The following is a 57,309-nucleotide window of genomic DNA, read 5'->3' on the forward strand; positions in this document are numbered from 1 at the left end:
CCTACGCGGCGTTGACCCGGCACGCCGATACCGCCCGGGCCGGCGGGGACACCCGGTCCAAGGGTCAGCTGATGGCCGACACCCTGATCGAACGGATCACCGGGACCCCCGAAGGCGTGTCCCGGATCGAACTGCAGGTCATCATCACCGACCGGACCCTGCTCCAAGGCGATAGCGAACCCGCCAGGATCCCCGGCTACGGCATCGTCCCCTCCTCCTGGGCACGGCAGCTCCTGAACCCCGAACCCACCCAGCCCACTGAACCTGCTGAATCCTCTGATCCCACCCAGCCCGCTGAACCTTCTGATCCCACTGATCCCACTGATTCCACTGATCCCTCTGATCCCAGTGGCCACTCTGATTCCTCTGGCCGCTCGGAGTCCACCGGTGTTGGCCGCGAAGCCTTCGACGTGTGGGTGCGCCGCCTCTACACCGCGCCGGGCACCGGGGAGCTGGTCGGCATGGATTCGAAAGCCCGGCTTTTCACCCGGGCGCAACGCCGGTTCATCACCGTCCGGGACGATACCTGCCGCACCCCGTACTGCGACGCGCCGATCCGCCACTACGACCACATCATCCCCTGGCACCGCGGCGGACCCACCTCCATTCCGAATTCGGCGGGGCTCTGCGAGGCATGCAACCACACCAAAGAAAAACCCGGCTGGACAGCACAACCACGCCCCGGACCTGGATCAGCACCCAACTCACGCCCAGGCACAGGGTCTCGGCACACCTTCCGTATCACCACCCCCACCGGCCACACCTACAACTCCACCGCACCACCCCTACCCGGAACAGAGCACAGGGCCCCGCCCCACACCGTCACAGCCGTCACCTGAGGTCTTGGACAGTGGGCTGGACCGCTGAAACAACGCGGTCCACGGCGGCTGTGGTCCGGCAACGCATAGAATCGGGCTATGGCTAGCAGCGAAGATCCGGGACCGCCCACCGCGAGCTACATTCGCGGACGCCTTGTCACTGAGTCGGGGATTGTCGAGGACGGGGTTCTTGCCTACGACGGCGACCGCATTTCCTACGCCGGACCGGCCGCGGGGTTCAGCGCCGGATCCTCACCGGCCGACAGAACCTTTCCCCACGGGAGTGTCCTTATGCCCGGACTAGTCGACACCCACTGCCATGGGGCAAACGGCGGAGATTTCGCCAATGGGGATGTTGCACAGGCCCGGCGCGCAATCGACTTCCTTCATCGCAGTGGAACGACCACCGCCCTCGCCAGCACCATGACGGCGCCACGGTCCGATCTACTCAAAGCCCTATCAGTACTTGCCGGCCTGGCCGAGGAGGGCCTGATTGCTGGTATCCATGCCGAGGGCCCCTTCGTCTCGACAGCGCGCTGTGGTGCTCAAAACCCCGCCTTCATCGTCGATCCCGAACCGGAGTACGTGGCGGAATTGATCGAAGCCGCACAGGGGCGGATGAAGACCATGACCTATGCGCCGGAACTTCCCGGCGCGGATGCCCTCATCGATGCCCTCACCACCCACGGCATCACTCCGTCACTCGGGCACACCGACTGCGATGCCGAAACGGCAGCAGCGTCGCTGGCGCTGGCCCGCGAAGAAATGGAATCGACCGGTTTCGACGGCTACAGCGGCCGCCCGACCGTCACCCATCTGTTCAACGGCATGCCGCCGTTGCATCACCGCTCCCCCGGCCCCGTTGCTGCCTGTCTCCGGATAGCCAAAGCAGGAAACGCCGTCGTCGAGCTCATCGCCGACAACGCCCATGTAGACCCACAGACCGTTCTTACCGTTTTTGCGCTGGTCGGCAGCGACAACATTTCGCTGGTCTCCGACTCCATGGCGGCCACTGGCCTTCCCGACGGCGCGTACCACCTTGGACCATCGGCGGTAACCGTCAGGGATGGCGTTGCAACGCTCGACCGCACCGGCTCCCTGGCCGGTGGCACGGCGGTGCTGCTCGACATCGTCCGTCGGACTGTCGCCGCAGGGGTTTCACTCGACGACGCAGTGGCCTCGGCTACTACCGTTCCGGCGAACGTGCTGGGACTCGCTGACGAATTGGGCAGCCTGCGACTGGGACTTAGAGCGGACGCTCTGGTAGTCACAGCCGACCTTCGCCTTCTCGCCGTTCTCCGTGAAGGCACTTGGCTCGATCCCCTCTAAATTTCTCCCCAGAATCCGCCGAAAGTCCGTTGACCAGATCGGGCCCCTATGTGATGCTTATTTCAGTCTTTGTGTACGTGTTTTAGCATGCTCGCAAGACCGAGTTGCGAGCGTGTAACTTCCGAACGGAACCGAAATAGCCGGGTGCCGCTAGGTTGTTCCCGTGGAGTGACCCCGGGCCCGCACACAGTGTGTGAGCCTGAACATTTCATTATGGAGGAGAAACAAATGGCACAGGGAACAGTGAAGTGGTTCAACGCTGAAAAGGGCTTCGGCTTTATCACCCCGGATGACTCAGACGGTGATGTATTTGTGCATTACTCCGAGATCCAGACCGGCGGGTTCAAAACCCTCGATGAGAACCAGCGTGTTCAGTTCGAAATCGGACAGGGCGCAAAGGGCCCCCAGGCCACTGGGGTCACAGCCCTGTAACAACCAGGCTTTCAGCAACTCAACAAGTGAGGCCCCCGCGTTCAACGTGGGGGCCTCACTTGCTATCCATGGCGTTAACGCCAGGTGCCGATACCGATCACCGGTCCGGCCTCCAACCAAGAACATAACCCGGCGTAGACGTCAAACTTCATGGCCAGCAACACTTCCTCACCCTCGTAGTCAAGACACACCACGACGGCGCCGGGCTGGATCCTGTGCTTCTCCGCTTCAGTAGGCTGCCGCCATTCCCTAAGCTCCAGAGAACTACGCAGGTACCGATGACGGGGGCAAGGGCTCAGGGACACCATCCTCAACCACTCGAGGTGATGGTCCGTATAGCGACAAACCCCCATCTGCCATCCCTCGGGAGGGAAGCAGATGGAGGCGTCAAAAGTGCCAAGCGCTCCACGGAGCTGAAAACGGCGTAGACCTACTGCCAGAATGGCGAGCACCAGCAGCAGGAACACCGCTGCGAGCGTGATGAAGGCTATACCGAGACCGTCCATCACTGATTCTGTCAGCGAGTCTCCGCGGACACAGGGCCGCCGATCTTCGCATTGTCGGCGACGATGACCACCCGATTGCTGTCAACCGAAAAGAATCCTCCGTCAACTGATACCAGCAGACGTTCGCCTGATACGGGTTCGATAGCCATCTCGCCCTCGGCCAGGATGGCTAGCATCGGAGCGTGCCCGGGCAGGATGCCAATTTCGCCATCGCTGGTGCGGGCCCTGACCATGGTCGCCGCGCCAGACCACACGAAGTGGTCTGCCGCAACGATTTCTACTTCGAGTTCTGCCATGAGAATTACTTCCCGGTCTGCTCTTGGATCTTGGCCCACTGGCGCTCGACGTCGTCAAGCCCGCCAATATTGAAGAACGCCTGCTCAGCAATGTGGTCAAGGTCGCCGTTGGCGATGGCGTTGAAGCCCTCGATGGTGTCCTTGATGCTTACTGTCGAACCCTCGACGCCGGTGAATTGCTTCGCCGTGTAGGTGTTCTGTGACAGGAACTGCTGGATGCGGCGTGCCCGGGAGACAACAATCTTGTCTTCTTCAGAGAGCTCGTCGACACCGAGGATGGCAATGATGTCCTGCAGTTCCTTGTTTTTCTGAAGGATCTGCTTGACGCGCACCGCGGTGTTGTAGTGATCCTGACCGATGTACTGCGGGTCAAGGATCCGCGAGGTTGAGGTCAACGGGTCAATGGCCGGGTACAGGCCTCGGGACGCGATTTCACGGGACAACTCGGTGGTTGCATCGAGGTGCGCGAAGGTCGCGGCGGGCGCCGGGTCGGTGTAGTCATCAGCGGGCACGTATACGGCCTGCATCGACGTGATCGAGTGACCCTTGGTCGAGGTGATGCGCTCCTGCAGGAGTCCCATCTCGTCCGCAAGGTTCGGCTGGTAGCCCACTGCCGACGGCATCCGGCCCAGCAGGGTCGACACCTCGGACCCGGCCTGGGTGAAGCGGAATATGTTGTCAACGAACAACAGCACATCTTGCTTCTGGACATCTCTGAAGTACTCAGCCATGGTCAGCGCCGACAGGGCCACCCGGAGGCGCGTTCCTGGTGGCTCATCCATCTGGCCGAATACAAGGGCGGTGTCCTTGAGGACTCCTGCCTCTTCCATCTCAACCCAGAGGTCGTTACCTTCACGGGTACGCTCGCCAACCCCAGCGAACACCGAGGTGCCACCGAAGTTACGGGCAACACGGGTGATCATTTCCTGGATCAGCACCGTCTTGCCGACGCCTGCACCACCGAACAGTCCGATCTTGCCACCCTTGATGTACGGGGTGAGGAGGTCGATGCTCTTGATACCGGTTTCCAGCATCTCGGTGGAACCCTCAAGCTGGGCGAAAGCCGGTGGCTTGCGGTGGATGGGCCACCGTTCGGTGATCTCCAGCGAGGACTCTTCGACGTCGAGCGGCTTGCCCAGGACGTTGAAGATGTGACCCTTGACGACGTCGCCGACGGGTACCGAAATGGCGCTGCCGGTGTCGTGGACAACGGTTCCGCGAACCAGTCCGTCGGTGGCCTGGAGCGAAATAGCACGCACCAGGTTGTCACCGAGGTGCTGCGAGGTCTCGAAGGTGATGGTGTGCGTCTCACCATTGAGTGTGATCTCAGTGGTCAGGGCGTTATAGATGGCGGGAATGGCGTCAGCCGGGAACTCGACGTCAACAACCGGGCCAATGACACGGGCGATTCGACCGGTGCCGCCGGATGCAACTGAGTCACTACCGTGCTCAATAGTCTGGGCAGTCATCTCTCTCACTTCACTAACGTAGATGGCGTGGGGCTAAGTCTAACTAGGGTGGAGCGTGTTCAGAAACCTGGGTGATGTAACCGGCTAGGAGGCGCTGAGCGCGTCCGCACCTGCCACGATCTCCGACAGTTCCTGAGTGATCTCCGCCTGGCGCGCAGTGTTGCGGAGCCGGGTGTATTTCTTGATCAGGTCCGTCGCGTTGTCGCCTGCGGACTTCATCGCCCGCTGACGGGCGGCGAGTTCGCTGGCTGCTGCCTGCAGGAGAGCCGCGAAAATCCGGGACTCGATGTAGCGCGGCAGCAGTGCGTCCAGGACCATTTCCGGTTCTGGCTCATACTCGTACAACGGCAGCAGATCCGACTCGGATACTGCTTCCTCTTCGACGACCTCGAGCGGGAGCAGACGGATGACCGTAGGTTCCTGCAACACCATCGACCGGAAGCGGGTGTAGACAACGTGGATTTCGTCGACGCCGCCGTCATCGAACCCCGTGTTGAATTCGGCGAGCAATGCTTTGCCGATCTCACGCGCAGTTTCGAACTCAGGGGCGTCAGTTCCACCAATCCACACGTTCTCAAACGGACGGTTGCGGAAGTCGAAGTAGGCCTGGGCCTTCCGACCAACAAGGTAGGTCTTGACTTCCTTGCCCTCTTCCCGCAGCAGCTCGATGAGTGACTCGGCCTGCTTCAGAACGCTTGCCGAATACGATCCCGCAAGACCGCGGTCCGAGGTCATGACCAGAACCGCCGACCGGCGGATCTGCTCCGGCTCGGTGGTCAGCGGGTGATCGATCTCCGACTGCGATGCCACTGCTGAGACGGCACGGGTGATCGCATTGGCGTACGGCAGGGACGAGGATACTCGTGCCCTGGCCTTACCAATGCGAGAAGTCGCGATCAGCTCCATCGCCTTGAAAATCTTCCTCATCGACGTGGTCGACGTGATCTTCTGGCGGTAGACCCGGATCTGGGCTCCCATACTTGTCCTTTCCTTCGTAGTCCACCTGGGGATTACGGCTAAGGCTGGGGTGGCACCGGGGTGCCAGAAGCGCCCCGGTGCCGGTTTCCCTAGCGCTTCTGCTTGACGATCTTCTCCTGGTCGACCTCGTCCTCGGAGAGGGCGCTGTACTCTTCGTGCCCTGCGACCAGGCCGTCGTGGCCCTCGCCGAAGAAGCCCTGCTTGAAGTCGGTGATCTGCTTCTTCAGCTCGTCAACGGTGGAGTCTTCAAGGAGGTTGGTCTCCGCCAGGGTAGTCAGCACCGATGACTTGTGGCGCAGGTGTTCGAGGAACTGGCCCTCGAACTTCCTGACGTCTTCAACCGGTACATCGTCCAGGTAGCCGTTGGTACCGGCCCAGATGGACACCACCTGATCCTCAATGGGGAATGGCGCGTACTGACCCTGCTTGAGCAGTTCCATCAGGCGTGCCCCACGGGTGAGCTGCTGGCGTGACGCGGCATCCAGGTCGGACGCGAACATCGCGAAGGCCTGCATGTCGCGGTACTGCGCAAGGTCCAGCTTCAACGTACCGGAAACCTTTTTCATGGCCTTGACCTGTGCCGAACCGCCAACGCGGGACACCGAGACACCGACGTCCACTGCTGGACGCTGGTTGGCGTTGAAGAGGTCCGACTGCAGGAAGATCTGCCCGTCGGTGATCGAGATGACGTTGGTCGGAATGAAGGCCGAGACGTCGTTGGCCTTGGTCTCGACGATCGGCAGACCGGTCATCGAACCCGCACCGAGCTCGTCGGAGAGCTTTGCGCAACGCTCGAGCAGACGGGAGTGCAGGTAGAACACGTCGCCCGGGTAGGCTTCGCGTCCTGGCGGGCGGCGCAGCAGCAGTGAAACTGCGCGGTACGCCTCGGCCTGCTTGGAGAGATCATCGAAGATGACCAGAACGTGCTTACCAGCGTACATCCAGTGCTGGCCAATAGCCGAGCCCGCGTAGGGGGCCAGGTACTTGAACCCTGAGGGGTCGGACGCTGGTGACGCCACAATTGTGGTGTACTCCAGCGCGCCCTTGTCCTCAAGGGTCTGGCGAACAGCAGCGATCGTTGAAGCCTTCTGGCCGATAGCAACGTAGATGCAGCGAACCTGCTTCTTCACGTCGCCGGATTCCCAGTTGGCCTTCTGGTTGATGATGGTATCGACGGCGATAGCAGTCTTGCCGGTCTGGCGGTCACCAATGATCAGCTGGCGCTGGCCACGGCCGATCGGAATCATTGCGTCGATGGCCTTGAGGCCGGTCTGCATTGGCTCGTGGACTGACTTGCGCTCGGTGACACCGGGAGCCTGAAGCTCCAATGCACGCCGCCCTTCAGCCTTGATCTCGCCCAGCTCGTCGATGGGCTGGCCCAGTGGATCAACCACACGGCCAAGGAAGGCGTCGCCCACGGGTACGGAGAGGATTTCTCCGGTGCGGTGAACTTCCTGGCCTTCTTCGATGCCGGTGAAGTCACCGAGGATGACGACGCCGATTTCGCGGGTGTCGAGGTTCTGGGCGAGGCCCAGGGTGCCATCTTCGAAACGCAGCAATTCATTGGCCATCACCGAGGGCAGACCCTCAACCTTGGCGATGCCATCGCTGGCAGTACTTACGCGGCCCACTTCAACGCGCTCTGCGTTGCCGGGTTCGTAGGATGCCGCAAACTCGTTCAACGCATTACGGACGTCTTCGGCGTTGATGGTCAATTCGGCCATCTGCAGTCCCTGCTCTCCTGTGTTGTGATCGCCACTACTTCGCGGCAACCGGTGTGTGATTGAAGTCTGTTGTATGTCTAGGATAGGGCGGCGGACCGTCCTACACCGCAAGCTTTCGCCGCAGTTCAGACAGCCTGGCAATGACAGTGGAATCGACCACTTCGTCGCCAACCTGAACGCGGACCCCGCCGATCAGCGACGGCTCCACGGTGACATTGGTCCTGAGCTCGCGTCCAAACAGAGAGTTCAGGCCCTGCTGCAACCGCAGGAACTGCTCATCAGTCAGCGGACGGGTAACGCTGACGTTCGCAATCCAACGATCGTGCCGCTTGGCGACGAGTTCAACGAACCGCTTCACCAAGTGGGTGGGCTTGATACCGCGGGGTGCCTGCACTGCCTGGCGCACCAACAGCCGTGCCTCGGCTCCGGCGTTCGGCACCAGTTTCAACGCCAGGTTCACCCTGGCATCGTCACTAGCCTGCCGTTCGGACAGAGCACGCTGCAACTCATGGCTTGATTCGACGGTCCTGATGAAGTCAAAGAGATCGTTTTCGAGACCCTCAAGACTTTCGGCTCCGTAGCCCCGGTTCTCTGCCACCGCAATCGCTGCAGTGGCGCCGAGGGTTTCCAGCGCGTCTCCAAGGTCGCGGGCCGCGGCCCACCGCATGGAGACCAGTTCCCTGACCACCGACGCGGTCTGTTCCGATACCTTGCCGGCTACCAGAGTCGAAACCAGAGCGGCTTTGTCCCTGCCTTCGCGGGATGGGTCGGTCAGTGCGCGGCGGAGTCCGGCGTTGCTGTCCAGCATGTCGAGGACTCCGAAGAGTTCCTCGGCAAGGGTCAGCGGTGCGCCGGGCAGACGGGTTTCGAGATCTTTGAGTGCTGTTACCAGGGACTGGCTGGATACACCTGCCATTACTTCGATGCACCTGCGCTCTGAGTTTCGAGGTCGGCCAGGAATCGGTCAACCACTCGTGCGGACCGCTGATCGTCGGACAGTGACTCTCCGACAATGCGGCTGGCGAGGTCGGTAGCCAGCGTGCCAACTTCGGCGCGGAGCGAGACGACAGCTGCCTGACGTTCTGCTTCAATCTGGACGTGGGCCTGCTCAGTGATGCGAGCTGACTCTGCTCCAGCCTTTTCCTTTAGTTCCGCGAGGATTTGCGCACCTTCGGCGCGTGCTTCCTCCCGGATGCGGTTGGCTTCGGTGCGAGCATCGACCAATTGCTGCTTGTACTCGTCAAGCGCTGCATTCGCTTCGGCCTGTGCTGCTTCGGCCTTGGCGATGCCGCCTTCGATGGCTTCGGTGCGCTCAGCAAACGTCTTTTCGAACGCCGGCATCACGAACTTTTTGACGATGAACATCAGCACCGCGAAGCCCACCAAGGTAACGAGCAGTTCCCACAGGTTCGGGACAAGCGGACTTGAGCCCTCTTCTGCGGCCATAATCGCTGCGTTAAGCATGTTTCACCCGTCTTTCTTTAGCTTGTCTATGGACCGTCTCGGACGCGTAACTACGCGCCGATAACGAACGCGAAGACCAGGCCGAGGATGGCGAGTGCTTCAGTCAGTGCCAGTCCGAGGAAGGCGATGGGCTGGAGTACCCGCTGGGCTTCCGGCTGGCGCGCTACACCGTTGATGTATGCGGCGAAGACGAGTCCCACACCGATACCACCGCCGATTGCGGAGAGACCGTATCCAACGAGGTTGAGGCTACCCTGTACTTCCATTGTGTTCCTTTCAAGATGCCGCTTGCTGCGACAGGTTGTTTGGGATCATCCCCGACGGGGAAGTCTGTATTTGTTTGTCGTGAAATTAGTGTGCGTCGGCGTGGAGTGCGCCTTCGATGTAGATGGCCGCCAGCAGTGTGAACACATACGCCTGAAGGAGCATGATCAGAACCTCGAGCATGTACATCGCTACTGCTCCTACCAGGACCAGCACGCTGGTTCCCTGCAGCAGGATGTTGCCGGTCATTACCATGTACTCGATGGCCGAACCGGCCAGCGTCACGATGAGGTGGCCTGCGAGCATAGTGGCGAACAGTCGGAGGGAGTGAGTGACCGGACGGACGAGGAAGTTCGAAATAATCTCGATCGGGACCACGATCGGCAGGATGTACCAGGGCACCCCAGACGGGACAACAGCCAGTTTGAAGTAGCGAAGCCCATGCTTTTTGATACCAATGCCGACCCAGAGCACGTAAAAAATCGCGGCAATGGCATATGCACTACCTGGGTGGGAGAAACTCGGCAGCTGCAAACCCGGAATCGCACCGAAAATGTTGTTTACCAGGACGAAGAAAAATGCCGTGAAAAGCCACGGCACGTACTTCATGAAGTCCTTGCCACCGATAATGTCCTTACCGATCGAGTTCCGGACAAATCCGTAAGCGGACTCCCCCAGAAACTGCATCTTGCCAGGGACCATCTTCCCCTTGCGGGAGGCAATGACGAAGAAGACGGCAATAAAGATGACTGACAGGATGAGCATCAGCATCTGCTTGCCGAAGCCACCTTCGAACCAGACGCCGTATTCACCGCCCCACGGGAGAATATCCCGATAGTGGGTGTCGTCAATAGTGGGGGCTACGAAACCCTCATCCGTTGTAGTGGCCGGGAGCGCAAGCGCGATCAACGCGTTTCCTCTCTGCAGTGTCCATCATTGGGCAAATTCTGATCGGGCATGGGATTACTGCTCCGACTCATTAAGTTTTTCGACGATCACAAGGGTTTCTCCCCAGCTTTCCCGCCGCTGTCCCGCGGCGTCGAACCGGGATCAGCTGTACTTGAGCGGGTGAGGTTATGCATGTGGGAGAGGTAAAAACCCCCGGCTGCACCCAAGAGACCTCCAGCGAGCACTATCCATTGTGTCCCCAGGAGGTTGTCCAGCCCCCAGCCTATCAAACTCCAGACAACGATCCCGCCAATAATGTAGCTGAAGACTGCCAACCCGGCGTTATAACCACCCTCCCCATACCTGCCCCGGTCGTCGCTGCCAGCAGCAGTCGCGGAAGGGGCCTGATGGGGTTCATGTGGGTGGGGTTCAGCCATGGTGATCCTCATTTCCTGGGACCGGCTTGGCCGGCTCCGGGTCGTTGTAGAGCTGGTGCCGGGCTTTGGAGAAAACATACAACTCCACCGTCTGCCAGAGAATTACCGTTCCGACGGCCCCGGCAAAGAACCAGTTCGGATCGAGCCAGGGTGGGGTGCCAAGGACAAACAGAACCACAGCGAACCCAACGACCTTGATCGCGTACGTCACGGCGAAGAGCCCGATGGCCCCCGAGGGGTTGTTGCGCCCCGCGAAATGGCCAACGGCCAGGCTGATCCCAAAGAACGCGACCACCACCAGATACCCGAAAAGTGCGCTCAGCGCATCGGCCGGACCGGAAACCAGCAGGGCGACGATCGCTGCCACCGCAATGAGAGCGCCGGTGACCGCCATGCACATCTTCAGGATTCCCAGCCACAGAGACCCCGATGGGTCTGCGGCAGGGTGGGCGTTGCTGCCGGGGGCACCGACGCCCCGGGGGTCAGGTGTACTCATAGGGAATCCGTTCGTAGATTCGATGTGAGGGAAGTCCCCGGCTCAGCCCCGGAACGATAACCGCGGACTGCCGTCCAATTCTACCGTACAGAGAATTTGCCCTCGGACCCCTGGGAAACACTGGCGTCCGTTCAGCGCGTCTGTTTGGCCTTCAACCGGCCGGCCAGGAGACGCGGAGAGTAGAGGTAGAGCGCCACCGCCGCTGCCGCGAGCAGCGAAAAGGCCACCGCGACGAGCGGCGGGGCAGTCGCAGCAACAAAACCGGCAGCACCGGTCAGCACGGAGGCGCCTGTGACCACCAGTGCCGACTGAACATGTGTTAACCCGATGTCAGTCAAACGCTGGTAAACGTGTTCCCGATGGGAGGCATACCACCGGTCGCCGGCCCTGACCCGACGAAGGAAGGTAGTGAACGTGTCGGCGAGGTAGATCAAAACGGGCGAAAGTAGATATTCGAGGTACACACCGGCCAGCAGGCCGGCGACGGCGATAGCTGCAATCGAGGCACCAAGAAGGTAGCTGCCGACGTCGCCGAGGAAAACGAACCCACGGCCCAGATTCCAGGGCAGGAAACCGGCGAAGGCGGCCGCCACGACGAGCCCGGCCACAGTCAGCCACGGCTGGGTACTGAGTACCCCGGCTGCCGCATAGAAGATGCCGACAGCTACTCCGTGCAGGCCGGAGATGCCGTTGATTCCGTCCATGAAGTTTGCTGCGTTGATGTAGGCAGCAACCGCCAGCGCGCCCACCGGAACCCACCAGAAGCTTTGCCCAATGGTCCAGGCCAGTGCTGCGGTTCCCACCGCCCCAATGGCCAGTTGCAGAAGTGCACGCACCTGGATCGAAATCCCCCGGTAGTCTTCGATCCAGCCGAGTAGTGCGGCGGCTGACAGCATCGTGAGGATGATCAGGATCAGCGAGCGATCCACTGCCACGAGGCCGGTGGCCAAAGAGAGCACCAGTCCCCCGGTAATCCCCATCGCGACGGTGATACCGACGCCGCGGATCACGACGGCGGTGTGTGAGGAGCGCTCATTAGGAACGTCCAGCACGCCAAGCCGGGCCAGCAGCGGCTTGAGGGCAAACGGCAGGACTCCGCTCAGCGCCAACGCCACACCAACCACCAGGGCCAGCCGCAGGTCAATCACTGGCAATGCCGCCCTTGCGCTTCCAGTCGATCAGGTTGAGCTGGCACGGGTCCAGAGCGGACACGGAGGTGTGCGAGATCTTTGGATGCAGGGGCCGGGCGCCATCCTCGCCGAAGCCGACCAGGTCCTCGTGCATCTTCTCCCCCGGCCGAAGACCGGTGAAAACCACTTCAATGTCCTTGCCTGACATAGCGATCATCCGCCGGGCGACGTCGAGAATCTTGACTGCCTCGCCCATGTCCAGGATGAGGACCTCGCCCGGGCGGCCAATGGCCCCGGCCTGGATTACCAGCTGGCAGGCTTCCGGGATGGTCATAAAGAAGCGGGTGACCTCGGGATCAGTCACGGTAATGGGCCCGCCGACCCGGATCTGTTCGGTGAAAAGCGGCAACATTGAGCCTCGGCTGCCAATCACGTTCCCAAACCGAACCGATACGTAGCTCCTGGCGGTTTGAGTAGCCTGCCAGGCCGTGAGTTTCTCTGCGACCCGCTTGGAATGACCGAGGACGCTGGTGGGCTTCGCTGCCTTGTCGGTCGAAATGTTCACGAAGTGCTCAACCCCTGCAGCCTTGGCCGCGTTGAGCACATTCTGGGTGCCGAGGACGTTGGTCTTCCAGGCCTCTTCAGGGTACTGCTCCAGGAGCGATACATGTTTGAGAGCAGCGGCATGGAAGACCACCTCCGGCGTACGCTCCGCAAAGATGCCAAGCAGGGTCTCGGCGTCACGGATGTCGGCAAGCACCGTGTCCTTGCCGGTCAGCAGACCGCGGCCCGTCATCGACAGCTGGGTGGTTTGCAGCCCGGTTTCGTCGCGATCCAGCATGATCAGCTCGGCTGGGTTGAACTGCGCCAGTTGGCGGCACAGTTCGGACCCGATGGACCCGCCAGCCCCCGTCACGAGGACCTTCCTCCCAGTGATGTACCCGGCCACCTCATCGGCGTGGATGTCTACCGGTCGACGGCCAATCAGGTCCTCGACGGCAACTTCGCGGAAATCGGAGAACCCGGCGCCGGAACCTCCCGTGGCGAGCATGTCGCGTAGCGGTGGGAGCACCAGGACCCGGATATTCATCCCAGCCACCAGGTCCGAGACCTTGCGGACCTGGGCGGCCTCGACGTCGGCGAAGGCAATGACGAGCACGTACGCGCGGGTGCGGGCGATGATGCTCGGAAGATCTTCGAGGCGGCCCAGCACGGGAACAGTTGCCAGGCGCAGGTGTTTCTTGGCCGGATCGTCGTCGATCAACCCGACAGGGAAGTACGGGGATTCGCGGTCCTGGATCATCCGCCCCACCAGGGAACTGCCGAGGAAACCGGCGCCGTAAATCAGCGTGCGCTGAGCGTCCTCCCCCGGTTTGGCTTTACTCTCCACGAACATGCGCTTGAGGTACCGGGTGGATGCCATGAACATACAGGCGAAAGGGAAAGCGATGATGGCGATGCTGCGCGGAATCTCGATGATGGAGAAAAACACAACGCTCACCAGCAGCAGGATGACGGAAACGATGACGGTCACGATGACCAGTAGCTTCGCCTCATGGAAACTGCCGAAACTATAGCGTCCGCGGTAGAGCGCGAAGCTCAGACCGACCGCCAGCTGCGCGGCGAGGGCCACTGCGCAGAACGCCACGACGCCGGCCATGTTGATCTGGTTGATCAGCAATTCGTACCGGAGCACCAGTGCCAGAAGAATTGCGACAACCCAGGCCACCGAGTCGAAAATGAACTGCGACCACAGCCACAGTGCTGGCTTCTCCGAACGGGTCGTGGTGCTGTCTCCGGACCCGTCCCGGGCTGGATCCACGCGGTCAGCGGGTTTCATGGTTCCTAACAACGGGTCGACGATGATGGCAGACGTGCTGTTCGAGTCCGCACGGCCAACTCTCAGCTCGTGCTGGTGTAATAGACTTTCTCTACCCGAGAATACTAACCGCACTACCCGGCCCCGACCGCTTTCAAGGCGTGTGGTGAGTGGACCGGAAAGGACTGACTTGCAGGATACCGTGGCCGTTGCGGCAGTAACATTTGACCGCCCCGACGACCTCCGTACCCTCTTGCTGGCACTGTCCCAGCAGAGTGTCCCCCTCACATCGGTTGCGCTGGTAGATTCCGGAACGCAGAGTGTTGACGCAATCGCCACTGAGTCCGCTGCGCCCGTCAATTACATCCGCTCCCTGAGCAACCTCGGTGGCGCAGGCGGTTTCTCGCTAGCAATACTTTCGGCCATGGCGAGCGGTGCCGAGTGGGTCTGGATCATGGACGATGACGCCCATCCCGAGGACCCCGAGGCGCTCGCCACGCTGATGGCTGCCGCGAAAACCGAGGGCCTCGACGTCGTCGTCCCGCTGATTGTGGCGCCGGGCGAACCGACCAGGCTGTCATTCCCTTTCCGGGTCGGCGGTCGTTCGGTCCATGACCGGGCAGAAGTGGAGAAGCTGGGGATCATCCCCGGCGTCGGCCAATTCTTCAACGGCGCACTGATCCGCACTGAGGTGTTTTTTCGGGTCGGTCTTCCTGACCTGCGGCTGTTCATCCGCGGGGACGAGACCGACTTCATGCTGCGCCTGCGCCGGGCCGGGATCCCGTTCGGCACGGTCACGACCGTTGCGCTCAGTCATCCTCCCGGCTGGGCCGAAACACAGCAGGTCCTTGGTGACCGGCTGCACGTGCTGGTCCCCGAGACGGCGTTCAAACGGTTCTACTACTACCGCAACCGCGGATACCTCACCCGCCGGTATGGGCGCGTGAAATCCCTCGTTGCGGACGGCGTGGGCTACCCGCTGTACTTCCTCAAGCGCCGCGACCCGCGCGGGCTCGCCGAATGGTTTGCCGCGTACTCCACTGGAGTACGCGCGCGCGGCTTCGGACCGCCGTCGGACCGGGGTTTTTGACATGTCTGCAGCCGACGTGACCTTGGTGGTGACAACGTTCAATCGTGCCAGGTATCTGCGCGTCCTGTTGCAGACGATCTCGCGGCTGGACCCGGCGCCCCGCGGCGTCATCGTGGTGAACAACGCAAGCACCGACGACACTGATGAAGTCATCGCCGCCGCCAATCTCCCGGTTCCGCTGATCCACCACCGGCTGCAGAAAAACGTTGGCGGGTCCGGCGGATTCTCCGTGGGTGCTGACCGCGCTCTCGCCGAAGGAGCGGAATGGCTGTGGCTGATGGACGACGACGTCGAGGTGCTACCCAACGCGCTTGCGGCGTTCCAGCCCTGGATGGATACCTACCGGTGCCTTCATGGCCGCCGCTACGACCACGCGGGCAAGCCGTTCTTCTGGCAGCACCGCTTCAACGCCTTCCTGGGCGTCCACTTCCCGGTTCGGGGGAACGTCTTCCGTCACCGTCCGGTATTCCACACCAACGTTGGCTGTTTCGAAGGAATGCTGGTGCATGCCGATGTGGTGCGCCTCGTGGGTCTGCCCGACCCCCGCTTCTTCCTCAATGGTGACGACACCACGTACGGCTGGCTGATCGCGCAGTCCGAACCCGTCGCCTACATCAATCAGTACGTGCTGAAAAAGGCCCGGGAGCAGAAACAGATCGACCTCGGCGTCCGCCACCTCAATGACTCAAACGACCTTGGCCGCTACTGCGGCATGCGCAACCGGGGACACCTGGCCCGCTATCTGGTAGTCAACGGCCAGTTCAATCGTTGGGGATTCGGACTGGGAACTTTGCTCACCGCGGCAAAGGAGGTCCTGCGCCTGGTGGCAGTTGAACACTCCCTCTCCGGGCTGGCCCCACTCTGGCGTGGCTGGCGGGAATCGCGCGGCATCCTGAGGGATCCCGAGTGGCAGCCGATGCCGCGGCTGGATTCCGATCGGTCCGAAAGTCTGAAGGGAACCCACTGACGATGTCCTGGCTGATCCTGGGTGCCACCGGCTTCGTCGGTTCAGCGGTACTGCGGGCCGCCGAGGCGGCGGGCCTCAACGTCACTGCCCTCCCGGCGCCCCGACTCACCACCGACGCCACAACGGTCGCCGACATTGCGCGTGAAGCCGCCGCCCACCCCGCCCTGGCCGGTCTCACCACCGCACTGGCTGGCGCGTCGGTGGTGGTCAACGCTGCTGGCCTTGCCGTTCCCCGAAGCGGCGACACGGCGGCCCTGCGGGGTGCCAACGCACTGCTACCCGCCCTCCTGGCCCAGGCCTGCGCTGCGGCAGGGGTCGGGCGCCTGATTCAGCTGAGCAGCGCCGCCGTTCAGGGCCAGCGCGATGTGCTCGACGAAACCCTGGATGTTTCCCCCTTCTCGGCCTACTCCCGGAGCAAGGCGCTGGGCGAACAGGCCCTCCAGGTTGCACCGCCCGGCCCCTCCACTGTGGTGGTTCGGGCCACCTCGGTGCAGGGCATCGACCGTCCGACGACGACGGTGCTTGCCAGACTGGCCGCCTCTCCGCTGGCTTCGGTCGCAGCTCCCGGCACAGCCGCAACGCCGGTGACGTCAGTCCAATCGCTGGCCGATTTTGTCGTCACGGTGGGCACTTTCGATGGGCCCGTCCCGGGTGTGGTGCTGCAGCCATCCGAGGGGATGACCGTCCGATCCGTTCTCGAGGCCGCGGGTGGTACCCCCATCGTGTTGCCGCGGCTGCTGTGCCGTGGGTTACTGCGGGCCGGTTACGCCGTGTCGGCGTTGGCCGGGGAGCGCCTGCACGGCAGCCTGCGCCGGGTGGAACTGATGTGGTTCGGGCAGGCGCAGGAGCCGGGCTGGGCCGAGGCACAGGGAATCCGGGTCGAGCAAAGGGTCAGCGCGGTGCTGGAGAGTGCTGCGTCCCGGCGTCGTCGGGGTCGGGCTGGGCGTCAGGCGACCCGGTAGCATTTTCGGCATCATCATCGGCTGGGCCTCTTAACCCCGGAACAACCTCCCGCAGCTGGTCAAGAGTAATGCTGCCCGCACGGACCAGGGTAAGCTCCTGTCCGGTCGCGTCGACGATGGTCGACGCGGTGGCACTGCGTGGCCCGCCGTCCAGGTAGACCTCCACCGCGTCGGCGAGCTGCTTGAACGCTTCCGCTCCAGTGGTTGCCGCTGACGCGCCAGTGCGGTTGGCGGAGGAGACTGCCAGCGGGCCGGTAAGGATCAGCAGGTCAAGGGCCAACCGATCGTCGGGTACGCGCAGCGCCACGGTGCCGAGGGTGTCGCCGAGGTCCCAGGTCAGTGAAGGCTGTGCCCGGAAGATCAAGGTCAGCCCGCCGGGCCAGAACGCCTCGGCCAGCTTCCTGGCATCGGGGTGAACCTCGGCTGCCAGTCCATCCATCGTCTGGATCCGGGGAATCAGCACCGGCGGGGGCATACTCCGGCCCCGCCCTTTCGAAGCCAGCAGCGTAGCAACAGCCTGGGGTGAGAAGGCGTCGGCGGCGATGCCGTAGACCGTGTCGGTGGGAATCACCACGCACTGGTGGGCGGCCAGGGCGCGTTGGGCATGCGCCAATCCGTCGCTGCGCCGGGCCGGGTCTGAGCAGTCGTAGCTGGTGGTCACAGGATTATTCTTTCACTGGTGCGTCAGGATTGGCACGTTGGCTGCGCAGGGCCGAGGTGGAGCGGTCACGACCGGTGAGGTCCTGGTGGGTCCGCACTGTTGACCACCGAGGGTCGGACCCCATCAGGGCCGCCATCGCCGGGGCCTGCACCTCGGCGTGTTCCAGTACAAAGTACCCGCCGGCAACAAGCAGCCGGGCGGCACTGAGCATGGCGGCGACCGGCAGTTCGAGCCCGTCCTCGCCCCCACCATACAGGGCAATCTTTGGGTCGTGATCGGCCACTTCGGGTTCGCGGGGTACGGCCGCCGAGGGGATATAGGGCGGGTTGGACACGACGACGTCGAACGTCCCGTCCTCGTCCCCCAACGCGTCCCGCAGGTCTCCCAGGATGAGCGTCACCCCCCGGCCGGCAAGGTTGCGTTCGGCCCACGCGTGAGCCAACGGGCTGTACTCCACCGCGTACACGTCGGCCGACGGCACCTCGTCGGCGATGGCGGCGGCAATCGCGCCGCTTCCCGTTCCCAGGTCAACCACCCTGGGCCGGGCCACTGTCAGCGCGTGATCGATCGCGAGCTGCGCCACGGACTCCGTTTCGGGCCGCGGAATGAACGCACCGGGCCCCACCTCTAGCGCCACCCGCCGGAAGTGGGCGATGCCGGTGATGTGCTGCAGCGGGATCCTGCGGCACCGCTCCGCCACCAGATCGAAATAGCCGTCCGGGGGTGCGGCCCCAATCAGGGAGAGAGTCTTGACGCGGCCCACCGCTTCCCCGAGCAGATGGGCGGCGAGGAGGTGGGCGTCGACGCCGGGGCTGGGCACACCGGCGTCAGTTAGTAAGGCAGTGGCCCGCCGCAGGGCGTCCTCAAGGGACTCGGCCGGGTCCTGGCTGTCGGGCGCCGTTACGTCAGAGTTCACCGTGTGCTCGTTCAGTCGTCCTCGCCGATCGCATCCAACCGGGACTGCTCATCCATTTCGATGCCCGCCTGGACCACCGCTTCGAGGTCGCCGTTCATCACTGCGTCAAGGTTGTAGGCCTTGTAGCCGGTGCGGTGATCGGCGACGCGGTTTTCGGGGTAATTATAGGTACGGATGCGCTCGGAGCGGTCCATGGTACGGATCTGCGACTTGCGGATATCGGAGTTCGCTGCGTCGATCAGTGCCTGTTGGTGGGCGAGGATACGGGATCGGAGCACCCGCATGCCCGCTTCGCGGTTCTGCAGCTGCGACTTTTCGTTCTGCATGGCCACCACAATGCCGGTCGGGAGGTGGGTGATCCGCACCGCGGAGTCGGTGGTGTTCACTGACTGGCCGCCGGGGCCTGAGGAGCGGTAGACGTCGATCTTGAGATCGTTCTGGCTGATCTCCACTTCCTCGGGTTCGTCGACCTCTGGAAGGATGAGAACCCCAGCCGCTGACGTGTGGATCCTGCCCTGCGATTCGGTGACCGGGACCCGCTGGACCCGGTGCACACCTCCCTCGAACTTGAGACGGGCGTAGACACCCTCCCCCGGCTCGTTGGAGGAGCTTTTGATCGCCATCTGGACGTCCTTGTACCCGCCGAGGTCTGACTCGTTGGCCGAGATGATCTCGGTCTTCCAGCCGCGCGACTCTGCGTAACGGGTGTACATGCGCAACAGGTCCCCGGCGAACAGCGCTGCCTCATCGCCGCCTTCGCCGCCCTTGACCTCAATGATGACGTCGCGGCTATCGTTGGGGTCGCGCGGGATCAGCAGCCGGCGTAGCCGTTCCTGGGCGGTGGCGAGCTGTTCCTCCAGCACCGGGACTTCGGCGGCGAACTCGGGGTCATCAGCCATTTCCTGAGCTGCTTCCAGGTCGTCCTTGAGCGCTTCCCACTTGGTGTGCGCGTCGACAATACCGCTCAACTCGGCGTACCTGCGGCCGAGCTTGCGGGCCAGCACCTGATCGGAGTGCACTGCCGGGTCGGAGAGCCGTAGCTGCAGCTCGGCGTGCTCGTCGAGCAGGTTCTGGATCGACTCAAACATCAGAGAAATACCTCTTTCACACGAATTCCATTCAACAGATATGACCGATATTGGGTGGTTTGCCCGTCATTTCTGTTGACTCGATGGGTTAAGCACAGCCGCCCACGCACCGTCCGGCGGACCGGTAGGGCGTGGGCGGCGGGTGGTTTGCTAGTCGTCGTCGTTCTTGGAACCCAGCGTGGTCTTCTGCACCTGCATCAGGAACTCGACGTTTGACTGGGTTTCCCGGATCTTGTTGGTGAGCAGCTCAAGGGACTGCTGTTCGCCCAGTCCGGAAAGGACCCGGCGCAGCTTCCACATGATCTTGACCTCGTCCGGGGAGAGCAGCTTCTCTTCGCGACGGGTACCTGACGCGTTGACGTCCACCGCTGGGAAGATCCGCTTGTCAGCGAGGTTCCGGGACAGGCGGAGCTCCATGTTGCCGGTGCCCTTGAACTCCTCGAAGATGACCTCGTCCATTTTGGATCCGGTCTCGACGAGTGCGGTGGCGAGAATGGTGAGCGAGCCACCGTTCTCGATGTTGCGTGCTGCACCGAAGAAGCGCTTCGGCGGGTAGAGCGCTGCCGAGTCAACACCACCGGAAAGGATACGTCCCGAGGCCGGCGCCGCCAGGTTGTAGGCACGGCCCAGGCGGGTCATCGAATCGAGGAGCACCACCACGTCCATTCCCATCTCGACGAGGCGCTTGGCGCGTTCGATCGAGAGTTCGGCGACAGTGGTGTGGTCATCGGCCGGACGGTCGAAGGTGGAGGCAATGACCTCACCCTTGACCGTGCGCTGCATGTCGGTGACTTCCTCGGGGCGTTCGTCGACCAGCACCATCATGAGGTGGACCTCAGGATTGTTGATGGTGATCGCGTTGGCGATGGCCTGCAGGATGAGCGTCTTGCCAGCCTTCGGCGGGGAGACGATCAGGCCACGCTGGCCCTTGCCGATGGGCGCCACCAGGTCGATAACGCGGGGGCCGATCTTCTTGGCCTCGGTTTCGAGGCGCAGGCGCTCGGTTGGGTACAGCGGAACCAGCTTGGCGAACTCCACCCGGTCCTTGAGTTCCTCGGCTGGCTTGCCATTGACCGAGGTCACGCGGATCAGCGCGTTGAACTTTTGGCGGGTGTTGTTCTGGTTCTCCCCGTCGCGGGGAGCGCGGATGGCACCCACCACTGCGTCGCCCTTACGCAGATTATGCTTCTTGACCTGTGCCAGGGAAACGTAGACGTCGTTGGGGCCGGGCAGGTAGCCGGAGGTCCTGACGAACGCATAGTTTTCGAGGACGTCCAGGATGCCCGCGACCGGCAGCAGAACGTCGTCCTCGGTGACCTCGACGTCATCGACCTCAGGGTTCTGGCTACGGTTACGCCGACGGTCGTTGCGGTCGTTGCGGTCACGGAACCGGCTGCCGCGGTCGTTCCCGTTGCTGCGGTCATTGCCACGATCATTCCCGCGGTCGTTTCCACGATCATTCCCGCGGTCATTCCCGTTGGTACTGCCGTTGTCATCGCGGGAGTTGCGGTTACGGCGGTTGCGGTTGCGTCCGCGGCTGTCATCGTCCCGGTTGTCGTTATTCCGGTTCTCGGTGTTCTCGCTCCGGCTGTTCTCGGTCCGGTTCTCGTTGCGACCGCGACCGCCGCGATCGTTACGACTGTTCGACTCATTCTGCTCGGAGGACTCAGTGGTTGAATCTCCCGCTCCTTGGTTGGCTCGATCGCCGCCGCGTGAGGAATCGTCAGACGAGACCGCCTCCGGGGATTCGTTCGCTGCGGCGTCGGAGCGTTCTTCGCCACGACGGCCACGTCGGTTTTCTCGGGGTGCGCGGCCACGGGACCGCTCGCTGCTGTTTTCACGACCGCCGTTGTCCCGACTGTCGTTGTCCCGACTGTCCTTGCCTGGGCTGTCATTGTCCCGGGACTCGTCGCCAGTGGGGGCGTCAGTCGACTCCGACTGCGTGTCAGCAGCGGGCAGGCTCACGACGCCGTCGGAGCCGGCGCGCCGGTTCCGGTTCCGGGTGCGCGATGGACGTTCGGTCTGCTCCGGTGCAGTGTCCTCGCTGCCCTGCGGAGTCTCAGCATCGCTGCTTGCTGGGCGGCCTGATGACCGGCGCGATGACCGGGTGGAACCGTTCGACTGGCCGGAGTCCGCCGGGGCAGCTCCGTTTCCCTCGGCCGGTGCGGCGTCTTTGGGGCGGTCGGCAACCGCTGAACCACGCTGATGATCGGAGATGGCTGAGACCAGGTCGCCTTTGCGCATTCTGGATCCGCCGGTGATACCAAGCTGTCCGGCAAGAGCCTGGAGCTGGGCTAGCTTCAGTCCGGCAAGGCCGGAGCTTTTGGAAGCGGGAGCGTCGGCTGCGCCGGCGTTTGATGTATCCACACCTGATAACAGGTCAGTGGTTTCAGTCACGAAGGATCCTTCCCCCTCGTCGGGCGGTCCAACTCTGATGTGGACCGCGTTTGGTTAGCCCCTCCGCCGTAGACGAACTGGGCGGATAGGGTTCGGTCCTGCCGGAAGAGTCCGGCCTGGCCGTGTGTGCTAGGAACCTTCGGAAGTAAGCAGACTTCGGTTTATCTTCAAACCGCTGGTGCTTTTTAGTTCTGGGAGGTTACACCGGAGGTGACGCGACTGCTGAAAACCGTGCAGCTTTGCGGCGGTCCAAAAGGAAATGACGGCCAAATCAGCAGGTTACGGTTCATTCCGTTGGTGCACCACCAGTTTAGCACCCTCAAAGGTCCCGTCTACCCGATGAACACGCCGGCGACGCAGCACTTCGCGCGGTAGCGAAGGGGGTCATCGGCTTCCGATCCTCACCGGTCGGTGGATTCATCGAGCACGGTCCTCACTTTCGGGAGTGCAATCTTCACCCGATCAGCAAGGCTTAGACCATCCTCGACCTCCAGCCACTCCAACATCTGGCTCCGGAAGAGAGCAAACCCTATCGATGACAACACCGCGGAGGCAGTCGTCTCAAATCCCCGTGAGACCAGCGCCGCTGCTATCTCCTTTTGCCAGCGGGCCTGCTTGGCCAATTCCCTTCCGGTCAAGGACAGCTCTGAATCAATGATCTGCTGTCGACGCCGCAACGAAACCCGCGCCGGCTCTACCGTCTGAGCCAAACTCACCAGCACCTGATCCATCAGCGTCCCGGCTGACACCGGCCCCGTGGAAGCCGCAATGGTATCGAGCATCAAGGGTAGGAGCTCGTCGTCGTCGGCAAACAAGACCTCGTCTTTGTCCGGAAAATACCGAAAGAAGGTACGTGCAGTCACTCCTGCCCGAGCGGCAATGTCGTCGACAGTCGTCGCCGTGTACCCATCCCTGTCGAAGAGGACAAGTGCGGCGTCGACCAGGCGACGTCGGGAATCTTCGGGCCAGCGGGGCATTCACCCACCCTACCCTTGTGTCATAAACTGACATCACCTACCATGAGGTTATGGCAGCTTCTGACATCACTTCTCCAGTGGTTCTACTGACCGGTCCTACCAGCGGGATCGGTGCAGCCATGCTCAACCACCTCAAGTCACATCCAACCCGGCCCGTGATCCTCCTCCTATCGAGGGATGGTCCGGCGCTGAAGGAAGCCGCCGCCAAAGTGCGCAGTGCCGGTCTCACCGCCCGCAGCATTCCGGTCGACCTTGCCGACCTTGACAGCGTCCGGCGCGCTACGGACCAGGTGGCAGCCTTGGTCCGCTCGGGAGGCATCCCACCGATCGACGCTGCAATCCTTAATGCTGGAACACAGTTCAGCGACCGTCGGCACACCGGCGCGCAAGGGTATGAGCTGACGTTCACTATCAACGTGATTGCCCAACATTTACTGCTCCTTGGACTCCAGCCATTACTTGCCGCTGCGGGTCACACGGTGCTGCTGGGATCGACCACCCATCGTGGCAAACGCGAATCCTTCAACCTTGTGCCCGATCCGCACTGGCAAAAACCCCACCTGATGGCCACCGCGACCCAGCCGTCGGCGGAAGACACCCGCCCTTCGCTTGAGCGGGAGCAGGGTGGCGTCGCCTACGCGACAAGCAAACTCGCTCTCGTTACGCTCTCCCACGTTTGGGCTGCACGGCTCGCAAAGGAGGGGCAGCGGCTCAATACCTATGATCCAGGACTTGTTCCCGGCACCGGATTGGGCAAAGACATGCCCGGGTATCGGTACTGGGTGTGGAAACATCTCATGCCCGCCATGAGTATCCTCCCAGGCGCGGCACGCCCTATGACCACGGCGCGGCATGCCGTCGCTCTCGCCCTCAGCGATGCGCACGCTACAGTTTCCGGCGGATACCTGGAGATCGGGAGGCTGGCGCAGGCTGCGTCCACCACTCTCTACGCGTCGAGGCAACAGGACCTATGGGACTGGCTTAGCCTCGCCGTCGCGCCCTATGTCGAGGCACCGTCCGAGCGCTAGCGGTGCGGAGGCTGGAGGGTGGCGCCGTCCGGCTCTACGGCCAGACGAAGGACGCGCCAGTCCTGATCCTGCCCGGGAGCAGTAGTCAGCTCCGCGATCAGCCGCTCAACAGCCGCCGCCTGCTGCTCGCCGACAGCAAGGGTCATCACGGTTGGACCGGCACCCGAGATGACCGCCGGATAGCCCTGCGCTCGGAGTTGGCGCATCAGCGTGGCGCTGGGCAGCATCACCTGGGCCCGATAGTCCTGATGCAGCGCGTCCTGCGTGGCGTCCAGCAGGAATTCCGGCTTCCTGGACAGCGCATGGACCAGCAGCGCGGCGCGACCGGCATTCGAGGCAGCGCTCGAATGGGCGACCGAGGCAGGAAGGAGGGCACGTGCCGTCTCGGTCGACAGACCGGTGGCCGGAATCGCCGCGACGGGGATGATCGAGGGGTGCACCGGAACACTGGCGCTGTGAAAGACCCTGCCCGTCTCCCAGGAGATAGCCAGCGAGCCCAGCAGGGCGGGCGCGACGTTGTCAGGGTGACCCTCGAGGGTGGAGCACAGCTGCAGTAGCCCCGCCGGATCCATCCGATCGGTGTCGGGCAGCAGGAAGTTGGCTGCCAGGACCGCAGAGACAATCGCTGCCGCGGAGGAACCCAGTCCCCTGCCATGCGGGATGAGGTTCTGTGTTTCGAGTTCAAGCCCCGGGCAGCCGAACCCTGAGCGTTCGAGCGTATCCAGCAGCGTGCGTGCCACCAGGTGGGTTTCGTCAGTCGGGAGGTCATCGGCTCCCTCGCCGGTGACCCGCACGGTGACGATGCCGCTCGTGGTGGTCCTCACCCTGACCGTGTCGAATAGTGACACCGCGAGGCCCAGGGTGTCGAAGCCAGGGCCCAGGTTGGCGCTGGTGGCGGGCACCCGGATGGTTGCCTCCTGACCAGTGGCAACCATCCGGCTCCCACTGGTCAGCCGGCTGATCTCCGCGGGGGGCACCAGGTCACTCACCGGCTGTGCCTTCAAGGCCCAGCGCCGTGGCGACACTGACGACGTCGAAATCCACTGTAGTGGGCTCAACGTCGGACCCGTCGGCAGCCTTTAACGCCCACTGCGGGTCCTTGAGGCCATGGCCCGTCACAGTGATCACGATGGTCTTGCCGACCGGCGCCAACCCTGCGGCATGCTTTTTCAGAAGCCCCGCCACCCCGGCTGCCGACGCCGGCTCGACGAAAACGCCTTCGCGTGCCGACAGCCAGCGGTGCGCGTCAAGAATTTCGTCGTCGGTGACTGCTTCAATCAGCCCGCCGGATTCGTCCCGGGCCGCGATGGCCTGGTCCCAGGACGCCGGGTTGCCGATCCTGATTGCCGTCGCAATGGTGTCGGGTTCGCTCACCGGGTGGCCCTTGACCAGCGGCGAGGCGCCTTCGGCCTGGAAGCCCCACATCACCGGGCGCCTGGTGGCCACCGGCGGGAGCACGGCGCCGCCGTCGGGACCGTGCGGGTTGGTGTACGGCTCGGAGTATTCCCGATAACCCTTCCAGTAGGCGGTGATATTGCCTGCGTTTCCGACGGGCAGCAGGTGGTAATCAGGCGCGTCCCCCAGGACGTCGACCACCTCGAAGGCCGCGGTCTTCTGGCCCTCGATGCGGGCCGGGTTCACTGAGTTGACCAGGAAGACCGGGTACGCCTCGGCCAGCTTCCGTGCGACGTCGAGACAGTTGTCGAAGTTGCCGTTGACCTGCAGCAGTTCGGCACCGTGAGCGATCGCCTGGCTGAGCTTGCCCAGAGAGATTTTGCCCTCCGGGACCAGCACGGCGCAGGTAATGCCCGCCTTGGTGGCATAGGCAGCGGCGGACGCTGACGTGTTACCCGTGGAGGCGCAGACCACTGCCTTCGCCCCCGACTCGATGGCAGCGGTGATGGCCATGGTCATCCCCCGGTCCTTGAAGGACCCGGTGGGGTTCATCCCTTCCACCTTGAGGTAGACCTCCGACCCGGTAAGTTCGGACAACGCCGTCGCATGGACCAGTGGTGTCCCGCCCTCCCCCAGGGTGATGATCTCCGTGGTGTCCGAAACGGGCAGCCGGTCGGCGTATTCGCGGATAACGCCGCGCCATTGGTGAGCCACTTAGGCCCCTTCCACTCGGAGGACACTCGTCACCGAATTGATGACGGCGAGATCCTGGATCTGTTCAACTGTCGCGGCAAGGGCCGCCTCGGTGGCACGATGCGTCACGATGCGCAGTTCCGCTGTGGCCTGGCCCGGAGTGTCGGAGGGGTGAATGCTTTGGCGCAGAGTCTCGATCGACACGCCCTGCTCAGCGAACAGCTGCGCGATCCGCGCAAGGACACCCGGCTGATCGGCCACATCAAGTCCGATCGAATAGCTGGTCCGCACGGCGTCGATACTCATCGACGGGACATGGCCGGTGGTCGTTTCGGTGCGGCCGGGCCCGCCGAGCACCATGCGGCGCGCGGCGCTGACGACGTCGCCCAGCACCGCCGAGGCGGTGGGTGTGCCGCCAGCGCCCTGGCCGTAGAACATCAGTTCGCCGGCGTTCTCGGCCTCGATGAACACGGCGTTGAACGCACCGTGGACCGCGGCCAAGGGATGATCGCGTGGCAGCAGGGTGGGGTGGACCCTGACGCTGACGCCCTCGGTGCCCGCGCCGTCGGCGTTCTCCCGCGGCAGCAGCTCGGCGATGGCCAGCAGCTTGATCACGAACCCGGCATCCTTGGCCGCTACGATATCCGCAGCGGTGACCTTGGTGATGCCTTCGCAGTAGACATCCTCCAGCGCGAAGCGGGTGTGGAAGGACAGCGACGCGAGGATGGCGCCCTTCGCGGCGGCGTCGTGACCTTCGACGTCGGCGGTGGGATCCGCCTCCGCGTAACCCAGGCGCTGCGCTTCGGCCAGGGCGTCGTCGAACTGGGCGCCGGTGGTGTCCATCTGGTCGAGGATGAAGTTGGTGGTGCCGTTGACGATGCCGAGGACCCGGGTGATGCGATCGCCGGACAGACTGTCCCTGATCGGGCGCAGGATGGGGATGGCGCCCGCCACCGCCGCCTCGTAGGAGAGCTGGACCTTTGCGGCGTCGGCCTTCTCGTAGAGGGTGGGGCCGTCCAGCGCCAACAGCGCCTTGTTGCCGCTGATCACTGTTGCTCCATGGTCGATGGAGCGCAGGATCAGCGATCGGGCGGGTTCGATCCCGCCCATCAGCTCAATCACGATGTCGGCGTCTTCAACCAGGGAGTCCGCGTCGGTGGTGAAGAGCTCCCGCGGCAGATCGACGTCGCGGGGTGCATCGATGGTGCGCACGGCGATGCCGGTCAGTTCCAGGCGTGCCCCGGTGCGGGCTGCGAGCGCCTCGGCGTCCTCAAGGAGGATCCGTGCCACTTGTGACCCCACGTTGCCGCAGCCCAGCAGTGCGACCCTCAGTGTGGACATGGCGCCGGTGTTCGAGGCTGTATCAGGTGAAATGGTGTCGCTCCTGCAATCAGTTGGTGGTGCGGGGGATGTCGCGTGCCAGCAGGTCGTCCTCGGTTTCGCCGCGCACAATCAGTCGTGCGCGGCCGTCCCGGACGGCGACCACGGGTGGCCGGGCCACCCAGTTGTAGTTACTCGAGAGCGCCCAGCAGTAGGCGCCGGTGCCGGGAACGGCAACAAGGTCACCCGCGTCGGTATCCTCGGGGAGGTAGACATCCCTGACCACGATGTCGCCGCTTTCGCAGTGCTTCCCCACCACCCGCGACAGTACGGGGGTGGCAGCCGAGACGCGTGATGCCAGCACCGCCGAATAGTCAGCGTCGTAGAGGACCGGCCGGGGGTTATCGCTCATCCCGCCGTCCACCGACACATATCGGCGGGGCTGGGTTTCAGCACCGTCGACGTCGACCTGAACCGTTTTGGTGGTCCCGGCCGTGTACAGGCTGAAGGTCGATGATCCAACGATCGCCCGGCCCGGTTCAATGGAGATCCGCGGGACGCTCAGTCCGAGCTCGGCGCAGGTCGAGCGGACGACGGCGGCCATCGCCGCGGCGATCTCTGCCGGCGGGCGCGGCTTGTCTGTCTCGGTGTAGGCGATGCCGTAGCCGCCGCCGAGGTCCAGTTCGGGGAGTTCAACGCCGTGACCATCACGAACCTGTGCCAGGAAGACCAACAGCCGGCGGGCGGCAAGTTCAAAGCCTTCGGACTCGAAGATCTGCGACCCGATGTGGCAGTGGACGCCCAGCAGGTTGACCGACCGGTGCTGGAGCGCCGCGGCGACGGCCTGGGCAGCGGGTGAGGCGTTGCCGTCGGCCAGGGAAAGCCCGAACTTCTGGTCCTCGTGGGCGGTCGCAATGAACTCGTGGGTCGAGGCGTGGACGCCTGGGGTGAGCCGGAGCATCACGTTCGCTGTAGTGCCGCGGGCGGCAGCAAGGGCAGCGACCCGTTCCAGTTCGGGGAGGCTGTCCACCACGATGCGACCCAGGTTCAGGTCGAGCGCCCGGCCCAGCTCCGCGTCGGATTTGTTGTTCCCGTGCAGCCCGAGATGTTCGCCGGGGATTCCGGCGCGCATGGCGATCGCGAGCTCCCCGCCGGAACAGGTGTCGAGGCGCAGTCCTTCTTCGGCCACCCAGTGGGCTATTTCGGTGCAGAGGAAAGATTTGCCTGCGTAGTAGACGTCCACTCCTCCACACAGGTCCGCGAAGGCAGCGTTGAACGCGTCCCTGAAGCTCCGGGCACGGGTTCGAAAGTCCTCCTCGGACACGACAAACAGGGGCGTGCCGAACCGCTCAGCGAGGTCGCTGACGTGCAGACCGCTGATTCTCAACTCGTCGCGATGACGGTCGACGTCGCGCGCCCACAGGTCGCTGTTCAGCCGGTTGACGTCGTCGGGGTAGCTCAGCCAGCCAGGAGCCAGCGGCGAAGCCTTCGTCCCGCTCACATCCGCTCCGGTGCCGAGACACCGAGCAGGCCCAGGCCGTTGGCAAGGACCTGCTGGGTGGCGTTGTTGAGCCACAGCCGGGTGCGGTGCAGGTCGGTGACCGGCTCATCGCCGAGCGGCGCGATCCGGCAGGCGTCATACCAGCGGTGGTACGTGCCGGCGATGACCTCGATGTGGCGGGCGACGCGGTGTGGTTCGCGGAAGGCCGCGGCCTGCGCCACCATGCCGGGGAACTGGCCGAGCGCTGCCAGTAGTTCACCCTCGGTGGCGTGGCTGAGCTCCGAGGCGTCGAAAGCGCTGGTCTCCACCCCTGCTGCGGCCGCGTTGCGCTCCACTGCGTGGGTCCTGGCGTGGGCATATTGGACGTAGAAGACCGGGTTGTCGTTGGTGCGCCGGGTCAACAGGTCAAGGTCGATGTCGATGTTGGAATCGGCCGAAAAGCGGGCAAGGGTGTAGCGGGCGGCGTCGACCCCGACGGCGTCGACCAGGTCCTCCAGCGTGACGACGGTTCCGGCCCGCTTGGACATCCGCACCGGGACACCATCCCTCATCAGGTTGACCATCTGGCCGATGAGGACCTCGACGGTGTCCGGGTCATCCCCGAGTGCCGCGGCGGCGGCCTTCAGCCGGGCCACGTAGCCGTGGTGGTCGGCGCCGAGCATGATGATATTCAGGTCGAAGCCGCGGCGGCGTTTGTTCACGAAGTAGCCGATGTCGCCGGCAATGTAGGCGGGGGCACCGTCGGACTTGATGACCACCCTGTCCTTGTCGTCGCCGAACTCGGTGGACCGCAGCCACCACGCACCGTCTTCAAGGAACAGGTTCCCTGAGGTTTTCAACTTCTCCAGCAGGCCCTCGACAAAGCCATCCTGGAAGAGGGAATGCTCGTGAAAGTAGACGTCAAAGTCCACGCCGAAGTCGTGCAGGGACTTCTTGATGTCACCGAACATCAGATCGACGCCGAGTTCGCGGAAGCGCTCAACCGATTCGGCCTGGTCGAGCTCAAGGATCGCTGGGTCGAGGATCAGGACGCGGGAGGCGATGTCATCAATGTAGGCGCCGCCGTAGCCGTCCTCGGGCGACGGTTCGCCCTTGGCGCTGGCCCAGAGGGACCGTGCGAAGCGTTCGACCTGGGCGCCGTGGTCGTTGAAGTAGTACTCGCGGGTCACGTCGGCACCCTGGGACTGGAACAGCCGGGCCAGCGCGTCGCCGACGGCTGCCCAGCGGGTGCCACCCAGGTGGATGGGGCCGGTGGGGTTCGCCGACACAAATTCGAGGTTGATTTTGGTGCCAGCCATGAGGGCGCTCGTACCGAAGGCGGGGCCGGCTTCAACAATGGAGCGCGCCAGTTCACCGGCGGCGGCGGCATCGAGGGTGATATTCAAAAAACCCGGGCCGGCGATCGCGACGCTCGTGACGCCGTCGAGCTGCTCCAGGCGGCTGCTGAGAATCTGGGCGAACTCGCGGGGGTTCATCCCAGCCTGTTTGGAGAGCTGGAGTGCGATGTTGGTGGCCCAGTCCCCGTGTTCCCGGCTCCTGGGTCGCTCAACCCGCACCTCCGACGGAAGGTCGACGTCGAAGTCGCCAGCGGCGACCGCGTCTTTCAGGCATGAGGAAATGGCAGCAGAGAGTTCTTCAGGAGTCACCCGTCCAGCATAACGGGGCGCGCCGCCGCGGCAGTTTCTGTGACGCAACAGCCCCCGGGCACAGCTACCTCACAGGACGGGTCCGTGGGGGTTTTCGTCAAGGGGCGCTTCCCTGATAAGCTCAGGGAGTCCCAATTCGGGGCCGGTCTAACCGGTTTTCCGCCTTCGTAGCTCAGGGGATAGAGCGTCTGCCTCCGGCGCAGAAGGTCGTAGGTTCGAATCCTATCGAGGGCACAGCACAACCCCCGGATTTCAATGAAATCTGGGGGTTGACTGCGTTAACCGAGCGGAATCCCAACCGTCCGCCGGGTGTAGAGGTCCCTTAGGAGGGCAATCTCGGCCAGGTGATGGATCATTTCCCGGTTGATGTGGAGAATGAGGGATCCCATCGGCGCCGCCGCGAAATCGTGCTCCGCCGGTCCGACGGGCCGGTCCAGCCCGGCAGCATCAAGCGACGCGACGCCGGCCATCCACTGGGAGTACAACCCATCCAGCCGCTCCAGCGCCCCGGCCGCAGTTCCGGGAAAGTCAAACGTTTCATAGTCAATCGGCTCACCGCCGAAGTGGTATTCCACCCGCGCTCCGAGCACTCCCACCATCAGGTGACCCAGCCGCCAGGCAATGGTGGTCACCGGCGCCGGCACCGGCTCCGGATACTCGAAGTCAAGGGTGAGGTCGCCGCCACCCAACTGCCGGGCCGCGGTTCCGGCGCCGCGTGGGCGCAGACTCCAGCAGCCAGCCACCGGTTCCCACAAATATTCGTCGTCGGTGAGGCCCACCAGCCGCGGGCGCGCCTGCTCCTCCCAGTGCCACTGCAGCTGCCTCATGAGTTCGTCCTTGATGTCCATGTGCCCAGCATAGAAGCGATTCAGGACAGCTCCTGACCTCATCGAGGAGTAGCTTGGTGACATGTTGGAAACCTCGGCACGACTGCTCCAGCTACTCTCCCTGCTTCAGCTACGCCGCGAATGGACCGGTTCCGCGCTTGCGGGCCGCATGGAAGTCACTGAGCGCACCGTTCGGCGGGACATCGGCAAGCTCCGCACGCTTGGCTATCCCATCCATGCATCTCCGGGGGTGGCCGGCGGTTATCAGCTCGGCGCCGGCGCGCAACTGCCTCCCCTCCTGCTTGACGACGACGAGGCGCTCGCCGTCGCCCTCGGCCTGAGCGCCGTCACGGCAAGCCCCGTCGCCGGGATCGGGGAGGCATCCGTGCGGGCGCTGACCAAACTGGAGCAGGTGCTCCCCAGCCGGCTTCGTCCCCGGTTCGCGGGGCTGCGCAGCGCAGTCACCCGGATGGCGGCCGTCAGCACCCCCGTCCGGCCGGAGATTCTCACCGCCCTGTCCGCCGCGATCACTGAACGCCGCACCGTCGTCTTCAGGTATGCCCGCCAGGATGGGAAATCCTCTCGACGGATCGTCGAACCCTACCGGCTCGTTGACACCGGCAGGCGGTGGTATCTGGTGGCTTGGGACGCCACCCGCGAGGACTGGCGGACGTTCCGCGTGGACCGCTGCCAGAGCGTTCCAGCCCAGCGGGTCCGGTTCACTCCCCGCCCTCTCCCTGCCCGGGATCTGGCCCTGTACGTGCAGCAATCGATTACGCGTTCGCCGTACACGTACGACGTCGTCGTCCGGCTCACGGGGAACATCAGCGACGTCTCGCAGAAAGTGTCGCCGGACACCGCGGAACTACAGAGCGACGGCGATGCGCATACGCTCATGCGGGCGGGCTTTGACTCCCTCGACTGGCCGCTGATGCATCTGGTGGCACTGGACCTCGAATTCGAGATTCTTGAGCCGCCGCTGATGCGTGAACGGGCCCGGATGGCAGCGGAACGACTCACCCGGGCAGCCGGTGATAGTCCTACCGCCTAGAATTGGTACCAACCATGGCACTGACTATTTCCTATCCCCCTGAACTCCCGGTTTCCGAGCGCCGCGCCGACATTATGGCTGCCATCGCCGCCAACCAGGTGACGATTATCGCTGGCGAAACCGGGTCCGGTAAGACCACCCAGATTCCGAAGATGTGCGTGGAGCTGGGACTTGCCGACAGGGGCTTGATCGGCCACACCCAGCCCCGCCGTCTCGCCGCCCGCACGGTGGCCGAGCGCATCGCCGAGGAGCTGGACGTCAAGGTGGGCGCCGAAGTCGGCTTCCAGGTGCGGTTCACCGGCGAGGTCAGCCGCAGCACCAAGATCAAGCTGATGACTGACGGCATCCTGCTGGCGGAAATCCAGCACGATCGGTTGCTGAATAAGTACAGCACCATCATCATCGATGAGGCCCACGAGCGCAGCCTGAACATCGACTTCATCCTCGGATACCTGAAACGGATCCTGCCGCAGCGGCCCGACCTGAAGCTCATCATCACCTCGGCCACCATCGACCCCGAACGCTTCGCCGCACACTTCGCCGCCGACGAGGCAGTAACCGTCAAGCAGCCGGCGCCGATCATCGAGGTTTCGGGCCGCACCTACCCGGTGGAGATCCGGTACCGCCCCCTGAGCCAGCCGGCCGGCGAGGCCGACGACACCGCCGACCCGGGCGACCAGGAGGAAGACCGCGACCCGCTGGACGCCGTCTGCGACGCCGTCGACGAACTGGCCAGGGAAGCCCCCGGCGACATTCTGGTGTTCTTTTCCGGCGAGCGCGAAATCCGCGACGCGGCCGATGCCCTCCGCGCCCGGGTCCAGGTCAATCCCCGTCTGAAGGGCACCGACATCCTGCCGCTGTTCGCCCGGCTGTCCCTCCAGGAGCAGCACCGGGTGTTCCGACCGTCCGGACCGGGCCGGCGCATCATCCTCGCCACGAACGTCGCCGAAACCTCGCTCACCGTCCCCGGTATCAAGTACGTCATCGACACCGGCACCGCCCGTATTTCACGGTATTCGCATCGCACCAAGGTGCAGCGGCTACCGATCGAGCGCGTCTCCCAGGCTTCGGCCAACCAACGCTCCGGCCGCTGCGGCAGGGTCTCGGACGGCATCGCCATCCGCCTCTACTCCCAGGAGGACTTCGAGGCCCGCCGCCCGTTCACCGACCCGGAGATTCTGCGCACCAACCTGGCCGCGGTGATCCTGCAGATGACCGCCATGGGGGTCACCCGTGGACCCAAGGACGTCGCCGACTTCCCCTTCGTCGAGCCGCCGGACTCCAAGGCCATCAACGACGGCGTGACCCTCCTGAAGGAGCTCGGCGCGTTGGAGCCCTCAGGTGGGATCTCGCCGGTTGGCCGCAAACTCGCCCAACTCCCGGTGGACCCCCGACTGGGCCGCATGATCGTCGAGGCGGGGCAGCGCGGCTGCGCCAAGGAAGTGATGGTGCTCGCCGCGGCCCTCACCATCCAGGATCCGCGGGAGCGACCGCAGGCCGATCAGGGCGCGAAGCTCCAGACGGCCACGGCGATGCACAAGCGGTTCCTCGATGAGAACTCGGATTTCACCGGATATCTGAACCTGTGGCGGTATCTGCAAGAACAACAGAAAGAGCTTTCCTCTACCCAGTTCCGCAAGCTGTGCCGCAACGAGTTCATCAACTACCTGCGGGTCCGCGAATGGCAGGATCTCTTCGCGCAGCTCCGGCAGCTCGCCAAACCGCTGGGCATCACTCTCTCCCCCGACCCGGTGGATCCCGTCGGCAACGACACAGCCATCCACATCAGCCTGCTCGCCGGGCTACTCAGCCACATCGGGCTCTACGACCAGCGCAAGCGCGAGTACACCGGAGCGCGCGGCACCCGCTTCGCCGTTTTCCCCGGTAGCGCCCTGTTCAAAAAATCCCCGGACTGGGTGATGGCTGCCGAACTGGTGGAGACGTCGAGGCTCTGGGCGCGGGTCGCGGCGAAGTTCGATCCGCTATGGGCCGAGGAGGTGGCGCCGCACCTGGTGAAGCGCAGCTACAGCGAGCCACACTGGTCCCGCAAGATGGGCGCCGTCATGGCCCACGAGAAGGTCACCCTCTACGGCGTGCCGATCATCCCGCAGCGTCGAATCAACTACGGCCGAATTGATCGTGGACTGGCCCGGGAATTGTTCATCAGGCATGCCCTGGTGGAGGGCGACTGGAAAACGCACCACAAATTCTTCCATCGCAACAAGGCGCGCCTTGCTGAGATCGAGGAGCTGGAGAACCGGCTGCGGCGCCGCGACCTGATGGTCGACGACGAGACCCTCTTCGAGTTCTACGACACGCGGGTGGGCCCCGAGGTGGTGTCCGAACGGCACTTCGACTCATGGTGGAAGGAGACCCGCCACCGGCAGCCCGACCTGCTCGACTTCTTACCGGGCGACCTGCTCGCTGAGAACAGTGACCTGGACGAATCGGCGTTCCCGAAGACCTGGCACCAGGGTAGCTTCGAACTCCCCCTGAGCTACGAGTTCTCCCCCGGTGTGCAGGGCGCGTCCGACGGCGTCACGGTCGCGATACCGGTAGTGTTCCTGAACCAGCTCGACGCCAGACCATTCCACTGGCAGATCCCCGGGCTGCGGGTGGAACTGGTGACCGCCCTGATCAAGTCGCTACCCAAACAGGTCCGCAAAAATTTCATTCCCGCCCCCGATGTGGCCCGCAGTGCCGTCGCCGCACTGAATACCGACTTCGACCCGACGAGCGACGATCTTGAGCAGTCCCTTGAGCTGGTGCTACGCCGGATGAAGGGACACATCATCGCGCCGGGGTCGTGGAACCGCGGCACCCTGCCCGAGCACCTGCTGATGAGCTTCCAGGTGGTTGACGGAAAAGGGCAGATCCTCGATGAGGGCACCGATCTGCTGGTCCTCCAGGAGAGGCTCGCCCCCCAAACACGCCGAGCCATCGCCGAGTCGCTCGGCGCCACGCCGGCCACCACCCGGCCAGCGAGGGAACCCGGTCAGGCTTCGTCGGCAGCGACGTCCCCGCCGGCGAAATCCCAGCCGGACAGCCCGGTGGACATCGGGATCACCGAACGCTCCAGCCTCACAGCGTGGACCGTCGGCGACATCCCCCGCCAAGTGACCCGACTGGTGAACGGACACACGGTGACCGGCTATCCGGCGCTGACCGATGAGGGCGCCACCGCAGGGCTCGCCGTGTTCCCCAATCCCGCCGAGCAGGGCGCCGCCATGCGCGACGGGATCATCAGACTTCTCGCCGTGCGCGTACCCAGCCCCGCCAAATACGTCCTTGAGCACCTCAGCAACGCCGAGAAGCTCACCTTCAGCCAGAACCCGCACGGCAGCGTCGCAGGATTGATCGAGGACTGCACGCTCGCCGCCGTCGACAAGCTGACGCCCGAAGCCCTGCCGTGGACCGAGGCGGAGTTCAACTCACTCTACGAAACGGTCCGCGCAGAACTCATCGACACCGTGTTCACTGTCACGGCCACGGTCGAGAAGATCCTCTCCAGCACCCGCAGGGTCGAGAAACTCCTCAAGGGCGCCACCAGCCTGGCCCTGATCACCGCCCTGAACGATGTCAGAAGCCAGCTGGAACAACTGGTCTACCCCGGCTTCGTGGCGAAGACCGGGTACGCCCAGCTGAGCCACCTGCCCCGCTATCTGGCGGGAATCGAGACGCGCCTCGCGAAGCTGGCCGGAAACGTCCAGCGCGATTCGCTCGGCACCGCCGTCGTCCAGCGCCTTGAAGACGAGTACGACGACGCCGTCGCCGCCCTCAGACCCGGCGGCCCGAAAACCCCTCCCGCCCTACTAAGGGTGCGCTGGATGCTTGAGGAGCTGAGAATCAGTCTGTTCGCCCAAGACCTGGGCACCGCCTACACCGTGTCGGAGAAGCGGATCCGGGCGGCCATCGGCGAGGCGATGGCCGCGCAGCGGACCGGGGTCGGCTCCGCGGTTTAGCGGCGCCAAGGCTAACGGTTTCCGGGTTAGCCAGCGTCGGGAACGTACACCCCGTGCCCCGCCGCCCGCAGCGCATCCCGCAGTGCGTCAGCGTTGGCGTCCAGCGTGGCCGGATCGGGGTGGTGATCGACGGCGTGCACGTCGAAGTCTTTCGCGCTTTGCGTTGGCCAGACATGAACGTGCAGGTGCGGCACCTCGTAGCCCTCCATCAGCACGCCCACCCGCTTCGGGGCGAATGCGACTGTCTGCGCCTTGGCGATCGTCTGCGCCACTGCCATCACCTTGCTCAGCAGCTCCGGTTCCGCCTCCACCCAGTGCGCCACTTCCCGGCGCGGCAGCACCAGGGTGTGCCCGTCGGTGAGCGGGGCGATGGTGAGGAACGCGACGACGTCGTCGTCCTTCCAGATGAATCGCCCCGGAATGTCGCCGTCGATAATCTTCGTGAACACGGTACTCATGCGAAAACTCCCTACTTCGTGGGATCGGTTTTTGAGGTCAGGCGCCCGTGGCGACGGGCAGGTCCGACCGGGACGACCACTGCGACCAGGACCCCGGGTAAAGCGCGGCAGCATAGCCCGCAATCTCCAGGGCAGCGATCTGGTGGGCGGCGGTAACGCCCGACCCGCAGTACACGGCGACGTCGACGGCATCGCTGACGCCCAGCGCCCTGAAGCGTCCGCGGAGCTCAGCAGGAGGTTTGAAGCGCTGATCCGGGGCGAGATTTTCGGTGGTCGGAGCACTCACCGCGCCGGGAATATGGCCCGCCTTCGGGTCCAGCGGCTCCACCTCACCACGGAATCTCTCGCCAGCACGGGCATCGAGTAGCACGCCATGCCCGGCGATCGACCGGACACCGCTAATGTCGGTGACCGTCATGGACCCGGAAGCCAGTTCCACGTCGCCGAGGCAGTGCTGTTCCTCACCACCCTCGGTCTCGAAGCCGGCACCGGTCCAGGCAGCCAGCCCACCATCGAGCAGCTGCACCGACTCCATTCCCGCCCAGCGCAAGAGCCACCAGAGCCGGGCCGCTGAGGTGTTGCCCGAATTGTCGTACGCCACCACCACGTCACCGTCGTTGATACCCCACTGGCGGGCCGCTTCCTGCAACCGGTCGATGTGGGGCAGCGGGTGCCGGCCCTCCCGGGCTGACGGCTCTCCACTCAGGGTAGCCTCGAGGTCAACGTACACCGCGCCGGGTATATGGGCTGATTGGTAATGACCGTGGCCGTGGGGATCGCCCAACGACCAGCGGACATCCAGCAGGACCGTCTGCAGGCCGGAGGTCATCCGGTCCCGCAGGGCCTGCACGTCCATCAGAGTCTTCATCAAGATCTCCTTTTGAATGTGACCGGCAACACTGCCGGGCCTTATGCGCACCAGTCCATCACAGGCAGGGCCGGTACTCCAATCCGCCGCCAAACACAGCTTCAGGGCGGGGCAGCGCCGGCCGGTAGGCTGAACCAGTGAACACCCTGAGCTCCCTCTCCGACCGGTCCTGGGCTGCCGAAGCCATCCGCCGGATTGAAGCCGAAAACAACCGGTCGGCCGACACCCACCTGTACGCAGTTCCCCTGCCGGAGCACTGGGGAGTTGAGCTGTTCCTCAAGGATGAGTCGACCCACCGCACCGGCAGCCTCAAACACCGGCTGGCGCGCTCCCTGTTCCTGTTCGGCCTGGTCAACGGCTGGATCGCCGAAAACACGACAATTGTCGAGGCATCCAGCGGTTCAACAGCGGTCTCGGAAGCCTATTTCGCCCAACTCCTTGACCTGCCGTTCATCGCCGTCATGACCCGGACCACCAGTAAGGAAAAGATTGACCTGATCGAACAGTACGGTGGGTCCTGCCACTTCGTTGACCACGCCTCCGAGGTGTACGACGCCGCTGCGGACCTGGCGGCGACGGCGGGCGGCCACTACATGGACCAGTTCACGTACGCCGAACGAGCCACCGACTGGCGCGGCAACAACAACATTGCCGAATCGATCTACGGCCAGCTGGCCCTGGAACAACACCCGGTCCCCGACTGGATTGTGGTGGGCGCCGGAACAGGCGGCACCAGCGCAACCATCGGCCGCTATCTCCGGTACCACCGCCATAGCACCCGCCTCGCCGTCGTTGACCCGGAAAATTCAGCCTTCTACCCGGCGTGGCGAACCCCCGGCACCACCGTCGCGGGCAGCCCCTCCCGGATTGAGGGCATCGGACGGCCACGGTTGGAACCCAGCTTTGTGCCCGGCGTCATCGACCACATGATCCAGGTGCCCGACGCCGCATCGGTGGCGGCGATGCGGCACCTGCGCCAGCTCACCGGCCTCCACGCTGGCCCGTCCACCGGCACGAACCTGTGGGGAGTCTGGACCCTGATAGCGAAAATGATCGCCGACGGGCGACGGGGCAGTGTCGTCTCCCTGATGTGTGACGCAGGAACGCGGTACGCTGGCTCGTACAACGACGATGCCTGGCTGGCCGCCCGGGGCCTCGATCCGGCGCCCTCCACGGCACTGCTGGAGGAGTTCTTCGCCACCGGAACCTGGCAGGACTGAACCCGCCAGAATAGCGACAGCGGCGTGAACCGGGTAGAACTGAGTGATGACTGATTCCCTGGTACTTGGTCCAATGATGCGGTACGTCGATCTGACGTCAGCCAGTATCTGGGTGGAAACCCGAGACGCTGCGCAGGTGACCGTCGACGCTGGCGGCCACTCCTGGACCGCCCGGACCTTCGGGGTCCACGGCCACCATTATGCTCTGGTCGAGGCCGACGGCCTGGAACCGGGAAGCGTCACCGAGTACACAGTGTCAATCGACGGTGTTCGGGTGTGGCCCGGGGAGGGGTCGAGCTATCCTCCCTCGATGATTGCCACCCTGACCCCCGACACGCCGATCAAGATGGCGTTCGGTTCCTGCCGGACCAGTGTCCCGCACGACGAGGCCGGCAACAGCAAGCATGGAGTCGACTCGATGCGCGCTTACGCCCTCAATCTGGCGGCCGGGGTCAACGAGGTGGCCTGGCCCGATCTGGTGGTATTCCTGGGCGACCAGGTATACGCCGACGTCACCAGTGACGCCATGCAGGACTTCATCAAAGCCCGGCGGGACATCGAGGAAGAACCCGGCGAGGAGCTGAAGGACTACGAGGAGTATGCCCACCTGTACAACCTGGCGTGGTCCGATGACGCCAACCGGTGGCTGCTCTCCACCCTGCCCAGCGCCATGATTTTCGACGACCACGACATTCGGGACGACTGGAACACATCCTTGAAATGGAAGCATGCCATGGAGAAGACGTCCTGGTGGCAAGGCCGCATCGTCTCGGGGCTGGCCTCCTACTGGGTGCACCAGCACCTGGGCAACCTCTCACCCGAACACCGCGCCCAGGACGAGATCTGGCAGCTGGTCGCCTCACACACCGGCGAAACCGAACTGGACCTCAGCGACGCCCTGGACACGTTCGCCGACCGGACCAATCAGGAGCCGTCAACCTACCGGTGGAGCTTCAGCCGCGAGATCGGCGGCGTCCGGCTCGTGGTCCTCGATTCCCGGGCGGGCCGGGTCCTCGACCCTGACAAGCGGTCAATCCTTGATGACCGGGAGTTGGAGTGGCTCGACGGCCAGCTGCAGGGCGGCTTCCGGCACCTGCTGATCGCCACCTCGCTGCCGTTCCTGCTGCCCACCGGCCTGCACCACATCGAAGCCTGGAACGAAGCGCTCTCCAACGGCGCCTGGGGCAAGGTCGGCGCGAGGATCGGCGAGAAGATGCGGCGCACGGTCGACCTCGAGCACTGGGGAGCCTTCCAGCGGAGCTTCAGGGCCGTGGCCGGGATGGCCGTCGAGGTGGCGGACGGCAAGCGCGGCCCCGCACCCGAAACTGTCACCTTCCTCTCCGGCGACGTGCACTTCTCGTACGTCTCCGAGGTGCAGCGGTCGTCGGGCAGCCGCATCATCCAGGCGGTCTGCTCACCGATCCGTAACCCCCTCCCCCGAGCCATGCGTTTCCTCACCGCCATCCTGTCCTACGGCGTCGCCAGCCCGGTGGGAGCCCTGGTGGCCCGCTCCGCCAAGGTCCCCGACCCGCCGTTCCGCTGGTCGGGCCTGAAGGGGCCATGGTTCGACAACAATCTGGCGGGTCTTCAGGACGGCCCGGACGGCCTGCGGTTCTGGTGGGAGCGCGGCGTCGTGGACGACGGCGACCACCTCTCGCCGCGGCTGGAGGAGGTCGCCACGGTGACGGTGTCCCCCAGAGCCTCCACCACGACCTAAAGCAGCACGCTCTCCCCCGGGTCGAGATGGCGGAATTCGGTACCGTAGAGTCCGCCGAGGCGCGCGACATGGCCCTCAACGAGCTGCCGACCGGCGTCGTTGAGGAGCGCATCGTGGATCTGGAAGGCACGGGCGGCCCTGACGGAGGCCACAAAATCGATCACCTCGCCGGTCCTGGACCAGGGAGCATGCACCGGAACGAGTAGCGTTGACACGTCGACGCCATGCGGGACGACGAAAGAATCCCCCGGGTGGTAGAGCGACCCGTCGATGAAGTAGCCGATGTTCGCCACCATGGGAATGCTCGGATGGATCAGCGCATGCTGGCCGCCGAAGGTCTGCACCTCGAAGCCGGCGATACTGTAGCGCTGCTCCGGCTCGGCTGTGTGTACCCTGCCTGGTTCGTCGTCGAGCCGCGCAGAAAGCACCGTGGCTACCGACGCCGGCGCGTACACCACCAGCGCGGCGTCCTCCCGCAGCGCCTTCATCAGGCGTTCCTCGTCGAAATGATCGGCATGCTGGTGAGTGATGAGCACTGCGTGCGCCCCGGCCACAGCGGTCTCCACCTCGGAAAACGAACCAGGGTCGACGACGAGCACTGCGCCGTCCTTCTCCAGCCGGACACACGCATGAGTGTACTTGGTGAGCTTCATCGCGCCAGCCTACCGCCGGACCGCCCCAGCCAACAGGGCCAGCGGCGGGCCGCTGGTAATCTTGGTCGCGACAGTCAGTAACGCCCACGCCGTCAGGAGCGGATTCACCAGTGTCACCAGTAGCAGAACCGGCAGCCCGTAGAGGCTCAGAGCAGCGGGTCACCAAACAGCGTCTTGCGGTCAGCGCTGCGCTCGATGACCTCGATGATTTTGTCAGTACCCAGGAACTTCATCGCCTGCTGCATACTGCAGGGCACGCCGTATCCCTTGCCACTACCTACCGGATCCTACAATCAATGTCCGAGGATGGCCTGGTCGATGTCCTGCGGAACGGCGAGGGCGAGGCCGTGTATCGACGATGCGATGCACCCCACCACCACCATCATTTGCTCTGCCGGAACTGCGGGCGAGCCGTCGAGATTGAGGCGCCAGCTGTCGAGAAGTGGGCGGCTCGCATCGCCGAGGAACATGGCTACACCGCGGTCGCCCACACAGTGGAAATCTACGGTCTCTGCCCGGCCTGCTCCGCCGAACAGGCCTCCGGTTAGACCGGGCGCACCAGCACCGGGACGGATGTGATCGACGCCGTGCGACGGCCCCGGTGCCGGCTGATCCCCCGGCAGAGAAGGTAGATCAGAAAGGAAATGGTTGTCACGTAGGGGCTGATCGGGATTCGCCCGCCCAGTGCTAGGAGAATCCCTCCCACCACCGAGACGCACGCGAAGACCACGCTGAGCAACACCACAATTCTGGGCGATGACGTCACCTTCAGCGCCGCCGCAGCGGGCGTAATCAGCAGGGCAAGCACCAGCAGCGCGCCGACCACCTGGATGGACAGCGCCACCGACACGCCGAGCAGGAACATGAAGATGATGGACAGCCCGCGCACTGGCACCCCACGCGCTTCCGCCAGGTCGGCGTCGGCGCTGGCAAAAGTGAGCGGCCGCCAGATGGCCAGCAGTGCCACCATCACTGCTACCGCGCATCCGGCCAGCAGGGAAAGCTGGACGTCGTCGACCGACACGATCTGCCCGGTCAGCAGGCCAAACTTGTTGGCTGCCCTGCCCTCGTAGAGGGCAAGGAAGAGGATGCCCAGGCCGAGGCCGAAGGGCATGATCACCCCGATGATCGAATTCCGGTCCCGGGCCCTGATCCCCATGACGCCCAGCAGCACCGCGGCAAGCACCGACCCCACCAGCGACCCGTAGATCACGTTGGCGCCGATGAGCAGCGCGAACGCCGCGCCAGCAAAGGACAGCTCGGCGATGCCGTGCACCGCGAACGCGAGATCCCTCATCATCACGAAGGTGCCGATCAGTCCACCGAGCAGACCGAGCACGGCTCCCGCCCACAGCGAATTCTGCACCAGGGGAAGCAGGTCAGCGTAGTTGTCAAAATTGAACATCGCGGTGAAGATCTCCTGCAGGTCCACTGTCAGTGTCCTTCCGCGTGGTGGTGGGTGGTGTCATCGGGGAGCCCGACGACGATGATCCGCCCCTTGCTGTGCAGCACCTCGACGTTGCTGTTGTACAGCTCGGAGAGCACCTCGCTGGTCATCACTTCATGGGGCGGGCCAACCCTGAATTGTCCGCCGGCAAGATAGAGTACCCGATCGACGTAGTCGATCACGGGGTTGATCTCGTGGGTCACAAAGACGACAGCTGAGTCGTTGTCGCGGCACTGATCGTTGATGAGACCGCTGACCGCCTGCTGGTGGTGCAAGTCCAGCGAGAGCAGCGGCTCATCGCAGAGAAGTACTTGCGGGTTGGTGGCGAGTGCCTGCGCCGCCCGCAGCCGCTGTTGCTCTCCCCCGGACAGCCGCCCTACCGGCGCGTCGGCGTAAGAGGAGGCACCCACCTTGTCCAGCAGCGCGTCGACTCTGGTGGTGTAGTCCCTGCCCCTCCACCGCAGGCCCCAGCGGTGACCGTCGACGCCGAGCCCGACGAGGTCGCGTGCCCGGAGCGGGGTTTCCGGTGGAAAGGACTTTTGCTGGGGAATGTAGCCGATCTCGCGGCTGCCGCGATGCACCTCGGATCCGTTGATTGTTGCCGACCCGGAGTCCAGTTGCTGAAGGCCGAGCAGCACCTTCAGGAGGCTGGTTTTGCCTGACCCGTTGGGCCCGAGCACGGCGAAGAACTCACCCTTCCTGATGTCGAGGTCGAGGTCGCGCCAGAGGATTCGGTCGCCAAGGGAGAGGGATGCCGACCGCAGCCTGACCACCGGTTCGGCGACCGTGCGCTTCCTGGTGGAGGTGTCATGGGTCGAAGCCAGTTGGTTCATCTCCAGCAAAAAGTCAGGGTGGGGTGGCGTTTCCATCAACCAGTGATCAGGGGTTGAGGACACTTTCGATGCCGTCCACATTTGAGGTCATCCAGGACAGGAAGTCTGCCCCATCGGGCACCGTCTCGGTGAAGTTGACGATGTCCACCCCTGCCGCGTCCGCCGCGTCGCGAACGGTCTGGGTCTGGGGACTTTCCGTTTGCTCATTATAGGCAAGGAACGCGAGCGATTCATCTTCCATGAGGGTTGTCATTTCGTTCAGGACAGCTACCGACACATCCGAGCCCTCCTCGATTGCCTCGCTGTAGTCACCTGGTGTGATGTTCTCCAACCCCGCAGCTTCGAGGAGGTACACCGGGACCGGTTCGGTAATAGCAACCGTCTGGCCAGGTGCGGCGCCGCTGATGTCGGTGAGCCGGTCGGTCAGCGTGGTGATACCAGCCGTGAATTCTTCGGCATTGGTGTTGTAGGTTTCGGCATTGTCGGGGTCGATTTTCGAGAGTTTGGCGCCTATCTCTTCAGCGACGGCTCCCATTGCAGCCAGGTCATACCAGACGTGTTCGTTGAACGAGCCGTGCGCTGCGTGTTCTTCCTCAGTTTCGCCCTCATGCTCGCCTTCCCCCTCCTCCTCGAAGCCGGCGATGCTGACTGCCGAGATGACAAATTCGCGATCAACCTCCACCTCGTCGGCCAGCCGTTTCAGGAACGGGTCATAACCGCCTCCGTTCCCGATCAGGAGCTGCGCCTCGGACACCACCAGCTTGTCCTGGACTGTTGCCTCATAGGAATGGGGATCCTGCGACAAGCTATCCACAATCGAGGTGACCGAGACACTACCGCCACCAATGGTCTGCGCAATATCGCCATAGACGTTTGTGGAGGCGACAACCTGAATGCTGTCCTCCGGGGTGCCGGCGGCAGCGTTTCCGCCCTCCGATTGCCCGCACCCGGTCAGCGTAAGCGCCATCGCGGCAACTCCGGCCAGCCCTGTCGTTGTGGAAAGCCGTCGCATGTGTCCCTCGATCTACGTGTGGATGAAACCCGGATTCAATTCCCTACTGCCGAGTCTAACGCAAACGCGAATCATTCGCATGTCGCGACGGATTGCCGGCTATTGGGAGCTGTGGTCCACTGCGACTGCTTCCACGCTGGTGCCGGTACGACGATGGCCCTGATTCTGCGTTGCATCCCGGATTTCACCGATCAGCTGCTCGATCACGTCCTCAAGAAACAGGACGCCGTGAGTTGCCCCGTCCGGACCGAGCACCCGAGCCAGGTGCGAACCGGTGCGTTGCATGGTGCTCAGAGCCGTCTCGATTTCGTCGTCAAGGTTCAGGTTCGCCAAGGTTCGCACCTTGTTCTCGGTGATCGGTTTGGAATACATCTCCTCCGAGATGGACATGATGTCCTTGAGGTGCATGTAACCGGTCAGGACGTCGTTCTCATCCATCAAGACAAAACGGGAGAAACCTGTCCGCCCCACTGCCTTCTCAAAGTCGGCGGGGGTGGAATTGGTACTGACGCTGACCAGCTCGCCAAGCGGCACCATGACAGTGCCGGCCGTCTGACCGGAGAACTCCAGGGCACCCGAGATCAATCCCGAGCCGTCGTCGACAAGCCCGTGGCGGGTGGACTCCTGCACGATCGACTGGACTTCCTCCAGGGTGAAGGATGAGGTCACCTCATCCTTCGGCTCCACCCGCATAGCTCGCAGGATATGGTTTGCCAACCAGTTCAGTGACCCAATAATGGGGTTCACTATCCGGGCAATCATCACCAGTGGTGGGGCCAGCAGTAGCGCAGCCTTATCGGCAACAGAGACCGAGATGTTCTTCGGGACCATTTCGCCGAAGGTCACGTGTAGGAAGGTCACGATCAGCAAAGCGATCGCAAACGCAATGATGTCAGCCGGCCCCGCGGGGATACCCACCGATTCCAGCGGCACCACGAGCAGGTGATGGATGGCCGGCTCGGCCACCTGGAGGATCAGCAGCGAGCAGACGGTGATGCCCAACTGCGCACAGGCGAGCATCAGGGAGACATGCTCCATCGCCCACAGTGTGGTTTTAGCCCGCTTCGAGCCTTCGTCAGCCAGAGGTTCAATCTGGCTGCGCCGCGCCGACATGATCGCAAATTCGGCGCCCACAAAGAAGGCATTGCCAATCAGCAGAACAATCAGCCAGACAATTCCAGCCCAGTCGCTCATCGCTGACCTTCCATCGCGGCGGGTGTGACTCCGCCAGTCTCATCAATCGGCTGCATGGGGATAAAGCTGACCCGGTCGATCCGTCGACCGTCCATGCGCTCCACCTCGAGGACGCCACCGGGCACGTCAACCCGGTCGCCAGGGGTAGCAATCCGACCCAGCTGGGCCATGATGTACCCGGCTACCGTTTCGTAGCCGGCTTCATCAGGCACCGAGAGGTGCGGAATCTGGTCGGTGACCTCGTCGGGCCGCATCAGACCGGGGAAGAACCAGTTACCAGAGGCGCTCTGCAGCACCCCCGGCTTCAGCTTGTCGTGCTCATCGGCAACCTCGCCGACAATTTCTTCAACCAGGTCCTCAAGGGTGACGACGCCGGCCGTTCCGCCGTACTCGTCGAGCACAACTGCCAGCTGAAGGTTTGCCTCGCGCAGTTCCGCCAGCAGAGAGTCCAGGTGGACCGTCTCCGGAACGCGCAGGACTTCGGTCATGATGGTGCCGGCCGGAAGACCCACACGCTTGCTGCGCGGCACAGCCACCGCTTTCTTGACGTGGACTACGCCACGAATATCATCGGGTGAATCGGCGATCAGCGGGAACCGGGAGAATCCGGTCCGTCGGGCGAGGTCGACGACGTCTGCGACGCTTTGATCCGATTCGATGGTTTCCATCCTGATCCGTGGAGTCATCACATCGGCGGCGGTCCGCTCGGAGAAACTGAAAGTCCGTGCCAGGAAGTTGGCCGTGCCGGCGTCCAGAGTACCCATCTCAGCCGATCGGCGAACCAGAGAAGAGAGCTCCGAGGGAGTCCGCGCACCGGAAATCTCCTCCTTGGCCTCCAACCCAAACAGATTCAGCACGCGGTTGGAGAAGCCGTTCAACACGATGATCGCCGGTTTGAAGACTCCCGTGAAGATCAGTTGTGGACGCGCGAGTAGCTTGCCGATCTTGAACGGGAGGGCGATGGCGAGGTTTTTCGGCACCAGTTCGCCGATGAGCATTGAGAGCAGGGTGGCGAGGGTCATCGCAATGACAAGCGATACCGTCCCGAGGATCGCATCAGGGATGCCGAGCGCTGTCAACGGACCCTGGATCAGGCGACCAACCGACGGCTCCATGACATAGCCGGTCAGCAGGGTAGTAAGAGTGATGCCGAGCTGGCAGCTCGAGAGCTGCGTCGACAGGGATTTCAGGCACTTGAGCAGGGGCACTGCGCCCTTGTCTCCATTGTCGACGGCACGCTGAACGTAGGTTTGGTCCAAAGCAACGAGGGAGAACTCAACGGCGACGAAGAATCCGGTGCCGAGGACCAGGAGGACACCCGCTATCAGGAAGTAGATTTCCATCCGGCACTCACCGCCGTCCGGGCACTACGATCCTGGTCGCGGGACAAGCGACGCGAATAACCGGGTAACCCCGATCTAGAAGGCTCCGATAGCGGTTCGGCTGAGCGAACACCCGAAACGCGTGACCCGCTGGCGTCCGGTTCGACGGGGCTCATGACTGGTGCGAGGAGATGATGGGCACTGGTGCGGGGTCTGCCGGCGCACGTCGACCGTGCCGCGGAAACCCGCTGCGCACGCATCGAAGGCCGGCCCCTAGAGGAACTGTCCATAAGACCTCCAGTTTACATCAGGGACCCGCGCACACCAGCTTCGCTGCTACCAGCTTTGCGGAAGTGGCCTGCCCTCTTCGTAGCCGGCGGCCGACTGCACACCCACCACCGCGTTCTCTCTGAACTCGGCGAGGCTCCGCGCCCCGGCATAGGTCATCGAGCTGCGCACACCAGCGGTAATCAGGTCCAGTAGGTCCTCCACCCCGGGGCGGGCCGAGTCAAGGTACATTTTCGACGTCGAGATGCCTTCCTCGAACAACCCCTTCCGGGCTCGTGCGAAGACGTCGTCGCCCAGCGTCCGGTTCTGGACCGCCCGGGCCGAGGCCATGCCGAAGCTCTCCTTATATTGTCTTCCGCTGCTGTCCGTCTGCAGGTCCCCGGGGCTCTCATAGGTTCCGGCGAACCAGGATCCGATCATCACCTGGCTGGCGCCAGCCGCCAGCGCCAACGCCACATCGCGGGGGTACCGCACTCCGCCGTCGGCCCAGACCTGCGCCCCGAGTTCGCGCGCCGCCTCCGAGCACTCCCGTACCGCCGAAAACTGGGGCCTCCCCACCGCGGTCATCATGCGGGTGGTGCACATGGCACCGGGCCCGACGCCGACCTTGACGATGGAGGCGCCCGCCGCCACCAAATCACGGACACCGCCGGCGCTCACCACGTTACCCGCCACGATGGGCACCGGACGGGATACCCCGTTGGCGACCGCACGGACAACCTTCAACGCGTCGAGCATTTTCCGCTGGTGCCCGTGGGCGGTGTCGACCACCAAAACGTCCACCCCGGCGTCCAACAACTCGACAGCCTTGGCTTCGACGTCGCCGTTGATGCCCATTGCCGCCGCAACCCGGAGCGACCCATTGAGGTCAAGGGCCGGCCGATAAATCGTCGATCGGAGGGCACCCTTGCGGGTCAGCACCCCCAGCAGTTCACCAGCGTGGGAGACGGGGGCGAGACTGGTGCTTGCGGCGTCCAATTCCTCGAAGGCACGCTGCAGTCCGGCGTCGACATCACCGACGAACCGGGACGATTCGAAGGTGACGAAACTGGTGCGCATCACCGATTCCAGGGAGGCAAACCGGTCAACCCCCTCACAGTCTGACGACCGGACAATCCCGATGCAGCTGTTCTGTTCATCAACCACCATCACTGCGCCGTGGGACCGTTTATTGATCAGGTGCAGCGCGTCGATCACCGTGTTCCCTGGCTGCAGCTTGAGCGGGGTCTCGTACACGGCATGCCGGCTCTTCACCCAGTGCGTTACCTCAGCGATCACCCCGGAGGGGATGTCCTGCGGCAGGACAGCAAGACCACCCCGGCGGGCCACCGTCTCCGCCATGCGCCGCCCGGTCACGGCCGTCATGTTGGCCACGACCAAAGGGATGGTCGTCCCGGTCAGATCGTCGCTGGAAAGGTCCACATCGAAACGGGAGACCACCTCCGACGCGGACGGGACCAAAAACACGTCCGAATAGGTGAGATCGGTGGCCGGCTGATTGATAAAACGCATGGTGTTGCTCCTGGATTGGCTTCCTGAAAAGTCTAGGTGCTTCCCTGACACTTAGGACATTTAAGGGATTGGCTTGTTACCCGCGACTGTCATTAGACTGGCAGCGGGTCTGTATACAGTTTTGTTTCGCGTTGAACACCGCTGCAGACTTTCCACACCGGGCTCAGGGCAACTTACGGAAGAGGCGTATTACTAGTGCCAGAACAACCGAACCACCGCCTACCTGAAGAATTCGGTGGAAACGAGTGGCTTGTCGATGAGCTGTACGAGCAGTTCCAGCGGGACCGGAATTCCGTTGACAAGAAATGGTGGAAGCTGTTCGATTCATTCACGGCAGAGGACTCTGAGGCCGAAAACGGCCGCCACACCGCACCGCGCTCCGCCGTGCAGAACGACACCAGCGGCGTCCACAACAGCAGCGGCGAGCTTGGCCACAACCCGGCCACCCGCGAACTCCCCGTAGTCAACACTGAAGCGAGCGCCCCCAAGTCCTCCGGCGAGTCCCCTGCCAGCTTTGAGGAGTCGGCAAAGCCGCCGGTTCCCAAGGAGACGCACTCCCCGGCTGCCATTGAGGCGGAGGACAACGCTGATCGGGCCCTGGAGAAGGCAGCCCAGGAAAAAGCCGAGAACCCCGCGGCCAAACCGTCAGACAACGCCAAAACCGAGAAGCCGTCAGCGACGCCGATACCCGCCCAGCTTCCCAAGTCCGACCGCAGCACCGACATGGACGAAGACACGGTCAAGGTCCTTCGTGGGCCAGCCAAGGCGATCGCCACCAACATGGACGCCAGCCTGACGGTTCCCACCGCCACTAGTGTTCGCGCGATTCCCGCGAAGCTTCTGATTGATAACCGTGTGGTCATTAACAACCATCTAGCCCGTTCCCGCGGCGGAAAAGTGTCGTTTACCCATCTGATCGGCTACGCCATCATTCGTGCGCTGGCCCAGTTCCCCTCGCAGAACGTGTATTACGACGTCGTCGACGGCAAGCCCTCCGCAGTCCAGCCCGCACACGTCAACTTCGGTCTCGCCATTGACATGCCGAAACCTGACGGATCCCGCCTGCTGGTGGTCCCGAACATCAAGATGGCCGAAACGATGAACTTCTCGGACTTCTGGCATGCGTATGAGGATCTGGTCAAGAAGGCACGCGGCGGCAAGCTCGGCGCCGACGACTATGCGGGCACCACGGTCTCGCTGACCAACCCGGGCGGAATCGGTACCGTCCACTCGGTGCCACGCCTGTCCAAGGGCCAGGCCTGCATCATCGGTGCCGGCGCCCTCGAGTACCCGGCCGAGTTCCAGGGCTCCAGCGAGAAAACCCTGGCGCAGCACGCGATCAGCAAGACCATCACGCTGACCTCCACCTACGACCACCGCGTCATCCAGGGTGCGGGCAGTGGAGAGTTCCTGCGGATCATCCACCAGCTGCTGCTCGGTGAGCAAGGCTTCTACGACGAGATCTTCGAAGCCCTCCGGATTCCTTACGAGCCGGTCCGGTGGAGCGCGGACATTCAGGTCGACCCGATGGACGAGATCAACAAGGTCGCCCGCATCCAGCAACTGATCCATGCGTACCGGGTTCGCGGCCACCTGATGGCCGACACGAACCCGCTTGAATACGTACAGCGCAAGCACGCCGACCTCGATGTGCGGACCCACGGCCTCACCCTGTGGGATCTGGACCGTGAGTGGCCCACCGGCGGGTTCGGCGGCAAGCCGATGCTGAAGTTCCGCACCATCCTCGGCGTTCTGCGCGACGCCTACTGCCGCACCACCGGCATCGAATACATGCACATCCAGGACCCTGAGGAGCGACAGTGGTTCCAGGACGAACTGGAGCACTCCTACTCCAAGCCCAGCCGCGAGGAGCAGATGCGCGTCCTGCACCAGCTCAACGCTGCTGAAGCATTCGAGACGTTCCTCCAGACCAAGTTCGTGGGGCAGAAGCGTTTCTCCCTTGAGGGTGGCGAGTCGCTCATCCCGCTGCTTGATTCGATCATCTCCAACGCCGCCGACGACGGCCTCGACGAAGTGGCCATTGGGATGGCGCACCGGGGCCGCCTGAACGTGCTGACGAACATTGCCGGGAAAACCTACGGCCAGGTCTTCCGCGAATTCGAGGGCACTCAGGACCCACGCTCGGTCCAGGGTTCGGGTGATGTGAAGTACCACCTCGGCACCGAGGGCACGTTCACGTCCGAGAGCGGCAACGAGACCAAGATTTACCTCGCAGCCAACCCCTCCCACCTGGAGGCGGTGGATTCGGTGCTGGAAGGCATCGTCAGGGCCAAACAGGACCGGCTTGACATGGGCGACGCGTTCCCTGTCCTCCCCGTCCAGATCCACGGCGATGCGGCCTTCGCAGGCCAGGGTGTTGTCGCTGAGACGCTGAACCTCTCCCAGCTCAGGGGCTATCGGACCGGCGGCACCATCCACATCATCGTGAACAACCAGGTGGGGTTCACCACCTCCCCCACGTCGTCGCGGTCCTCGGTGTACTCCACCGATGTGGCGAAGATGGTGCAGGCGCCGATCTTCCACGTCAATGGCGACGACCCGGAGGCAGTGGTCCGCGTGGGCCAGCTCGCCTACCAGTTCCGGCAGAAGTTCAACAAGGACGTTGTAATCGACATGGTGTGCTACCGCCGTCGTGGGCACAACGAGGGCGACGATCCGTCGATGACCCAGCCCATGATGTACAACCTCATCGAGGCGAAACGCTCAGTGCGCAAGCTTTACACCGAAGCTCTGATCGGTCGTGGTGACATCAGCCAGGATGAGGCGGAGCAGGCGCTGCGGGACTACCAGGAGCGCCTGGAGCGGGTCTTCGCTGAGACGCATGCCGCCCAGACATCGCCCATCCCGATCGTCACCAAGGACGCTGCAGCGGTATCGGACATCGAGCGTCCCATGTCGCAGCAGTCCGATACCGGCGTGGGTGTTCCGGCGAGCACAGCAATCACTCCTGAGACCCTCGCCCACATCGGCAAGGTCCACACCGCAATCCCCGAAAACTTCACTGTGCACCCGAAGCTGAAGGCCCTGCTCGACAAGCGCGAACAGATGTCCCGCGAGGGCGGTATCGACTGGGGTTTCGGCGAGCTGGTAGCGTTCGGGTCTCTCCTGATGGAGGGTGTTCCGGTCCGGCTGGCGGGCCAGGACTCCCGCCGGGGAACCTTCGTGCAGCGGCACGCGGTGTTCCACGACCGGGCGACCGGCGAAGAATGGTTGCCGCTTGACGACCTCAGCGAAGCGCAGGCAAGGTTCTGGATCTATGATTCGCTGCTGTCGGAATACGCAGCGATGGGCTTCGAATACGGCTACTCGGTGGAACGTCCTGACGCGCTGGTCCTGTGGGAAGCGCAGTTCGGTGACTTCGTCAACGGTGCCCAGACCATCATCGACGAGTTCATCAGCTCTGCCGAGCAGAAGTGGGGCCAGCGGTCGTCGCTGGTGCTGATGCTGCCGCACGGCTACGAGGGGCAGGGTCCTGACCACTCGTCGGCCCGCATTGAACGCTTCCTGCAGATGTGCGCCGAGGACAACATGGTGGTGGCCAACCCGACTACCGCTGCGTCCCACTTCCACCTCCTGCGCCGCCAGGCGTACACCAGGCCGCGCAAGCCGCTGATCGTTTTCACTCCGAAGCAACTGCTCCGGCTGAAGGCTGCGGCTAGCTCGGTTGAGGACTTTACCACCGGCACCTTCCTTCCGGTGATCCCGGACAAGCAGGAAGCCAACGCCAGCGACGTCGATCATGTGATCCTCGTGTCCGGACGCCTGTACTACGATCTGCTGGCCTCACGTCAGAAGACCGATGACCAGAAGACTGCGATTATCAGGGTGGAGCAACTCGCACCCCTTCCAGTTGAGGCGATCAAGGCAGCCGTCGGCACGTACCCGAACGCTGACCTTGTATGGGCTCAGGACGAACCAGCGAACCAGGGACCTTGGCCGTTTATTGGCTTGAACCTTCCTGAACATCTCGACCGGACGCTGCGGCTGGCATCCCGTCCAGCCTCTGCGTCAACTGCGACCGGTTCGGCCAAGCGCCACGCCGTGGAGCAGGAGATCCTGGTGAAGAAGGCATTCGAACGCAGGTAGCACCTGTCGGGCTGGCAGGTACGTATGATGTTGGGTGGGGTGCCGGCGCACCCCACCCACTAGTTTTTTTGAGCTGGGTCCGAACCTCGGATCTTAGTGGCTAAACGAATGGCAAAATAATGAGCGGACAAAGGTAACCAACCAGTGGAACAACGCAGAATCCGGCTCGCAGCCGTAGGTGACGAACTGCTAGCAGGCCTTGGCGATCCCCGCGCGCTTGGCTGGTTTGGCCGTGTCCTCGCCCGGACCGCCCCCGACGGTGTGGCGCTGCAAGCCTTCACCCTGGCGGCGCCCACAGAGGGCACCGAGGCACTCGCCAACCGGTGGCTACAGGAAAGCGGGCGGCGGTTTGGTGAGGGATTCGAAAACAGGCTGGTGATTGGTCTGTCTGACCGGGACCTCGACCTCGATCTCTCAACAGCGCGCAGCCGGCTCAACCTCGCCAACATTCTCGACGGCGCGGCCCACATGAGCATCAAGGTTCTGGTGGTGGGGCCTCCCCCAGGGCTCGACGCCGAACGGAACCGCAGGCTCGCCGACCTCTCGGCAGCCTTCGCCGACGTCACCACGCGCCGGAAGCACGTCTATGTTGACACGTTCACTCCCCTGCAGGCCCATGAACAATGGCGCAGCGACCTCGCAGCCAATGGCGGCGGCCCGGGCCAGGCCGGCTATGGTCTGATGGCCTGGTTGGTCCTCCATCGCGGCTGGTTCCAATGGCTGGAAGTCCCCGCGCCCGAGTAACACCGCTATCCAGCTAAACGACTATGAAACGGACACTGCAGACATGAAGACCACCCCCATGAAAAAAGTTTCAGCCGCCGCCTTCCTCCTCACCGCCCTCTTCCTCGTAGGCTGCGACACTACGAATGGCGAGGACCAGAACCAGGAACAGCAGCAGGAAGACGGTGACCAGGAGGACGGCGAGTCGGAAGACGGCGACGACGATTAGCCCGCAGCCCCGGGTTGGTGTCTGAAGACGATCTTCCCGAATACTTCCCCGTTGAGCATCTTCCGGAAACCCTTTTCGGCCTGATCGAGGGCGAACACCTCATCGATTGTGGGCCGCACGCCGGTGGCAACGAGGAACCGGGTGAGCCTGATCAGTTCCTCACGGGTGCCCATGGTGGAGCCCAGGACTCTCAGTTGCAGGAAGAACACCCGGTTCAGGTCGGCGCTGGGAGCCGGGCCGCTGGTGGCACCGCAGGTCACCACCGCCCCGCCAGGCTTCAACGACTTTAGTGAGTGTGCCCAGGTGGCGTCGCCCACCGAATCAAAGACGACGTCGACCCGCTCCGGCAGGCGCGCTCCGACGTCGAACACGGCAGCGGCGCCCAGGTCCAGCGCACGTTCCTGCTTGGCCGTACTCCGGCTGGTCGCCCAGACCCGGAAACCGGCTGCGCTGGCCATCGCGATGAGGGCGGTAGCGACACCTCCGCCCGCCCCCTGCACCAGGACGGTGGATCCGGGGGCGGCGGGTGAGACGGTGAACAGCATCCGGTACGCGGTCAACCAGGAGGTGGGCAGGCACGCCGCCTCCTCGAAGCTCAACTCGGGGGGCTTGGGAACGAGGTTGCGCTCTGGCACCCACACGACGTCGGCCATGGCGCCCGGCAGCTTCTCGGACAGTAGGGTGCGCCGGGGGTCGAGGGTTTCGTCCCCCTCCCAGCCGGGGCTGGAAATGACTCCATGCACCAGGACCTCATTGCCGTCGTCGTCCACACCCGCGGCGTCGCAGCCGAGGATCATCGGCAGCTTGTCCGCGCCGAGGCCCACCCCCTTGAGGGACCACAGATCATGGTGGTTCAGAGCGGAGGCCCGGACGGTGACCCGACGGTATCCGTCGGGCGGGTCGCTGGCAGCCAGGTCACCAATAACCAGACCGTTCAGGGGGTCCTCTGCGGAAAACGAGTCAACGTATACAGCGCGGGTCACGTGGTACTCCTTCAGTTCGGGTCCTTCCATCCTAGGACCGAAGGCCCGGGCCGGAACATCGGCGGTTTAGGGGCAGCCCGCCGAAGTGTGGGAGACTGGATGGCAGATCAAAATACTTTAGAAGCAAGGAGGCAGCCATGAGCAAGCGAGCACGCAAGAAGCGCGACCGCAAGAAGGGTGGCGCTAACCACGGTAAGCGCCCCAACGCCTGAGCAGTCGGGCTAGCAGCAAGAAGGGAGCCCCCGCAGCCGATCATCGGCTGCGGGGGCTCCCTTCTTTGTTCCGAGCGTCAGTGCTCGGCGGTTTTGAGCTGGCTGATCCGGTCCAGGATACTGGTCTTCAGGGTGGCTGGTGCCACCTCGGTGCAGGACCGCTTCACCACCGAACGGATGACACACTCAAGGTCGTGCTCCTCGGCGCAGTCGGGGCAATCCTCCAGGTGGTTCTTGATCTCCACGAGGTCGTCATGCGATAAGGCCCCATCGAGGTAGTCATACAGGCGCTCGATCCGGGAATCGGCGCAGTCGCCAAGGCTCTGGCAATCGCTCATTTTCCACTCTCCTGTGTCTTTGCCGCGCCACTGCCCGCCGCCACCTTCGCGACACCCAGGCCGCGATCATGAGCGTATTCGGCCAGCAGTTCCCGCAACAGCTTGCGCCCCCGGTGCAGCCGCGACATGACCGTGCCAATCGGCGTGTTCATAATCTCCGATATTTCTTTGTACGCGTACCCCTCCACATCGGAGAAGTACACGGCCAGCCGGAACTCTTCCGGGATGGCCTGCAGCGCCTGCTTGACGTCCGAATCGGGGAGATGGTCCAGCGCTTCCACCTCGGCCGACCGCAGGCCGGTGGGAGTGTGCTCAGCTGCTTTGGCAAGCTGCCAGTCCTCGATCGTGTCAGAGTGAGACTGCAACGGCTCCCGCTGACGCTTCCGGTACAGGTTGATATACGTGTTGGTGAGGATGCGGTACAGCCAGGCCTTCAGATTGGTGCCGGGCTTGTACTGGTGGAACGCCGAGAACGCCTTGGTGTAGGCCTCCTGCACCAGGTCCTCGGCATCAGCCGGGTTGCGTGCCATCCTCATGGCAGCCGAGTACAGCTGATCCACATACTGCATGGCATCGCGCTCGAAGCGGACTTTGCGATCCGCATCCGATTCAGTTGACACATCCAGCTGATCGTCTTCGACTGGGGCACTGCCTGCCGCGGCTGTTGTATTCATTGAGGAAAAGTCTACGCGCCCGGCTCCCGCTGGCCGCACTGGTGTTACCCTCAGCTGGAAATCGGGCGTCTTACTGACTGTTGGGGCTGTTGCCGTCATCATCCGCCTCTCCGTCGTTCACGTGGTTGGTCGTTCTATTCGCTGTCTGATGTGCATAACCGATGGCCTAGTCCGGTTATTCCGACCAAGGGTGCGGGATAACGCCCCTGGCACGACACTTTGAGGCCGCATCCCAGTTACCCATGTCGCCTTACCAAATTAAAAGTGCAAAACTAGGACTCAGGTTCCCAATCAATCCACAGCCAGGAGGCAATCATGACCCTTGTTCGCGTACTAGCCCGCCCAATGCTCGCCAGTTCGTTCGTGGTAGCCGGGATCGACCGGCTGCGGAACGCCGAGGCCGCTGGCACCCAGCTCCGTCCTACCCTCGACCGCATCAACAGGGCGGTTCCCTCGGCGGCATCGGTAACAGCTAACGAGAAGGTCGTCGCACAGGCGCTCGGGGCGGCGCAGGTTGGCGCTGCAGCTTTACTCGGGATCGGGCGTTTCTCCCGGTTGGCGGCCCTCGTGCTGGTCGGCACGGCTGGCCTTAACACCCTTGTCGACTTCAAGTCGGCCGACTCGTCCACTGCTGAGGCACGGAAGAGCCGACGGAACCAGCTTCTGAAGAACGTGTCACTGATCGGCGCCGTACTGTTGGCCTCCGTGGACACCAACGGGCGACCAGGTCTCGCCTGGCGCGCCGAGCACTTCGCCTCCGACGCGAAGCGCAATGCCAAGGCCTTCAGCCACGACACCCGCAAGAGCACGAAGACCATTGCGCGGGACACCGAGAAGCAGCTGAAGAAGGCCAACAAGTCGGTTCGCAAGACTGCCTCCGACCTGGTGGGCTAGCACCACAGTGACCCCCATGGAACTGTCGCATTGGAGGGCACCCCGCGCGACCTCGCCGGTCGATGCGACAGTCCAGGTACCCGGCTCGAAGTCA

General features: G+C 63.7%; 54 protein-coding genes and 1 tRNA gene (1 of these 55 only partly in view). 19 read left to right on the forward strand and 36 right to left on the reverse strand.

All coding sequences use genetic code 11. The features are described 5' to 3' along the window. From ACX80O_RS00005 to ACX80O_RS00015, 3 genes are all read left to right on the forward strand, one after another. Positions 1-839, forward strand: an 839-nt coding sequence (locus tag ACX80O_RS00005) for an HNH endonuclease (RefSeq protein WP_459332111.1), incomplete at its 5' end; no start/stop codon positions are given. Positions 840-917: 78 nt separating this feature from the next. After that, complete coding sequence (locus ACX80O_RS00010; protein WP_459305704.1) at positions 918-2,147, forward strand: N-acetylglucosamine-6-phosphate deacetylase; 1,230 nt, start codon at positions 918-920, stop codon at positions 2,145-2,147. 228 nt (positions 2,148-2,375) lie between these two features. Continuing rightward, positions 2,376-2,579, forward strand: coding sequence for a cold-shock protein (locus ACX80O_RS00015; protein ID WP_019481284.1), 204 nt, complete (start codon positions 2,376-2,378; stop codon positions 2,577-2,579). A 74-nt stretch (positions 2,580-2,653) separates the two neighbouring features. Here the strand turns inward: ACX80O_RS00015 and ACX80O_RS00020 are convergent, their stop codons facing one another. The 13 genes from ACX80O_RS00020 to ACX80O_RS00080 all read right to left on the reverse strand — a co-directional run bounded on the left by ACX80O_RS00020 (position 2,654) and on the right by ACX80O_RS00080 (position 14,071). Further along, positions 2,654-3,085 carry a DUF2550 domain-containing protein gene (locus tag ACX80O_RS00020; RefSeq protein ID WP_459332112.1) on the reverse strand — a complete coding sequence of 144 codons (432 nt, stop codon included), beginning with the start codon at positions 3,083-3,085 and terminating at the stop codon, positions 2,654-2,656. 11 nt (positions 3,086-3,096) lie between these two features. Next, positions 3,097-3,381, reverse strand: coding sequence for a F0F1 ATP synthase subunit epsilon (locus tag ACX80O_RS00025; RefSeq protein ID WP_019481286.1), 285 nt, complete (start codon positions 3,379-3,381; stop codon positions 3,097-3,099). Between the two features lie 5 nt (positions 3,382-3,386). Continuing rightward, complete coding sequence (atpD, locus tag ACX80O_RS00030; RefSeq protein ID WP_171584210.1) at positions 3,387-4,850, reverse strand: F0F1 ATP synthase subunit beta; 1,464 nt, start codon at positions 4,848-4,850, stop codon at positions 3,387-3,389. A gap of 84 nt (positions 4,851-4,934) precedes the next feature. Next, on the reverse strand, positions 4,935-5,828 hold the full coding sequence (locus ACX80O_RS00035) for a F0F1 ATP synthase subunit gamma (RefSeq protein WP_459305698.1): 894 nt from the start codon (positions 5,826-5,828) through the stop codon (positions 4,935-4,937). An 89-nt stretch (positions 5,829-5,917) separates the two neighbouring features. Next, positions 5,918-7,552, reverse strand: coding sequence for a F0F1 ATP synthase subunit alpha (atpA, locus tag ACX80O_RS00040; RefSeq protein ID WP_196841718.1), 1,635 nt, complete (start codon positions 7,550-7,552; stop codon positions 5,918-5,920). A 100-nt stretch (positions 7,553-7,652) separates the two neighbouring features. Then, entirely contained in the window at positions 7,653-8,468 is an 816-nt protein-coding gene (locus ACX80O_RS00045) for a F0F1 ATP synthase subunit delta (protein ID WP_459305697.1), read from the reverse strand. Next, positions 8,468-9,016: a F0F1 ATP synthase subunit B gene (locus ACX80O_RS00050; RefSeq protein WP_459332113.1), complete on the reverse strand. Its 549-nt coding sequence runs from the start codon at positions 9,014-9,016 to the stop codon at positions 8,468-8,470. The genes ACX80O_RS00045 and ACX80O_RS00050 overlap by 1 nt, the downstream gene beginning before the upstream one ends. Before the next feature lie 50 nt (positions 9,017-9,066). Continuing rightward, positions 9,067-9,282, reverse strand: coding sequence for an ATP synthase F0 subunit c (locus tag ACX80O_RS00055; RefSeq protein ID WP_019481292.1), 216 nt, complete (start codon positions 9,280-9,282; stop codon positions 9,067-9,069). Positions 9,283-9,367: 85 nt separating this feature from the next. Beyond that, positions 9,368-10,189, reverse strand: coding sequence for a F0F1 ATP synthase subunit A (gene atpB / locus ACX80O_RS00060; RefSeq protein WP_459305693.1), 822 nt, complete (start codon positions 10,187-10,189; stop codon positions 9,368-9,370). Between the two features lie 86 nt (positions 10,190-10,275). After that, positions 10,276-10,605 carry a hypothetical protein gene (locus tag ACX80O_RS00065; RefSeq protein ID WP_459332114.1) on the reverse strand — a complete coding sequence of 110 codons (330 nt, stop codon included), beginning with the start codon at positions 10,603-10,605 and terminating at the stop codon, positions 10,276-10,278. Further along, a complete protein-coding gene (locus ACX80O_RS00070; protein ID WP_459332115.1) occupies positions 10,598-11,101 on the reverse strand; it encodes a Cg1360 family ATP-synthase-associated protein in 504 nt (167 codons plus the stop codon). The genes ACX80O_RS00065 and ACX80O_RS00070 overlap by 8 nt, the downstream gene beginning before the upstream one ends. Positions 11,102-11,232: 131 nt before the next feature. Further along, positions 11,233-12,249: an MraY family glycosyltransferase gene (locus tag ACX80O_RS00075; RefSeq protein ID WP_459332268.1), complete on the reverse strand. Its 1,017-nt coding sequence runs from the start codon at positions 12,247-12,249 to the stop codon at positions 11,233-11,235. Continuing rightward, a complete protein-coding gene (locus ACX80O_RS00080; RefSeq protein WP_459332116.1) occupies positions 12,242-14,071 on the reverse strand; it encodes a polysaccharide biosynthesis protein in 1,830 nt (609 codons plus the stop codon). The genes ACX80O_RS00075 and ACX80O_RS00080 overlap by 8 nt, the downstream gene beginning before the upstream one ends. Before the next feature lie 169 nt (positions 14,072-14,240). On the opposite strand from ACX80O_RS00080, the gene ACX80O_RS00085 reads away from it, so the two are divergent. From ACX80O_RS00085 to ACX80O_RS00095, 3 genes are read left to right on the forward strand one after another with little or no spacing between them, the layout of a single operon-like run. After that, the gene (locus tag ACX80O_RS00085) at positions 14,241-15,140 is read left to right on the forward strand and encodes a glycosyltransferase (protein WP_459332117.1); all 900 of its coding nucleotides are present in this window, start codon (positions 14,241-14,243) and stop codon (positions 15,138-15,140) included. Between the two features lies 1 nt (position 15,141). Continuing rightward, the gene (locus ACX80O_RS00090; RefSeq protein WP_459305686.1) at positions 15,142-16,107 is read left to right on the forward strand and encodes a glycosyltransferase; all 966 of its coding nucleotides are present in this window, start codon (positions 15,142-15,144) and stop codon (positions 16,105-16,107) included. 2 nt (positions 16,108-16,109) lie between these two features. After that, complete coding sequence (locus ACX80O_RS00095; protein ID WP_459332118.1) at positions 16,110-17,069, forward strand: NAD-dependent epimerase/dehydratase family protein; 960 nt, start codon at positions 16,110-16,112, stop codon at positions 17,067-17,069. Here ACX80O_RS00095 and ACX80O_RS00100 read toward each other — a convergent pair. The 5 genes from ACX80O_RS00100 to ACX80O_RS00120 all read right to left on the reverse strand — a co-directional run bounded on the left by ACX80O_RS00100 (position 16,999) and on the right by ACX80O_RS00120 (position 23,108). Then, entirely contained in the window at positions 16,999-17,730 is a 732-nt protein-coding gene (locus tag ACX80O_RS00100; protein ID WP_459332119.1) for an L-threonylcarbamoyladenylate synthase, read from the reverse strand. The genes ACX80O_RS00095 and ACX80O_RS00100 overlap by 71 nt on opposite strands. A 4-nt stretch (positions 17,731-17,734) precedes the next feature. Then, complete coding sequence (gene prmC / locus ACX80O_RS00105; protein ID WP_459332120.1) at positions 17,735-18,646, reverse strand: peptide chain release factor N(5)-glutamine methyltransferase; 912 nt, start codon at positions 18,644-18,646, stop codon at positions 17,735-17,737. A gap of 11 nt (positions 18,647-18,657) precedes the next feature. Continuing rightward, on the reverse strand, positions 18,658-19,734 hold the full coding sequence (prfA, locus tag ACX80O_RS00110) for a peptide chain release factor 1 (protein WP_459305680.1): 1,077 nt from the start codon (positions 19,732-19,734) through the stop codon (positions 18,658-18,660). A gap of 150 nt (positions 19,735-19,884) precedes the next feature. Then, positions 19,885-22,131 carry a transcription termination factor Rho gene (gene rho, locus ACX80O_RS00115; RefSeq protein ID WP_459332121.1) on the reverse strand — a complete coding sequence of 749 codons (2,247 nt, stop codon included), beginning with the start codon at positions 22,129-22,131 and terminating at the stop codon, positions 19,885-19,887. A gap of 401 nt (positions 22,132-22,532) precedes the next feature. Next, positions 22,533-23,108, reverse strand: a complete 576-nt coding sequence (locus ACX80O_RS00120; protein WP_459305676.1) for a TetR family transcriptional regulator — start codon at positions 23,106-23,108, stop codon at positions 22,533-22,535. A 50-nt stretch (positions 23,109-23,158) separates the two neighbouring features. Between ACX80O_RS00120 and ACX80O_RS00125 the strand changes: the two genes are divergently transcribed. Next, positions 23,159-24,136, forward strand: coding sequence for an SDR family NAD(P)-dependent oxidoreductase (locus ACX80O_RS00125; RefSeq protein ID WP_459332122.1), 978 nt, complete (start codon positions 23,159-23,161; stop codon positions 24,134-24,136). Here the strand turns inward: ACX80O_RS00125 and thrB are convergent. Genes thrB through argS form a run of 5 tightly spaced genes read right to left on the reverse strand, consistent with a single transcriptional unit; the run spans position 24,133 to position 30,691 of the window. Beyond that, entirely contained in the window at positions 24,133-25,071 is a 939-nt protein-coding gene (thrB, locus tag ACX80O_RS00130; RefSeq protein ID WP_459332269.1) for a homoserine kinase, read from the reverse strand. The genes ACX80O_RS00125 and thrB overlap by 4 nt on opposite strands. A gap of 46 nt (positions 25,072-25,117) precedes the next feature. After that, positions 25,118-26,245, reverse strand: a complete 1,128-nt coding sequence (thrC, locus tag ACX80O_RS00135; protein WP_459305673.1) for a threonine synthase — start codon at positions 26,243-26,245, stop codon at positions 25,118-25,120. Next, positions 26,246-27,565 carry a homoserine dehydrogenase gene (locus ACX80O_RS00140; protein WP_459305671.1) on the reverse strand — a complete coding sequence of 440 codons (1,320 nt, stop codon included), beginning with the start codon at positions 27,563-27,565 and terminating at the stop codon, positions 26,246-26,248. A gap of 49 nt (positions 27,566-27,614) precedes the next feature. Next, positions 27,615-29,045: a diaminopimelate decarboxylase gene (gene lysA, locus ACX80O_RS00145; RefSeq protein ID WP_459305669.1), complete on the reverse strand. Its 1,431-nt coding sequence runs from the start codon at positions 29,043-29,045 to the stop codon at positions 27,615-27,617. After that, entirely contained in the window at positions 29,042-30,691 is a 1,650-nt protein-coding gene (argS, locus tag ACX80O_RS00150; protein ID WP_459332123.1) for an arginine--tRNA ligase, read from the reverse strand. The genes lysA and argS overlap by 4 nt, the downstream gene beginning before the upstream one ends. Before the next feature lie 161 nt (positions 30,692-30,852). On the opposite strand from argS, the gene ACX80O_RS00155 reads away from it, so the two are divergent. After that, positions 30,853-30,925: transfer RNA gene (locus tag ACX80O_RS00155), tRNA-Arg, on the forward strand. 44 nt (positions 30,926-30,969) lie between these two features. Here ACX80O_RS00155 and ACX80O_RS00160 read toward each other — a convergent pair. After that, positions 30,970-31,539, reverse strand: coding sequence for a DinB family protein (locus ACX80O_RS00160; RefSeq protein WP_459305665.1), 570 nt, complete (start codon positions 31,537-31,539; stop codon positions 30,970-30,972). A 61-nt stretch (positions 31,540-31,600) separates the two neighbouring features. On the opposite strand from ACX80O_RS00160, the gene ACX80O_RS00165 reads away from it, so the two are divergent. Beyond that, positions 31,601-32,569 carry a helix-turn-helix transcriptional regulator gene (locus ACX80O_RS00165; protein WP_459305663.1) on the forward strand — a complete coding sequence of 323 codons (969 nt, stop codon included), beginning with the start codon at positions 31,601-31,603 and terminating at the stop codon, positions 32,567-32,569. 14 nt (positions 32,570-32,583) lie between these two features. After that, positions 32,584-36,531 carry an ATP-dependent RNA helicase HrpA gene (gene hrpA / locus ACX80O_RS00170; RefSeq protein ID WP_459332124.1) on the forward strand — a complete coding sequence of 1,316 codons (3,948 nt, stop codon included), beginning with the start codon at positions 32,584-32,586 and terminating at the stop codon, positions 36,529-36,531. Positions 36,532-36,557: 26 nt separating this feature from the next. Here hrpA and ACX80O_RS00175 read toward each other — a convergent pair whose 3' ends face one another. Next, on the reverse strand, positions 36,558-36,989 hold the full coding sequence (locus ACX80O_RS00175) for an HIT family protein (protein ID WP_459332125.1): 432 nt from the start codon (positions 36,987-36,989) through the stop codon (positions 36,558-36,560). 37 nt (positions 36,990-37,026) lie between these two features. Next, positions 37,027-37,857, reverse strand: coding sequence for a sulfurtransferase (locus ACX80O_RS00180; RefSeq protein WP_459305659.1), 831 nt, complete (start codon positions 37,855-37,857; stop codon positions 37,027-37,029). A gap of 137 nt (positions 37,858-37,994) precedes the next feature. Between ACX80O_RS00180 and cds1 the strand changes: the two genes are divergently transcribed. Both cds1 and ACX80O_RS00190 read left to right on the forward strand, forming a co-directional pair. Further along, entirely contained in the window at positions 37,995-39,077 is a 1,083-nt protein-coding gene (gene cds1, locus ACX80O_RS00185; RefSeq protein ID WP_459332126.1) for an L-cysteine desulfhydrase Cds1, read from the forward strand. A gap of 46 nt (positions 39,078-39,123) precedes the next feature. Beyond that, positions 39,124-40,794: an alkaline phosphatase D family protein gene (locus tag ACX80O_RS00190; RefSeq protein WP_459332127.1), complete on the forward strand. Its 1,671-nt coding sequence runs from the start codon at positions 39,124-39,126 to the stop codon at positions 40,792-40,794. Here the strand turns inward: ACX80O_RS00190 and ACX80O_RS00195 are convergent. Beyond that, a complete protein-coding gene (locus tag ACX80O_RS00195; protein WP_459332128.1) occupies positions 40,791-41,447 on the reverse strand; it encodes an MBL fold metallo-hydrolase in 657 nt (218 codons plus the stop codon). The two genes, ACX80O_RS00190 and ACX80O_RS00195, sit on opposite strands and share 4 nt — an antisense overlap. 110 nt (positions 41,448-41,557) lie before the next feature. Here ACX80O_RS00195 and ACX80O_RS00200 point away from each other — a divergent pair, with 110 nt between their 5' ends. After that, positions 41,558-41,995: a Fur family transcriptional regulator gene (locus tag ACX80O_RS00200; RefSeq protein WP_459305654.1), complete on the forward strand. Its 438-nt coding sequence runs from the start codon at positions 41,558-41,560 to the stop codon at positions 41,993-41,995. Here ACX80O_RS00200 and ACX80O_RS00205 read toward each other — a convergent pair. The 6 genes from ACX80O_RS00205 to guaB1 all read right to left on the reverse strand — a co-directional run bounded on the left by ACX80O_RS00205 (position 41,992) and on the right by guaB1 (position 49,055). Next, positions 41,992-42,852, reverse strand: a complete 861-nt coding sequence (locus tag ACX80O_RS00205) for a metal ABC transporter permease (RefSeq protein ID WP_459332270.1) — start codon at positions 42,850-42,852, stop codon at positions 41,992-41,994. The two genes, ACX80O_RS00200 and ACX80O_RS00205, sit on opposite strands and share 4 nt — an antisense overlap. A gap of 29 nt (positions 42,853-42,881) precedes the next feature. Continuing rightward, positions 42,882-43,727 carry a metal ABC transporter ATP-binding protein gene (locus tag ACX80O_RS00210; protein ID WP_459332271.1) on the reverse strand — a complete coding sequence of 282 codons (846 nt, stop codon included), beginning with the start codon at positions 43,725-43,727 and terminating at the stop codon, positions 42,882-42,884. A gap of 46 nt (positions 43,728-43,773) precedes the next feature. Beyond that, complete coding sequence (locus tag ACX80O_RS00215; RefSeq protein ID WP_459332129.1) at positions 43,774-44,739, reverse strand: metal ABC transporter solute-binding protein, Zn/Mn family; 966 nt, start codon at positions 44,737-44,739, stop codon at positions 43,774-43,776. 99 nt (positions 44,740-44,838) lie between these two features. Next, a complete protein-coding gene (locus ACX80O_RS00220) occupies positions 44,839-45,933 on the reverse strand; it encodes a hemolysin family protein (protein WP_459332130.1) in 1,095 nt (364 codons plus the stop codon). Continuing rightward, a complete protein-coding gene (locus ACX80O_RS00225) occupies positions 45,930-47,276 on the reverse strand; it encodes a hemolysin family protein (protein WP_459305649.1) in 1,347 nt (448 codons plus the stop codon). The genes ACX80O_RS00220 and ACX80O_RS00225 overlap by 4 nt, the downstream gene beginning before the upstream one ends. A gap of 315 nt (positions 47,277-47,591) precedes the next feature. After that, positions 47,592-49,055 (reverse strand): GMP reductase, encoded by a 1,464-nt coding sequence (gene guaB1 / locus ACX80O_RS00230; protein WP_459332131.1) that lies wholly within the window; start codon positions 49,053-49,055, stop codon positions 47,592-47,594. Positions 49,056-49,250: 195 nt separating this feature from the next. Here guaB1 and ACX80O_RS00235 point away from each other — a divergent pair, with 195 nt between their 5' ends. The 3 genes from ACX80O_RS00235 to ACX80O_RS00245 all read left to right on the forward strand — a co-directional run bounded on the left by ACX80O_RS00235 (position 49,251) and on the right by ACX80O_RS00245 (position 54,114). Then, positions 49,251-53,162, forward strand: coding sequence for a multifunctional oxoglutarate decarboxylase/oxoglutarate dehydrogenase thiamine pyrophosphate-binding subunit/dihydrolipoyllysine-residue succinyltransferase subunit (locus ACX80O_RS00235; RefSeq protein WP_459305646.1), 3,912 nt, complete (start codon positions 49,251-49,253; stop codon positions 53,160-53,162). A gap of 144 nt (positions 53,163-53,306) precedes the next feature. Then, positions 53,307-53,906 (forward strand): GDSL-type esterase/lipase family protein, encoded by a 600-nt coding sequence (locus tag ACX80O_RS00240; protein ID WP_459305645.1) that lies wholly within the window; start codon positions 53,307-53,309, stop codon positions 53,904-53,906. A gap of 43 nt (positions 53,907-53,949) precedes the next feature. After that, positions 53,950-54,114, forward strand: coding sequence for a hypothetical protein (locus tag ACX80O_RS00245; RefSeq protein WP_459332132.1), 165 nt, complete (start codon positions 53,950-53,952; stop codon positions 54,112-54,114). Here the strand turns inward: ACX80O_RS00245 and ACX80O_RS00250 are convergent. Next, positions 54,111-55,097, reverse strand: coding sequence for a zinc-binding dehydrogenase (locus ACX80O_RS00250; RefSeq protein WP_459305642.1), 987 nt, complete (start codon positions 55,095-55,097; stop codon positions 54,111-54,113). The genes ACX80O_RS00245 and ACX80O_RS00250 overlap by 4 nt on opposite strands. A 137-nt stretch (positions 55,098-55,234) precedes the next feature. Here ACX80O_RS00250 and ACX80O_RS00255 point away from each other — a divergent pair, with 137 nt between their 5' ends. Next, complete coding sequence (locus tag ACX80O_RS00255; protein WP_116778527.1) at positions 55,235-55,309, forward strand: 50S ribosomal protein bL37; 75 nt, start codon at positions 55,235-55,237, stop codon at positions 55,307-55,309. A gap of 77 nt (positions 55,310-55,386) precedes the next feature. On the opposite strand, the gene rsrA is transcribed toward ACX80O_RS00255, so the two are convergent. Then, on the reverse strand, positions 55,387-55,647 hold the full coding sequence (gene rsrA, locus ACX80O_RS00260) for a mycothiol system anti-sigma-R factor (protein WP_459305641.1): 261 nt from the start codon (positions 55,645-55,647) through the stop codon (positions 55,387-55,389). Beyond that, on the reverse strand, positions 55,644-56,423 hold the full coding sequence (locus ACX80O_RS00265; RefSeq protein ID WP_459305640.1) for a sigma-70 family RNA polymerase sigma factor: 780 nt from the start codon (positions 56,421-56,423) through the stop codon (positions 55,644-55,646). Before ACX80O_RS00265 ends, rsrA begins: the two co-directional genes overlap by 4 nt. Before the next feature lie 213 nt (positions 56,424-56,636). Between ACX80O_RS00265 and ACX80O_RS00270 the strand changes: the two genes are divergently transcribed. Then, a complete protein-coding gene (locus ACX80O_RS00270) occupies positions 56,637-57,215 on the forward strand; it encodes a DoxX family protein (RefSeq protein ID WP_459305638.1) in 579 nt (192 codons plus the stop codon). 16 nt (positions 57,216-57,231) lie between these two features. Next, on the forward strand, positions 57,232-57,309 hold the 5' end (the start) of the coding sequence (gene aroA, locus ACX80O_RS00275) for a 3-phosphoshikimate 1-carboxyvinyltransferase (protein ID WP_459305636.1). It continues 1,254 nt past the right edge of the window; the window shows 78 of its 1,332 coding nt (coding positions 1-78); it begins with the start codon at positions 57,232-57,234; its stop codon lies off the right edge, out of view.

It is taken from the genome of Arthrobacter glycogeni, from assembly GCF_054511155.1.

What these genes read in the sequence shown, in the direction of transcription:
- ACX80O_RS00045 (WP_459305697.1), bottom strand. Translation starts at nt 8,468, where the DNA reads ATGGCAGGTGTATCCAGCCAGTCCCTGGTAACAGCACTCAAAGATCTC.
- ACX80O_RS00175 (WP_459332125.1), bottom strand. Translation starts at nt 36,989, where the DNA reads ATGAGTACCGTGTTCACGAAGATTATCGACGGCGACATTCCGGGGCGA.
- ACX80O_RS00160 (WP_459305665.1), bottom strand. Translation starts at nt 31,539, where the DNA reads ATGGACATCAAGGACGAACTCATGAGGCAGCTGCAGTGGCACTGGGAG.
- atpD (WP_171584210.1), bottom strand. Translation starts at nt 4,850, where the DNA reads ATGACTGCCCAGACTATTGAGCACGGTAGTGACTCAGTTGCATCCGGC.
- atpA (WP_196841718.1), bottom strand. Translation starts at nt 7,552, where the DNA reads ATGGCCGAATTGACCATCAACGCCGAAGACGTCCGTAATGCGTTGAAC.
- ACX80O_RS00080 (WP_459332116.1), bottom strand. Translation starts at nt 14,071, where the DNA reads ATGAAACCCGCTGACCGCGTGGATCCAGCCCGGGACGGGTCCGGAGAC.
- ACX80O_RS00220 (WP_459332130.1), bottom strand. Translation starts at nt 45,933, where the DNA reads ATGAGCGACTGGGCTGGAATTGTCTGGCTGATTGTTCTGCTGATTGGC.
- ACX80O_RS00195 (WP_459332128.1), bottom strand. Translation starts at nt 41,447, where the DNA reads ATGAAGCTCACCAAGTACACTCATGCGTGTGTCCGGCTGGAGAAGGAC.
- guaB1 (WP_459332131.1), bottom strand. Translation starts at nt 49,055, where the DNA reads ATGCGTTTTATCAATCAGCCGGCCACCGATCTCACCTATTCGGACGTG.
- ACX80O_RS00180 (WP_459305659.1), bottom strand. Translation starts at nt 37,857, where the DNA reads ATGAAGACTCTGATGGACGTGCAGGCCCTGCGGGACCGGATGACCTCC.
- ACX80O_RS00065 (WP_459332114.1), bottom strand. Translation starts at nt 10,605, where the DNA reads ATGGCTGAACCCCACCCACATGAACCCCATCAGGCCCCTTCCGCGACT.
- ACX80O_RS00010 (WP_459305704.1), top strand. Translation starts at nt 918, where the DNA reads ATGGCTAGCAGCGAAGATCCGGGACCGCCCACCGCGAGCTACATTCGC.
- ACX80O_RS00245 (WP_459332132.1), top strand. Translation starts at nt 53,950, where the DNA reads ATGAAGACCACCCCCATGAAAAAAGTTTCAGCCGCCGCCTTCCTCCTC.
- ACX80O_RS00120 (WP_459305676.1), bottom strand. Translation starts at nt 23,108, where the DNA reads ATGCCCCGCTGGCCCGAAGATTCCCGACGTCGCCTGGTCGACGCCGCA.
- ACX80O_RS00140 (WP_459305671.1), bottom strand. Translation starts at nt 27,565, where the DNA reads ATGTCCACACTGAGGGTCGCACTGCTGGGCTGCGGCAACGTGGGGTCA.
- ACX80O_RS00050 (WP_459332113.1), bottom strand. Translation starts at nt 9,016, where the DNA reads ATGCTTAACGCAGCGATTATGGCCGCAGAAGAGGGCTCAAGTCCGCTT.
- ACX80O_RS00070 (WP_459332115.1), bottom strand. Translation starts at nt 11,101, where the DNA reads ATGAGTACACCTGACCCCCGGGGCGTCGGTGCCCCCGGCAGCAACGCC.
- ACX80O_RS00205 (WP_459332270.1), bottom strand. Translation starts at nt 42,852, where the DNA reads ATGTTCAATTTTGACAACTACGCTGACCTGCTTCCCCTGGTGCAGAAT.
- ACX80O_RS00225 (WP_459305649.1), bottom strand. Translation starts at nt 47,276, where the DNA reads ATGGAAATCTACTTCCTGATAGCGGGTGTCCTCCTGGTCCTCGGCACC.
- ACX80O_RS00215 (WP_459332129.1), bottom strand. Translation starts at nt 44,739, where the DNA reads ATGCGACGGCTTTCCACAACGACAGGGCTGGCCGGAGTTGCCGCGATG.
- ACX80O_RS00210 (WP_459332271.1), bottom strand. Translation starts at nt 43,727, where the DNA reads ATGAACCAACTGGCTTCGACCCATGACACCTCCACCAGGAAGCGCACG.
- thrB (WP_459332269.1), bottom strand. Translation starts at nt 25,071, where the DNA reads ATGGTTGCCACTGGTCAGGAGGCAACCATCCGGGTGCCCGCCACCAGC.
- rsrA (WP_459305641.1), bottom strand. Translation starts at nt 55,647, where the DNA reads ATGAGCGATTGCCAGAGCCTTGGCGACTGCGCCGATTCCCGGATCGAG.
- ACX80O_RS00020 (WP_459332112.1), bottom strand. Translation starts at nt 3,085, where the DNA reads ATGGACGGTCTCGGTATAGCCTTCATCACGCTCGCAGCGGTGTTCCTG.
- ACX80O_RS00190 (WP_459332127.1), top strand. Translation starts at nt 39,124, where the DNA reads ATGACTGATTCCCTGGTACTTGGTCCAATGATGCGGTACGTCGATCTG.
- ACX80O_RS00270 (WP_459305638.1), top strand. Translation starts at nt 56,637, where the DNA reads ATGACCCTTGTTCGCGTACTAGCCCGCCCAATGCTCGCCAGTTCGTTC.
- ACX80O_RS00265 (WP_459305640.1), bottom strand. Translation starts at nt 56,423, where the DNA reads ATGATGACGGCAACAGCCCCAACAGTCAGTAAGACGCCCGATTTCCAG.
- prfA (WP_459305680.1), bottom strand. Translation starts at nt 19,734, where the DNA reads ATGTTTGAGTCGATCCAGAACCTGCTCGACGAGCACGCCGAGCTGCAG.
- hrpA (WP_459332124.1), top strand. Translation starts at nt 32,584, where the DNA reads ATGGCACTGACTATTTCCTATCCCCCTGAACTCCCGGTTTCCGAGCGC.
- ACX80O_RS00095 (WP_459332118.1), top strand. Translation starts at nt 16,110, where the DNA reads ATGTCCTGGCTGATCCTGGGTGCCACCGGCTTCGTCGGTTCAGCGGTA.
- ACX80O_RS00165 (WP_459305663.1), top strand. Translation starts at nt 31,601, where the DNA reads ATGTTGGAAACCTCGGCACGACTGCTCCAGCTACTCTCCCTGCTTCAG.
- ACX80O_RS00015 (WP_019481284.1), top strand. Translation starts at nt 2,376, where the DNA reads ATGGCACAGGGAACAGTGAAGTGGTTCAACGCTGAAAAGGGCTTCGGC.
- ACX80O_RS00090 (WP_459305686.1), top strand. Translation starts at nt 15,142, where the DNA reads ATGTCTGCAGCCGACGTGACCTTGGTGGTGACAACGTTCAATCGTGCC.
- ACX80O_RS00025 (WP_019481286.1), bottom strand. Translation starts at nt 3,381, where the DNA reads ATGGCAGAACTCGAAGTAGAAATCGTTGCGGCAGACCACTTCGTGTGG.
- ACX80O_RS00125 (WP_459332122.1), top strand. Translation starts at nt 23,159, where the DNA reads ATGGCAGCTTCTGACATCACTTCTCCAGTGGTTCTACTGACCGGTCCT.
- ACX80O_RS00035 (WP_459305698.1), bottom strand. Translation starts at nt 5,828, where the DNA reads ATGGGAGCCCAGATCCGGGTCTACCGCCAGAAGATCACGTCGACCACG.
- ACX80O_RS00055 (WP_019481292.1), bottom strand. Translation starts at nt 9,282, where the DNA reads ATGGAAGTACAGGGTAGCCTCAACCTCGTTGGATACGGTCTCTCCGCA.